The 41260-nt window shown below is 74.0% G+C and carries 39 protein-coding genes, 1 other RNA gene and 1 pseudogene (1 of these 41 only partly in view); 24 read left to right on the top strand and 17 right to left on the bottom strand.

What is annotated here, in order from left to right; genetic code table 11:
* Nucleotides 1–90 precede the first annotated feature (90 nt).
* The 3 genes from ACFYU0_RS11815 to ACFYU0_RS11805 all read right to left on the bottom strand — a co-directional run bounded on the left by ACFYU0_RS11815 (nucleotide 91) and on the right by ACFYU0_RS11805 (nucleotide 4020).
* Nucleotides 91–1086 carry a small ribosomal subunit Rsm22 family protein gene (locus ACFYU0_RS11815; RefSeq protein ID WP_389299897.1) on the bottom strand — a complete coding sequence of 332 codons (996 nt, stop codon included), beginning with the start codon at nucleotides 1084–1086 and terminating at the stop codon, nucleotides 91–93.
* A 511-nt stretch (nucleotides 1087–1597) separates the two neighbouring features.
* Nucleotides 1598–2764: a serine hydrolase domain-containing protein gene (locus ACFYU0_RS11810; protein ID WP_389299894.1), complete on the bottom strand. Its 1167-nt coding sequence runs from the start codon at nucleotides 2762–2764 to the stop codon at nucleotides 1598–1600.
* Entirely contained in the window at nucleotides 2725–4020 is a 1296-nt protein-coding gene (locus ACFYU0_RS11805; RefSeq protein ID WP_351660005.1) for a multidrug effflux MFS transporter, read from the bottom strand. Before ACFYU0_RS11805 ends, ACFYU0_RS11810 begins: the two co-directional genes overlap by 40 nt.
* A gap of 86 nt (nucleotides 4021–4106) precedes the next feature.
* Here ACFYU0_RS11805 and ACFYU0_RS11800 point away from each other — a divergent pair, with 86 nt between their 5' ends.
* Nucleotides 4107–5129: a Gfo/Idh/MocA family oxidoreductase gene (locus tag ACFYU0_RS11800; RefSeq protein ID WP_351660002.1), complete on the top strand. Its 1023-nt coding sequence runs from the start codon at nucleotides 4107–4109 to the stop codon at nucleotides 5127–5129.
* Nucleotides 5130–5266: 137 nt separating this feature from the next.
* Entirely contained in the window at nucleotides 5267–6025 is a 759-nt protein-coding gene (locus ACFYU0_RS11795) for an SDR family oxidoreductase (protein ID WP_351659999.1), read from the top strand.
* 234 nt (nucleotides 6026–6259) lie between these two features.
* On the opposite strand, the gene ACFYU0_RS11790 is transcribed toward ACFYU0_RS11795, so the two are convergent.
* Complete coding sequence (locus ACFYU0_RS11790; protein WP_389299964.1) at nucleotides 6260–7528, bottom strand: D-alanyl-D-alanine carboxypeptidase family protein; 1269 nt, start codon at nucleotides 7526–7528, stop codon at nucleotides 6260–6262.
* A gap of 131 nt (nucleotides 7529–7659) precedes the next feature.
* Here ACFYU0_RS11790 and ACFYU0_RS11785 point away from each other — a divergent pair.
* A pseudogene (locus tag ACFYU0_RS11785) lies at nucleotides 7660–7887 on the top strand (ABC transporter permease); the annotation flags it as partial.
* A gap of 131 nt (nucleotides 7888–8018) precedes the next feature.
* Here the strand turns inward: ACFYU0_RS11785 and ACFYU0_RS11780 are convergent.
* Nucleotides 8019–8345 (bottom strand): nuclear transport factor 2 family protein, encoded by a 327-nt coding sequence (locus ACFYU0_RS11780; protein ID WP_351659993.1) that lies wholly within the window; start codon nucleotides 8343–8345, stop codon nucleotides 8019–8021.
* Between the two features lie 127 nt (nucleotides 8346–8472).
* Here ACFYU0_RS11780 and ACFYU0_RS11775 point away from each other — a divergent pair, with 127 nt between their 5' ends.
* Both ACFYU0_RS11775 and ACFYU0_RS11770 read left to right on the top strand, forming a co-directional pair.
* Complete coding sequence (locus tag ACFYU0_RS11775) at nucleotides 8473–9018, top strand: DoxX family membrane protein (protein WP_351659990.1); 546 nt, start codon at nucleotides 8473–8475, stop codon at nucleotides 9016–9018.
* A gap of 94 nt (nucleotides 9019–9112) precedes the next feature.
* Nucleotides 9113–9478, top strand: coding sequence for a MazG-like family protein (locus ACFYU0_RS11770; protein WP_351659987.1), 366 nt, complete (start codon nucleotides 9113–9115; stop codon nucleotides 9476–9478).
* A gap of 513 nt (nucleotides 9479–9991) precedes the next feature.
* Here the strand turns inward: ACFYU0_RS11770 and ACFYU0_RS11765 are convergent.
* The 3 genes from ACFYU0_RS11765 to ACFYU0_RS11755 all read right to left on the bottom strand — a co-directional run bounded on the left by ACFYU0_RS11765 (nucleotide 9992) and on the right by ACFYU0_RS11755 (nucleotide 11450).
* The gene (locus ACFYU0_RS11765; protein ID WP_351659984.1) at nucleotides 9992–10723 is read right to left on the bottom strand and encodes a hypothetical protein; all 732 of its coding nucleotides are present in this window, start codon (nucleotides 10721–10723) and stop codon (nucleotides 9992–9994) included.
* Between the two features lie 88 nt (nucleotides 10724–10811).
* An RNA gene (gene rnpB, locus ACFYU0_RS11760) (RNase P RNA component class A) lies at nucleotides 10812–11216 on the bottom strand.
* 54 nt (nucleotides 11217–11270) lie between these two features.
* Nucleotides 11271–11450, bottom strand: coding sequence for a hypothetical protein (locus ACFYU0_RS11755; protein ID WP_389299889.1), 180 nt, complete (start codon nucleotides 11448–11450; stop codon nucleotides 11271–11273).
* A gap of 73 nt (nucleotides 11451–11523) precedes the next feature.
* Between ACFYU0_RS11755 and yaaA the strand changes: the two genes are divergently transcribed.
* Nucleotides 11524–12306, top strand: coding sequence for a peroxide stress protein YaaA (gene yaaA / locus ACFYU0_RS11750; protein WP_389299887.1), 783 nt, complete (start codon nucleotides 11524–11526; stop codon nucleotides 12304–12306).
* Nucleotides 12307–12398: 92 nt separating this feature from the next.
* On the top strand, nucleotides 12399–13055 hold the full coding sequence (gene eda / locus ACFYU0_RS11745) for a bifunctional 4-hydroxy-2-oxoglutarate aldolase/2-dehydro-3-deoxy-phosphogluconate aldolase (RefSeq protein ID WP_389299885.1): 657 nt from the start codon (nucleotides 12399–12401) through the stop codon (nucleotides 13053–13055).
* A gap of 20 nt (nucleotides 13056–13075) precedes the next feature.
* Here eda and ACFYU0_RS11740 read toward each other — a convergent pair whose 3' ends face one another.
* From ACFYU0_RS11740 to ACFYU0_RS11730, 3 genes are read right to left on the bottom strand one after another with little or no spacing between them, the layout of a single operon-like run.
* Nucleotides 13076–14677: a bifunctional RNase H/acid phosphatase gene (locus tag ACFYU0_RS11740; protein ID WP_389299962.1), complete on the bottom strand. Its 1602-nt coding sequence runs from the start codon at nucleotides 14675–14677 to the stop codon at nucleotides 13076–13078.
* Between the two features lie 12 nt (nucleotides 14678–14689).
* Entirely contained in the window at nucleotides 14690–15433 is a 744-nt protein-coding gene (locus ACFYU0_RS11735) for a C4-type zinc ribbon domain-containing protein (protein WP_351660191.1), read from the bottom strand.
* Entirely contained in the window at nucleotides 15430–16287 is an 858-nt protein-coding gene (locus ACFYU0_RS11730; protein WP_389299883.1) for a Nif3-like dinuclear metal center hexameric protein, read from the bottom strand. Before ACFYU0_RS11730 ends, ACFYU0_RS11735 begins: the two co-directional genes overlap by 4 nt.
* 186 nt (nucleotides 16288–16473) lie before the next feature.
* Here ACFYU0_RS11730 and ACFYU0_RS11725 point away from each other — a divergent pair, with 186 nt between their 5' ends.
* Both ACFYU0_RS11725 and ACFYU0_RS11720 read left to right on the top strand, forming a co-directional pair.
* Nucleotides 16474–17682 (top strand): hypothetical protein, encoded by a 1209-nt coding sequence (locus ACFYU0_RS11725; protein ID WP_389299881.1) that lies wholly within the window; start codon nucleotides 16474–16476, stop codon nucleotides 17680–17682.
* A gap of 95 nt (nucleotides 17683–17777) precedes the next feature.
* The gene (locus ACFYU0_RS11720) at nucleotides 17778–17936 is read left to right on the top strand and encodes a hypothetical protein (RefSeq protein WP_389299878.1); all 159 of its coding nucleotides are present in this window, start codon (nucleotides 17778–17780) and stop codon (nucleotides 17934–17936) included.
* A gap of 91 nt (nucleotides 17937–18027) precedes the next feature.
* On the opposite strand, the gene ACFYU0_RS11715 is transcribed toward ACFYU0_RS11720, so the two are convergent.
* Nucleotides 18028–18885 (bottom strand): MaoC/PaaZ C-terminal domain-containing protein, encoded by an 858-nt coding sequence (locus ACFYU0_RS11715; RefSeq protein WP_351659973.1) that lies wholly within the window; start codon nucleotides 18883–18885, stop codon nucleotides 18028–18030.
* A gap of 236 nt (nucleotides 18886–19121) precedes the next feature.
* On the opposite strand from ACFYU0_RS11715, the gene ACFYU0_RS11710 reads away from it, so the two are divergent.
* Complete coding sequence (locus tag ACFYU0_RS11710; RefSeq protein ID WP_389299874.1) at nucleotides 19122–20402, top strand: sensor histidine kinase; 1281 nt, start codon at nucleotides 19122–19124, stop codon at nucleotides 20400–20402.
* Here the strand turns inward: ACFYU0_RS11710 and ACFYU0_RS11705 are convergent.
* Nucleotides 20380–21948 carry an alpha-L-arabinofuranosidase B gene (locus ACFYU0_RS11705; RefSeq protein WP_389299871.1) on the bottom strand — a complete coding sequence of 523 codons (1569 nt, stop codon included), beginning with the start codon at nucleotides 21946–21948 and terminating at the stop codon, nucleotides 20380–20382. The two genes, ACFYU0_RS11710 and ACFYU0_RS11705, sit on opposite strands and share 23 nt — an antisense overlap.
* A gap of 219 nt (nucleotides 21949–22167) precedes the next feature.
* Here ACFYU0_RS11705 and ACFYU0_RS11700 point away from each other — a divergent pair, with 219 nt between their 5' ends.
* The 5 genes from ACFYU0_RS11700 to ACFYU0_RS11680 all read left to right on the top strand — a co-directional run bounded on the left by ACFYU0_RS11700 (nucleotide 22168) and on the right by ACFYU0_RS11680 (nucleotide 27625).
* Complete coding sequence (locus ACFYU0_RS11700; RefSeq protein WP_389299868.1) at nucleotides 22168–22806, top strand: response regulator; 639 nt, start codon at nucleotides 22168–22170, stop codon at nucleotides 22804–22806.
* A 179-nt stretch (nucleotides 22807–22985) separates the two neighbouring features.
* On the top strand, nucleotides 22986–24725 hold the full coding sequence (locus ACFYU0_RS11695; RefSeq protein ID WP_389299865.1) for an MFS transporter: 1740 nt from the start codon (nucleotides 22986–22988) through the stop codon (nucleotides 24723–24725).
* 216 nt (nucleotides 24726–24941) lie between these two features.
* The gene (locus ACFYU0_RS11690) at nucleotides 24942–25592 is read left to right on the top strand and encodes a class I SAM-dependent methyltransferase (RefSeq protein ID WP_389299862.1); all 651 of its coding nucleotides are present in this window, start codon (nucleotides 24942–24944) and stop codon (nucleotides 25590–25592) included.
* A gap of 91 nt (nucleotides 25593–25683) precedes the next feature.
* Nucleotides 25684–26652, top strand: coding sequence for an N-acetylmuramoyl-L-alanine amidase (locus ACFYU0_RS11685; RefSeq protein ID WP_389299859.1), 969 nt, complete (start codon nucleotides 25684–25686; stop codon nucleotides 26650–26652).
* Nucleotides 26653–26812: 160 nt separating this feature from the next.
* Complete coding sequence (locus ACFYU0_RS11680) at nucleotides 26813–27625, top strand: hypothetical protein (RefSeq protein WP_389299856.1); 813 nt, start codon at nucleotides 26813–26815, stop codon at nucleotides 27623–27625.
* 61 nt (nucleotides 27626–27686) lie between these two features.
* On the opposite strand, the gene ACFYU0_RS11675 is transcribed toward ACFYU0_RS11680, so the two are convergent.
* From ACFYU0_RS11675 to ACFYU0_RS11660, 4 genes are all read right to left on the bottom strand, one after another.
* On the bottom strand, nucleotides 27687–28250 hold the full coding sequence (locus tag ACFYU0_RS11675) for a hypothetical protein (RefSeq protein WP_351659950.1): 564 nt from the start codon (nucleotides 28248–28250) through the stop codon (nucleotides 27687–27689).
* A gap of 159 nt (nucleotides 28251–28409) precedes the next feature.
* Nucleotides 28410–29480 (bottom strand): prenyltransferase, encoded by a 1071-nt coding sequence (locus ACFYU0_RS11670; RefSeq protein WP_389299853.1) that lies wholly within the window; start codon nucleotides 29478–29480, stop codon nucleotides 28410–28412.
* Complete coding sequence (locus ACFYU0_RS11665; protein WP_389299850.1) at nucleotides 29477–30229, bottom strand: class I SAM-dependent methyltransferase; 753 nt, start codon at nucleotides 30227–30229, stop codon at nucleotides 29477–29479. The genes ACFYU0_RS11670 and ACFYU0_RS11665 overlap by 4 nt, the downstream gene beginning before the upstream one ends.
* Nucleotides 30223–31635: a glycosyltransferase family 4 protein gene (locus ACFYU0_RS11660; RefSeq protein WP_351659941.1), complete on the bottom strand. Its 1413-nt coding sequence runs from the start codon at nucleotides 31633–31635 to the stop codon at nucleotides 30223–30225. The genes ACFYU0_RS11665 and ACFYU0_RS11660 overlap by 7 nt, the downstream gene beginning before the upstream one ends.
* A 220-nt stretch (nucleotides 31636–31855) precedes the next feature.
* Here ACFYU0_RS11660 and ACFYU0_RS11655 point away from each other — a divergent pair, with 220 nt between their 5' ends.
* The 9 genes from ACFYU0_RS11655 to proP all read left to right on the top strand — a co-directional run.
* Nucleotides 31856–32497: a TetR family transcriptional regulator gene (locus ACFYU0_RS11655; protein ID WP_389299845.1), complete on the top strand. Its 642-nt coding sequence runs from the start codon at nucleotides 31856–31858 to the stop codon at nucleotides 32495–32497.
* Between the two features lie 384 nt (nucleotides 32498–32881).
* Nucleotides 32882–34111 (top strand): prenyltransferase/squalene oxidase repeat-containing protein, encoded by a 1230-nt coding sequence (locus tag ACFYU0_RS11650; protein WP_389299842.1) that lies wholly within the window; start codon nucleotides 32882–32884, stop codon nucleotides 34109–34111.
* On the top strand, nucleotides 34108–34758 hold the full coding sequence (locus ACFYU0_RS11645; protein WP_389299840.1) for an SCO2322 family protein: 651 nt from the start codon (nucleotides 34108–34110) through the stop codon (nucleotides 34756–34758). Before ACFYU0_RS11650 ends, ACFYU0_RS11645 begins: the two co-directional genes overlap by 4 nt.
* Nucleotides 34751–36076: an energy-coupling factor transporter transmembrane component T gene (locus ACFYU0_RS11640; RefSeq protein ID WP_389299838.1), complete on the top strand. Its 1326-nt coding sequence runs from the start codon at nucleotides 34751–34753 to the stop codon at nucleotides 36074–36076. The genes ACFYU0_RS11645 and ACFYU0_RS11640 overlap by 8 nt, the downstream gene beginning before the upstream one ends.
* Nucleotides 36073–38331 (top strand): ATP-binding cassette domain-containing protein, encoded by a 2259-nt coding sequence (locus tag ACFYU0_RS11635; RefSeq protein ID WP_389299836.1) that lies wholly within the window; start codon nucleotides 36073–36075, stop codon nucleotides 38329–38331. Before ACFYU0_RS11640 ends, ACFYU0_RS11635 begins: the two co-directional genes overlap by 4 nt.
* Nucleotides 38328–39179 carry an ECF transporter S component gene (locus ACFYU0_RS11630; RefSeq protein ID WP_389299833.1) on the top strand — a complete coding sequence of 284 codons (852 nt, stop codon included), beginning with the start codon at nucleotides 38328–38330 and terminating at the stop codon, nucleotides 39177–39179. The genes ACFYU0_RS11635 and ACFYU0_RS11630 overlap by 4 nt, the downstream gene beginning before the upstream one ends.
* 336 nt (nucleotides 39180–39515) lie before the next feature.
* On the top strand, nucleotides 39516–39929 hold the full coding sequence (locus ACFYU0_RS11625) for a transglycosylase SLT domain-containing protein (protein WP_351659920.1): 414 nt from the start codon (nucleotides 39516–39518) through the stop codon (nucleotides 39927–39929).
* Nucleotides 39930–40094: 165 nt separating this feature from the next.
* Entirely contained in the window at nucleotides 40095–40781 is a 687-nt protein-coding gene (locus ACFYU0_RS11620) for a YoaK family protein (protein ID WP_351659918.1), read from the top strand.
* A 319-nt stretch (nucleotides 40782–41100) separates the two neighbouring features.
* On the top strand, nucleotides 41101–41260 hold the 5' portion of the coding sequence (proP, locus tag ACFYU0_RS11615) for a glycine betaine/L-proline transporter ProP (protein ID WP_389299829.1). 1214 nt of this gene lie beyond the right edge of the window; 160 of the gene's 1374 nt are visible here — the first part of the coding sequence; its start codon is at nucleotides 41101–41103; its stop codon lies off the right edge, out of view.

The following is a 41260-nucleotide window of genomic DNA, read 5'->3' as shown; positions in this document are numbered from 1 at the left end:
CCCTCGTACTGGGTGTACTCGGGCTTTCGGCCGGTGCGGCGAGAGTGCGTGCCGGGCGCCGCGACGCAGACGCGACTTCGCGGACACGGCCTAGGCGGGCGGGTCCTGGGGCGGCCAGGGGTCGCCCCAGTCGGTGTCCCGGGCCGCCCGGTACAGGCCGCCGTGGCGCTTGGTGACGGTGGTGCGGCCCAGCCGCTCCTCCGCCTCGCACAGGTCCAGCAGCACCTGCCCCTTGCGGATCTGGGGGCGGCGCACCACCCGGTTCGGGGCGGGCTCGGCGGGCAGCCGGGTGGCGGCCACGTAGGCGAACTTCTCGTCCTCGTAGGCCAGGGAGCCGCCCTTGACCTGCCGGTGCAGCGAGGAGCGGCTGACCCGGGCGGAGAAGTGGCACCAGTCCGTGCCGGGGGCGATGGGGCAGGCGGCGCTGTGCGGGCAGGGCGCGGCCACCCGGAATCCGGCGCCGATCAGGCGGTCGCGGGCCTCGATGACGCGCTCGTAGCCGGCGGGCGTACCGGCCTCGACGATCACGACGGCCTGCGCGGCGGCCGCGGCGGCGTCCACGAGGGCGGCACGGTCGGCCTCGGCGAGTTCGTTGAGCACGTACGACACGGTGACGAGGTCGGTGGGTTCGAGGGTGAGCGCCGCGCCGATCCGGGCGCGTTCCCAGCGGGCGTCGCGCAGGGCCGGGTTGGCGGCGGCGATCTCCCGGCCGAGGGCGAGCGCGGGTTCGGCCCAGTCCAGCACGGTCACCGGCCGTGTCCCGTCCCAGGTGGCGGTGACCGCCCAGGTCGCCGCTCCGGTGCCGCCGCCGACGTCCGTGTGACCGCCGGGCGCCCAGCCGGGCAGGGTGTCCGCGAACGCCTCCAGCGCCGAGCGGACCGCCTCGAAGGTGGCGGGCATCCGGTAGGCGGCGTACGCGGCCACGTCGGCGCGGTCGCGCAGGATCGGGGCGTGGGTGGGGGTGTCGCCCCGGTAGCTGGCGATCAGCCGCTCCACGGCCCCGGCGGCCTGCCGGGGCGGCAGCCCGTCGAGCAGCGCACTGACGGAGGCACGGAGGGCGTCGGCTGGGGAGACTGGGACGTTCACCCGGCGATTCTCTCAGCTACCGGGAGGGGCCCGGTCCGGGCGGGGGCGGAGGCGACGGGGGCCTGGGGCGGAGGCTGCGGGGCGCCTGGGGCGGGGATTGTGGGGCGTCCGGGGCGGAGGCGGCGGGACGACCGAGGCGGAGGCGGCGGGACGACCGGGGCGGAGGCCGCGGGACGACCGGGGCGGAGGCCGCGGGACGACCGAGGCGGAGGCCGCGGGACGACCGGCGCCGAGGTGACGGCGGGGTCGCAGTCCCGTGCTGACGAAGTGCCCGTCGGTCAGGCTCCGCGGACGGCTCGGGACAAGGGCCGGGGGACGCCCGGCGCGGAGGCCGCGGGACACCCGGTGCGGAGGCCGCGGGACACCACAAGGCACTCGGGACGGAGGCCACAGGGCACCCGGGACGCAGGTCGCACCCAGGACGGAAGCCACGGGACACCGGGACGGGGGCCGCAGGACGAGCGGCGGGGGCCGTGGGGTCGCGGGCCCGTGCTGACGAAGTGCCCGGCGGTCAGGCTCCGCGGACGGCTCGGGACAGGTGGGTCGCCATGGTCGCTCTCGGTCTGCTGTCCGGCAGGCGTCTGCGGGGGTGGACCGTGTTCGCCAGCAGGACCAGGAAGGTGTCCGTGGCGGGGTCCAGGACCAGGGAGGTGCCGGTGAAGCCGGTGTGGCCCGCCGCGCCCCGGCCAGCGAGCTCGCCCATGAACCACGGCTGGTCCACCGCGAAGCCCAGGCCGGGCGGGGTCAGCAGGAGTTCCGTGAAGTCGGGGCCGAGGATGCGGGCCGGGCCGTACGCGCCGCCCGCCAGCAGGGCCCGGCAGAAGACCGCGAGGTCCGGCGCGGTGGAGAACAGGCCCGCGTGGCCCGCCACACCGCCGAGCGCCCAGGCGTTCTCGTCGTGCACCACGCCCCGCAGCATCCCCCGGTCCGCCTTGGCCCACGGCAGCCGCTGGTCCTCGGTGGCCGCCGCGCCGGGGCGGGGTCCGAAACCGGTGGCCGTCATCCCGAGCGGCCGGGTGATGCCGTCCTCGATCAGCACGTCCAGGGTCCGGCCGGTGATCCGCTCCAGGACGAACTGGAGCAGGATCATGTTCAGGTCCGAGTAGAGGTAGGTGCCGGGCGCGGCGGCCGGCGCCTCGGCGCGCAGCATCGCCAGCCGGGCGGCGGCGTCCGGGCGGTCGTACAACGGGAGTTCGGGCCGCAGACCGGAGGTGTGGGTGAGCAACTGCCGCACGGTGATGCCGTGTTCGGCGGCGGCGGTGAACTCGGGCAGGTAGGCGCCGACCCGGGCGTCCATGCCGAGGGTGCCGCGCTCGATCTGCTGCACGGCGGCGACGGACGTGAACAGCTTGGTGAGGGAGGCCAGGTCGAAGGGGGTGTGCACGTCGGCCGGGACCCGTTCGGCGGGCGGCAGTTCGACACCGGCGCCGGTCTCCGCGTCGTAGGAGGCGTAGCGCACCGCCCAGCCGGCTGCCTCGGCGACGGCGACCACCGGCCCGCGTCCGGCCAGCACGACGGCGCCGGCCGCCCAGGGGCGGACCCCGGCGGTCAGGGCGTGCACCTCGTCGGCCAGGTGACCGAGTTCCGTGGGATCGAGCCCGGCGCGGTCGGGGTTGCCTGGGCGCAGTCTCGGCGTGCTCAGTTCTGGTCCCCCTCCGGACTCGTGCCTGCCCTCCACGGACGGCACAGTCCCACGAAGCAGGCCACCGCGACCAACGCACCCGCCAGTTGGACGACCGCCATGGGCACGGCGGTGTGCTCCCCGGCGACGCCGACCAGCGGGGAGACGACCGCGCCGATCAGGAAGGAGGAGGTGCCGAGCAGCGCGGAGGCGGAGCCGGCGGAGTGCCGGGTGCGCAACAGGGCGAGGGACTGGGCGTTGGGCAGGGTGACGCCCATCGCCGACATGAGCACGAAGAGCGCGGCGGCGACCGGGACCAGGCCCACCTCGCCGAAGGCCCCGGCGGACATCAGCAGCAGGGCGGTGGCCGCGAGCACGGTCACCGCCAGGCCGGCCGCGAGCACCTTCTCCAGCGCGACCCGGCCCACCAGCAGCTTGCCGTTGACCTGACCGGTGATCATCAGCCCGACCGAGTTGAGGCCGAAGAGCAGGCTGAAGGTCTGCGGGGAGGCGCCGTAGATCTCCTGGACGACGAACGGCGAGGCGCTGACGTACGCGAACAGCGAGGCGAAGGCGAAGCCGCCGGCCAGCAGATAGCCGCTGAACGGCGCGTCGGCGAGCAGGCCGCGCATCGCGCGCAGCGCCTCCCCCACTCCGCCCTGGTGCCGGCGGGCGGGCGGCAGGGTCTCGGGCAGCCGCGCCCAGACCAGGGCGGTGAGCGCGGCGCCGGCGACGGTGAGGACGACGAACACGCCGCGCCAGTCCGTCACCCGCAGGATCTGGCCCCCGATCAGCGGCGCCACGATCGGGGCGACCCCGGAGACCAGCATCAGGCTGGAGAAGAAGCGGGCCATGGCCAGGCCGTCGTAGAGGTCGCGCACCACGGCCCGGGCGATGACGATCCCGGCCGAGCCGGCGAGGCCCTGCGCCAGCCGGAGTGCCACCAGCGTCTCGACGTTGGGCGCGAACGCGCACAGGGCGGTGGCGACGAGGTAGACGGCGAGGCCGGCCAGCAGCGGCCGGCGGCGTCCCCAGCGGTCGCTCATCGGCCCCACGACCAGCTGTCCGAGGGCCATGCCGGCCAGGCAGGCGGTGAGGGTGAGCTGCACGGTGGCGGCGGGGGCGTGCAGGGTGCGGGTGACCTCCGGCAGCGAGGGGAGGTACATGTCCATCGCCAGCGGGGTGGTCGCGGTGAGGCCGCCGAGGAGGAGGACGAGGAGCGGGCCGGCGGGCCGCGCGGCGCCGGCCGTGAGGCGCTCGGCGCCGGCCGGGTGCGCCGTCTCCGGTGCCGATGCCGTGGTGTCCTCGGGCATGTGTCCCTCCCTCTCGTGCTCTCCCGGCACCTATGCTCTCAGCTCGTACACACTGCCGAGGTACACATGAGCGAGGGCGGGGCGGGATGGGGCAGCAGAGCGTGCGGTGGGGGATCCTGGCGACGGGCGGGATCGCGGCGGCCTTCGCGGCGGACCTGGTGGATCTGCCGGACGCGGAGATCGTGGCCGTGGCGTCGCGCAGGCGGGAGTCCGCGGAGGCGTTCGCCGAGCGGTTCGGGGTGACCCGCGCCTACGGCGACTGGGAGTCGCTGGCGGCGGACCCGGACATCGATGTCGTGTACGTCGCCACCCCGCACGCGGCGCACCGGGCCGCGGCCGGGCTGTGCCTGACGGCGGGGCGCAACGTGCTCTGCGAGAAGGCGTTCACGCTCAACGCCCGCGAGGCCGGGGAACTGGTGGCGCTGGCCAAGGAGCACGACCGCTTCCTGATGGAGGCGATGTGGATGTACTGCAACCCGCTGGTACGCCGGCTCAAGGCGCTGGTGGACGACGGGGCGATCGGTGAGGTCCGCACCGTGCAGGCCGACTTCGGCCTCGCCGGCCCGTTCCCGGCGGCGCACCGGCTGCGCGATCCGGAGCTCGGCGGCGGGTCGCTGCTGGACCTCGGGGTGTACCCGGTGTCGTTCGCGCAGCTGCTGCTCGGCGAGCCGGACGCCGTCGCCGCGAGCGCGGTGCTCTCGCCGGAGGGCGTCGACCTCCAGACCGGGGCCCTGCTCTCCTGGGAGAGCGGCGCGCTGGCCTCGCTGCACTGCTCCATCGCCGGGGGCACCGGCACCACCGCCTCGGTCACCGGCTCCCTCGGCCGGATCGACATCCCGGCCGGCTTCTTCCACCCCGAGCGCTTCGTGCTGCACCGGGACGGCCGCGACTCCGAGGAGTTCACCGCGGACCCGGCCGACGGGCCGCGCACCAGCCTGCGGCACGAGGCGGCCGAGGTGATGCGGGCACTGCGGGCGGGCGAACGGGAGTCGCCGCTGGTGCCGTTGGACGGCAGCCTCGCGGTGATGCGGACGCTGGACGCGATCCGGGAGCGGATCGGCGTGCGCTACCCCGGGGAGGCCGTGACCGCGGCCGCGGTCGCCGGCTAGGACCTCCCGGCTCGCGCCGGGTTCCGCCCGGCCGCTTCCCTGCTCCTGTCCGGCCGCCGCCGGGTTCCCGCGCCGCCCCAGCCGTATGGCGGACAGCCGATTCCGCATGGCGGACTCGCCGCCTACGCTGCGGAGCCATGACTGACAGGGAATCGAAGATCGCGGTGGTGACCGGCGCCGGTTCCGGCATCGGGCGGGCCGTCGCCGTGGAACTGCTGCGCGCCGGCTGGTCGGTGGTCCTGGCCGGCCGGCGCACGGAGACGCTGGAGGAGACAGCCGTGCGGGCGGCGGCGGGCCCGTGGCTCGCGGTGCGCACCGACGTGTCCCGGCCCGAGGACGTGGCGGCGCTGTTCTCGGCCACCGTCGAGCGGTTCGGCCGGGTGGACCTGCTGTTCAACAACGCGGGCACGTTCGGGCCCGGCGGGGTGCCCGTCGAGGACCTGCCCTACGACGCCTGGCGGCACGTGGTGGACACCAACCTCAACGGGGCGTTCCTGTGCGCGCAGGCGGCGTACCGGGTCATGAAGGAACAGGACCCGCAGGGCGGCCGGATCATCAACAACGGCTCGATCTCCGCCCATACGCCCCGGCCGATGTCGGTCGCCTACACCGCGACCAAGCACGCGCTGACCGGCCTGACCAAGTCGCTGTCACTGGACGGGCGGCCGTACCGCATCGCCGTGGGCCAGATCGACATTGGCAACGCTGCCACCGAGATGACGGCCCGGATGGAGACCGGCGCGCTCCAGGCCAACGGGCAGACCGCCGCCGAACCCGTGATGGACGTGGCGGACGTGGCGCGCACCGTGCGGCACATGGCCGAACTGCCGCTGGAGGCGAACGTGCAGTTCGCGACGGTGCTGGCGACCGCGATGCCCTACATCGGGCGCGGCTGAGGCCGGTTGGGCGGCCGGTATTCGAACATTCGCGGTATTGCGGCCGATCGGCCGCATATGGTCAACTTCTCTTCACAAGAGCTTCACACTTGGGGCACGGCAGTTCCAGAGCCATTCCGAGGGGGGAGACGGCAGCCGTTCCACCGGCCGCAGGTTGGGGGTGAACCCCGCGGACTACCGCGGGGTGTGCACCGGCCGGCGGAACGGCTGCCGCGAATCTCCACCGCGCCTTCTTCAGGTTCCGCTCTCCGGCCGGGTCCCGGCCTCGGTCGCGGCCGCCTTCCCCCTCCCCCGGGTCAGCCGCCGGCGCAGCGCCCACGCACCCGCGCCGAGCAGGGCCGCGGAGCCGGCCGCGCCCTCCAGCAGCCGCCACGACGAGGGGCGCCCGGGCCCGCTCCCGGGGGCGCCCGCCGCGGCCTGGGCCGCCTTCCGGGACGCGCCCGGCGCCGGGCTCGCGCTCGCCCCGCCCTCGCTGAGCGGCTCGACCAGCGCGCCCACCGCCTGCGCCGAACCGCCGTGCCTGAAGCCCCAGTCGAGCAGCGCGGCGGTCTGCTCGTACACCGCGTTCCCGCCGACCCGGGGGTGCATCACGGTGACCAGCAGGGTGCGGCCGCCCCGGGTGGCCGCACCGGTGAAGGTGTTCCCGGCGTGGCTGGTGTAGCCGTTCTTCACGCCGATCAGGCCCTCGTACGACTCCAGGCCCCACGCGCCGGTGAGCAGGCGGTCGGTGTTCTGGATCTGGAAGGTCTTCCTGCCGCCCGCCGGGAAGTCGGCGGTCCGGGTGCCGCAGTAGCCCCGGAACTCGGCGTCCTTCAGGCCGTGCCGGGCGAACAGCGTGAGGTCGTACGCCGAGGAGAGCTGCCCCTTGTGGTCGAAGCCGTCGGGGCTGACCACCCGGGTGTCCAGCGCCTGCAGGTCCTCCGCCCTGGCCTGCATCTCGGCGACGGTCTTGGCGATGCCGCCGTTCATGTGCGACAGCACGTGCACCGCGTCGTTGCCGGAGCGCAGGAACACCCCCTGCCACAATTGCTCGACGGTGTAGGTGATGCCGGGCTTGATGCCGACCAGGCTGGAACCGGCCGGGACGTCGGCCAGGTCCTCGTCGGTCACCCTGTACCGCTCGGCGCGGTCGAACTTCTTCAGCACGGTGTCCGCGAAGAGCATCTTCAGCGTGGACGCGGGGGCGAGGCGCCGGTGCGCGTTGAACGAGGCGAGCACCTCGCCGCTCTCGCCGTCGGCGACGAGCCACGCGCGGGCGTCGAGCTTCCTGGGCAGTCCTGAGGCGCCGCGCACCTGGACTCCGCCACGCGCCAGGCGCTCACCGCCCACGACGGTGGCGGCGGCGGCCGGCGCGGCCGCGGAAAGGGGAAGGGCGGCGGCCGTCAGCCCGAGGACGGCACGCCGGCTGAGCCGGGAACTATCACGCACCCCGGGACCGTACACCGCGTCGAACAGGGGTTTGTCCGCGGGAGCCGGGTATACGACCGGAATTTGCCGTCCCATGAGAATCCGGTGAGTCAGCCGCCTTCCCAGCCCTTGCACATCCTTTACCCAGGGCTCCTCCAAGGTTCCTCCCTGGCTTGGGGCCGCGCCCACACCGGGCGCCAAGTACCGTCGAGGAACGGGATGTTCGCATCCATCTCAAGCGCGAGCTGAGCCGCCGCAAGAAGGCCGCTCTGGTGATCGCGACGGGTCTGGCGCTCGGTATCGCGCTGGTCATCACCGTCGAATCGGTGTCGGCCGGCATGACGCAGACTCAGGACAAGGTCCGGAAATCGCTGTACGGCCTCGGCGCCGACATGACGGTCGCCAAGGCGCGTTCGGCTCCCGAGGCGGGCGGTTCGCAGGGGCCGGGCTTCGATGCCGGCCGGCTGGCCTGCGATGCGCTGCCCCGCGGCCATCGCGTCGGCGCTCTCCCGGCCTGGGGACGGACCGGAAGTCCGGGATCGGCACGGTGCTCGGGCTGCTCGCCCTTCGCAAGGGGCCCGTGCGTTCAGGCCTGGCCGGTCTCGAACCGCGAGATCCGCCCGTCGTCGCCGACGGTGAAGGTCCACCGCGTGCGCATCTCGCCCCAGGTGTCGTTGCGGTAGCGGGCGAGGAGGGTGTGACCGCCGTTGGACTCGTTGTCGACCTCCATGTGGCCGTGCGAGGAGAAGATCTCCCGGTCGATCCAGTCGGCGAGGTCGCGGTCCGAGCCGTCGTCGGCCATCGTCGCGTCGGGCGCGAGGAGGGACAGGAAGCTCTCGCGGTCGTGGGCGTTGACGGCGTGGACGAACGCCCGGACGGCCGGATCGCGCAGCTTGGCTGGCTGAATGGTCATGGCGTCAGGCTCACACCGGTCCCCCGCGGTCGCCACCCGAACGCCACCCAGGACGCGCCCGGTGGGGTGAGGGGTGCGACGGTGGGAACGCGGAGGGGGACCTGTCGCCTGCTGATGGAGAGTCACCGTGACCTGTTACGACCGACGCGATGTGGGCCTGCTGCTGCTCCGGCTGGGGACCGGCGGGGTGCTGGCCGCACACGGCGCGCAGAAGCTGTTCGGCTGGTTCGGCGGGCACGGCCTTGAGGGCACCGGCCAGTTCATGGAGTCCGTCGGCTACGCCCCGGGCAAGGCGAGCGCGACGGCGGCGGGCCTCGCCGAGGCGGGCGGCGGCGCGCTGCTGGCGCTGGGCCTCGCCACCCCGGCGGCGGGCGCGGCGGCGGCGGGCGCGATGGCCGGGGCGTCGGCGGTCCACATGCCCAACGGCTTCTTCGCCCAGGAGGGCGGCTACGAGCACGCGGCGTCCCTGGGGCTGGCCGCGGCCGGCCTCGCCATCACCGGCCCCGGCCGCATCTCCCTCGACCACGCCTTCGGCCATGTCTTCGACCGCGGCTGGATGGTCCCGGTGGCCCTGGGCGTGACGGCGGCGGCGACGGCCGTGGTGGTGGGCGCCCGCAACCGGCGGCTGCGGCAGCAGAAGGAGGGCGAGCAGGAGGCCCTGTTCGAGGAGTAGGCCCGGTTCGAGGAGTAGGCCCGGTTCGAGCGGTCGGGGCCTGTTTCCGGAGCGGCGGGGCGGCGCCGCGCGGCGGCATGGCAGTCTGCGCGGCATGACCCATCAGGACACCACCGGCACGGCCGGCACCGCGGATCCCGCCCCCGGCCTCTGGCCGGCCGTGGACGAACTCTGGTCCCGCCTGGAGGCCACCCGCGTGCACCCCGGCCCGGAGAACCTGCTGCTGCGCATCCTCAAGCTCTCCGAGGAGGTCGGCGAGGTCGCCGAGGCGGTCATCGGCGCGACCGGCCAGAACCCCCGCAAGGGCATCACCCACACGTGGGACGACGTCCAGTCGGAACTCTGCGACGTGGCCATCACCGCCCTGGTCGCCCTGCGCACCCTGACCCCGGAGGCGCGCGAGGTCTTCGAAGGACACCTGACCCGGGTGCGCGAGCGGCCGCTGGAGCCGCCGGCGTGACGGAGAGGCGTGGGCCGGCTCGACGTGCCGGGTGACCTGCCCGGCGGAGTGGGGACGTGGCGGAGCCCGGGAGTCGTATCCAGCTCCCGGGCCCCTGGGGATGCCACCCAATTGCGCACGCCGGCGGCGTTTAAGAGGACGGATCAGTCATCATGCGGTCGTGTTCTTCCTTTGAACTACCGCACCGCGCAAGAGGTGCAGGCGAGATTCGAACTCGCATCCGACGGCGTTCGTCCGGCCCCGTTCGATCCGGCGATCGGCGGCGATGCTGAGACTGGAGCGAGAGTCTGAGATTGACCGCGGCTGCCTCTGCCATGTTGGGCTACCCCGGCCCGTTGGTGCGGCTGTGCCGGGGGAAGGACTCGAACCTTCACTGTCACCGCGTTTTTCAGGCTGAACTTCAGTGTCAGCTTGCGCTCCTCACGCGGACCGGTCCTCAGTCCGGCCCGCGCCTGTCGCGCACCCCCGCGCTCGCACGCGGGGGCGATCATGGATGCTACTCGCCGGCCGTTGTCAGCCGAACAGGTAGCCGAACACGGCGTCGCCGACCCGCTGGTCGGTGACCTCGGTGCCGTTGGCCTCCTCACGGGCGAACTTCACCGCCTGCTGGAGCTTCTCCACCCGCTCCAGCAGTTCGTTCACCCGGCGCGCCGGGAGCGCTCCGGAGAACTTCACGGTGGTCCAGTACCCGATGGGCACGTCCTCGTAGTACACCTCGACCTGCGCCGGGTGCTTCTCGGTCGCCTCCGCCTTGACGTGGTTGCGCGGGACCTTCTTCGTACGGATCGTGCGGACCGGGTCCGTCTTCCACCAGTCCGTCGACGGGTCGTGGGACCAGGACTCGGCGGCGTCGAGGGTGGGGAGCTTCCTGACGAACGTGTGCAGGTCGGTGAGCTGCTTCTCCAGGAAGAGCAGATAGCTGACCGGGACGTCGGCGACGACGGTGCGGCCGTCGACCGTGACGTCCGCGCGGGCCGCGCAGTTCGCCCAGTCCTTGGTGGCGGTCACGTCGAAGAGCCGGGTGAGCGAGGCGGACATCTCCCGCAGCACGTCCTCACCCTGCACCTGCACGCGCGTGGACTCGGGCGGAAGCTGCTCGCCCTCCTCGTCCTTCGGCTGGTACGTGCGCGAGATGCCGGCCAGCAGCGCCGGCTTCTGCACCTTGTGGTGCGCGGCGGTGATGTCCTGGAGCGACTTGCTCTTGACGCCCTTCTCGACCGCGATGATCTGGTTCAGTTTCGCCACTTCGGCTCCCCCTTCGAACAGGCAGGAACGTATCGCAGCGGCTCGAACACACGCACTCGATTTACCGGGCGGTGAGGGCGGTGAGGGGCAGACGAGTCGGGCTGTACGCCGGGTTCTGTTCCCCGGGGTCCTCGCGGGCCCCGGGGCGACGGCCATCCATCTAGGACCGGTGTTGCCACCGGCCTCGTGCGGTCTACCCGCGGACTCGGGCGGGCAGCCCTCGAACGTCCGCGCAGAGCGCTTTTCACGGCGCTCCTTTTGACCTTGCTCCAGGTGGGGTTTACCTAGCTGCCCAGGTCACCCTGGGCACTGGTGGTCTCTTACACCACCGTTTCACCCTTACCGAGGGCCGAGGCCCCCGGCGGTCTGCTTTCTGTGGCACTGTCCCGCGGGTCACCCCGGGTGGCCGTTAGCCACCACCCTGCCCTGTGGAGCCCGGACGTTCCTCGGGAAGCCCCTTGCGGGAACTCCACGCGGCCGCCCGCCCGGCTCGTCTGCCGTGCCGACCATGGTACCGGCCGCGCGGGGCGCCCGGTCCCGCCGCCGGTCAGACGAAGTCCGCGGTGTCCAGGTCCAGGGCGAAGGGGTTCTTCGCCGCACGCGCGGCCTCCTCCCGCACCTCGGGCGGGAAGTCCTCCGGTACGCGGAGTCCGGGGCGCAGCGCGGTGAGTGCGGCCCGCAGCGGGGCCTCGGGGGCGCCGGTCAGCCGGATCCTGCGGCGGGGCATGTGTCGAGCGTAGGGCGAGGGGGCGTGCGCGGCACCCCGTACGCTGGCGCTGAACCGATGAGAAGGAGTACGTGTGCTTGTCCTGCTGCCGCCCTCGGAAGGAAAAGCGTCCTCGGGTCGTGGCGCCCCGCTGAAGCCGGAGTCGCTGTCCCTGCCGGGGCTGGCCGAGGCGCGGGAGGCGGTGCTGGCGGAACTGGTCGAGCTGTGCGCCGCCGACGAGAAGAAGGCTCGCGAGGTGCTGGGGCTGAGCGAGGGACTGCGCGGCGAGGTGGCGAAGAACGCCGCCCTGCGCACCGCCGGGGCCCGGCCGGCCGGGGAGATCTACACCGGTGTGCTGTACGACGCCCTGGACCTGGCCTCGCTGGACGCCGCGGCGAAGAAGCGGGCGGCGCGCTCGCTGCTGGTCTTCTCGGGGCTGTGGGGCGCGGTGCGCGTGACCGACCGCATCCCCTCCTACCGCTGCTCGATGGGCGTGAAGCTGCCGGGGCTCGGCGCGCTGGCCGGGCACTGGCGGGCCCCGATGGCGGAGGTGCTGCCGGAGGCCGCGGGCCGCGGCCTGGTGCTCGACCTGCGCTCCGCCGCCTACGCGGCGGCGTGGAAGCCCAAGGGCGAGGTCGCCGGGCGGACCGCGACCGTACGGGTGCTGCACGCGCCGACCCGGAAGGTCGTCAGCCACTTCAACAAGGCCACGAAGGGCCGGATCGTACGGAGCCTGCTGTCGGAGGGGGCCGCGCCGAAGGGCCCGGCGGAGCTGGTGACGGCGCTGCGGGACCTCGGGTACGCGGTGGAGGCACAGGCGCCGGGCACGGCGGGGAGGCCGTGGGCGCTGGACGTCCTGGTGGACGAGGTCCACTGAGCACGGCCGGCCGGGCGCCGGCGCCTTTCGAAGCCGTTGCATCATGCGCAACGTTCGTTGCGCAGGGTGTCGCCGCTGGGCACGATGAGGGCATGACTTCACCGCTGCCCTCCGCTTCGGCTGCCTCCGTGCTGGATCTCGCGCCGGTCGTGCCGGTCGTGGTGGTGTCGGACGTGTCCGACGCCGTACCGCTGGCGCGCGCGCTGGTGGCCGGGGGGCTGCCCGCCATCGAGGTGACCCTGCGGACGCCCGCCGCGCTGGACGCGATCCGGGCCATCGCCGGCGCGGTGCCGGACGCGGTGGTCGGGGCGGGTACGGTCCTCACGCCGGAGCAGGTGACCGACTGCGTGGCGGCCGGGGCGCGGTTCCTGGTGAGCCCGGGGTGGACGGACTCGCTGCTGGCGGCGATGCGCGGGGCAGGGGTGCCGTTCCTGCCCGGGGTGTCCACCACCTCGGAGGTCGTGGCGCTGCTGGAGCGCGGGGTGCGGGAGATGAAGTTCTTCCCGGCGCAGGCCGCGGGCGGCACGGCGTATCTCAGGTCGCTGGCCGGCCCGCTGCCGCAGGCCCGCTTCTGCCCGACGGGCGGGATCGGGCCCGCGACCGCGCCCGAGTATCTGTCCCTGCCCAACGTCGGGTGCGTGGGCGGGAGTTGGATGATCCCGGCGGAGGCGGTGGCCGCCGGGGACTGGGGGCGGATCGAGGAGCTGGCGCGTGGCGCGGCGGGCCTCGGTCGGCCGGTGCCCGATTAGCCGGGGCCCGTCGGCCGGGCTCAGGGACGCAGGTGGGACGTGTCGTTGAACAGCCGTACGCTCGCGTTGCCGTCCGCGTAGTACGCGACCGCGGACAGGGATGCGGCGGACAGTTCCATCCGGAACAGGGACTTCGGCGGCGCGCCCAGGGCGAGCCGGATCAGGGTCTTGATCGGCGTGACATGGGTGACCAGCAGGACCGTGCGGCCTGCGTGGGCCGCGACCAGCTTGTCCCGGGTGGCCTCGATCCGGGTGGCGGTCTCGGCGAAGCTCTCGCCGCCACCGGTCGGGCGGACGTCCGGGTCGTCCAGCCAGGCGCTCAGGTCGTCCGGGTACCGCTCGTGGACCTCGCCGAAGGTGAGGCCCTCCCAGGCGCCGAAGTGCGTCTCCCTGAGCCCCTCTTCGACCGTCACGTCCAGGCCGAGGCGGGCGGCGACGATGCGGGCGGTCTCCTGGGTACGGGCTAGGGGCGAGGCCACGACGGCCTGGACGGTGCCGCGCCGCGCCAGCGCGGCGGCGGCCCGCCGGGCCTGCTCCCTGCCCGCTTCGGAGAGGGAGGGGTCGGTGCCGCCGCTGCCGGAGAAGCGCTTCTGCGGGGTGAGGGGGGTCTCGCCGTGGCGGAGGAGCACCAGGGTGGCGGGGGCGCCCAGGTCGGGTGCGGCGCTCCAGCCCCGCGTCCGCGACTGCTCGGCGGAGCCGGTAGGCCGGGGTGCACTGGAGCCGGAAGGCCGCTGCTCGGCAGCGCCGGAAGGCCGGGGTGCGCTGAGGCCGGAAGGCCGCTGCTCGGCAGCGCCGGCCGGGCGCCGCTCGCCCGCACCCAGGGCGCTCTCGGCGGCACGGTCGCCCGCACCCAGGGCGCTCTCGGCGGCACGGTCGCCCGCGGCCACGTCGGTACCGGCGTCCGCCGCGCCGGCGGCCACGGCGGCGGCGTCACCAGGCACGACCGGCGCCGCCGAGCCCGGAGGCTGCTGTTCGGCGGGGCTGGCCGGGCGCCGCTCGCCCACACCCGGGGCGCTCTCGGCGGCACGCTCGCCCGCGGTCACGTCGGTGCCGGCGTCCGCCGCACCGGCGGCCGCGGCGGCGGCGTCACCGGGCACGCCCGGCGCCGCGTCCGAGGACACGGCGGTCACGGCCGCCCGGGTCCGCGCCGCACCCGACGCCTCGCGCAGCGCCTCGGCTTCGACGTCGTCCCCGGACGCGGACCACTGCTCGCCTCGCGCGCCCGCGTCCATGGCCTCGTTGGCGAGGCGGTCGGCGTGGGTGTTCTGGGCGCGGGGGATCCACTCGTAGGTGACCCGGCCGGGCGGGAAGACGCGGTTCGCCTCCGCCGCCAGGGGCTTCATGTCGGGGTGCTTGATCTTCCAGCGGCCCGACATCTGCTCGACGACCAGCTTGGAGTCCATCCGGACGTGCACCCGGGCGCCCGGGTCCAGGGCGTGCGCGGTGCGGAGGCCGGCGAGCAGGCCCCGGTACTCGGCGACGTTGTTCGTGGCGACGCCGAGGTACTCGGCCGCCTCGGCCAGGGTCTCCCCCGTCACCGCGTCGCTCACCACGGCGCCGTAGCCCGCGGGCCCCGGGTTGCCCCGTGACCCGCCGTCCGCCTCGACGATGAACTCCCGCACCACGCCGGTTCCCTACAGACCCGACTCGGCGGTGCGCACCAGGATCCGGCGGCAGTTCTCGCAGCGGACCACCGTGTCCGGCGCGGCCGCGCGGATCTCGTTCAGTTCGGTGATCGCCAGCTCCTGACGGCAGCCCTGGCAGGTGCGGGCGTACAGCTTGGCCGCGCCGATGCCGCCCTGCTGCCCGCGCAGCTTGTCGTACAGCTTCAGCAGGTCGGCGGGAACGGACCCGGCGACGACCTCGCGCTCCTTGGTGACCGAGGCGGCCTCGCCGTCGATCTCCTCGAACGCGGCGTCCCGGCGGCCGGTCGCGTCGTCGATCTTCGCCTGGACGGAGCCGACCCGCTCGGTCAGCTCGGCGACCCGCTCCTGCGCGGACTCGCGGCGCTCCATGACCTCCAGGACGACGTCCTCCAGGTCGCCCTGCCGCTTGGCGAGGGAGGCGATCTCGTGCTGGAGGTTGGACAGGTCCTTGGGCGAGGTGACCGCGCCGGAGTCCAGGCGCTGCTGGTCGCGGGTGGCGCGCTGGCGCACCTGGTCCACGTCCTGCTCGGCCTTGGTCTGCTCGCGGGCGGTGTCGCTCTCCTCGGTCTGCGCGGCCACCAGCAGGTCGCGGAGCTGCGTGAGGTCCTTGTTCAGCGACTCGATCTCGGCGTGCTCGGGCAGCGACTTCCGCTTGTGGGCGAGCTGCTGCAGGCGGACGTCGAGGGCCTGGACGTCGAGGAGTCGGATCTGGTCGGCGGGCGCGGCGTTCAGTTGGGGGCTCCCGATTGTCGAGTCGTGGTGGTGGACGCCGCGTGGGCGGTCCAGGGGTCGGTGACCGTCTTGGAGACATGGACCCTGAGGTCCCAGCCGTGACGGTCGGAGATCTCGTCGAGCTGGGCTGCGGCCAGCTCGCACCAGGGCCACTCGGTGGCCCAGTGCGCCGCGTCGAGCAGCGCGAGAGGACTGTGGGCAACGGCCTCGGAGGCCGGGTGGTGACGCAGGTCCGCGGTGAGGAAGGCGTCCACGCCGGCCGCGCGGACCTGGTCGAAGAGGCTGTCGCCGGAACCGCCGCTGACGGCGACGGTGCGGACGACGGCCTCGGGGTCGCCGGCCACCCGGACGCCCTGCGCGGTGGCCGGCAGCCGCTCGGCGACCCGGGCGGCCAGCTCGCGCACGGTGAGCGGGTGGTCGAGTTCGCAGACCCGGCCCAGGCCCCGGCAGCCGGCCGGGTCGGTCGGGTCCGGCACGAGCGGGCGTACGACCCGCAGGTCGAGCGCGCCGGCCAGCGCGTCCGAGACGCCGGGATCGGCGGTGTCGGCGTTGGTGTGCGCCACGTGCAGCGCGATGTCGTTCTTGATCAGCGTGTGCACGACGCGGCCCTTGAAGGTGGACGCCGCGACCGTGGTCGTCCCGCGCAGGTACAGCGGGTGGTGGGTGACCAGCAGGTCGGCCCCGAGCCGCACCGCCTCGTCGACGATCTCCCGCACGGGGTCGACGGCGAACAGGACCCGGGTGACCTCCTGGTCGGGGTCGCCCACCACCGTGCCGACCGCGTCCCAGGACTCGGCCCGCTCGGCGGGCCACAGGGTCTCCAGCGCGGCGATGACTTCAGACAGACGGGGCACGGGGAAAGGCTACCTGGCCGTTCTGTGCGGATGTACCGCCTCCGGCCCGGGCGGAGGCGTTCAGCACAGGGGCCGCCGTGCCCTCAGCTGAATCGCTTCTGCGCCACCCGTATGTGTGAAGCCGCCGTCCCCTGCTCCCCCGCCCGTGCGTACGAAACTAGCTTCGTCGCCGGAGGTGACCGAACGATGACGGCCTGTGCGATCGAACCCCCTTCGACCGACCGGTCCGGCGAGGACGACGGCGTGCCGGGGACGGGGTGCGCCATCACGGCGGACGGCGCGTACGCCGCCCGCCTCGCGCCGGACGGTGACTCCTGGTTCCCGGAGCGCTGGACGCTGGACGGCCCGGAGCCGTACGCGGTGCCGCTGCCCGGCCACCAGCCGGAGGAGCCCGGCACCGAGGTGCAGCCGATGGGCGACGGACGGGTGCTGATCCACCGGCTGGTGGAGGGCCGCCGGCACACCTTCTGCCTGCTGTACCCGACCGGGCCGGGCACCGGGGAGCTGCCGCTGGGCGCGGTGGCGTGCCCGGACCCCGACACCCGGCTGACGCTGCTGCCCCCGGCGCCGGGCGGCGCGCGGGCGTACGCCCTGGCCGTCGGCCCCCGCGCCACGGCGGTGTGGCTGGTGGCGGGCGGCGCGGCGGGGCCCGAGCGGCTGGCCGAGGTGCCGGGGCGCTGCTCGGGCGGGGTCTGGCTGGACGGCGACGGGCGGCTGCTCGCGCTGGACCGGGAGCTGGACGGGCGCACCAAGACGGTGGTCGTGGACCTGGGGCGCGGCGGCGAGGTCTCGCCGCTGCTGCAGATCGCGGACGGCAGCGACGACCGGCTGCTGCTGGCCGATCCGGACAGCGGTCTGCTGCTGATCTCCTCCGACGCGCCCTCCCCCGGGCAGGAACGATTGGGCTGGGGGGTCCTGGGCAGCACGCTGCCGGTGCGCTTCCCAAAGTGCCTGCGCGTCCCGGACTGCTCGGTGACGCCGTTCGCGATCCAGCCGGGGCAGGTGCTGCTGCCGGAGAACTGCGCCGTGGCGCTGCGCTTCGCGGGGCCGTCCGGCGACTGGGTGGGCACCTGGCGGCCGGCCGAGCGGCGGGTGTGTCATCTCGCGGCTCCGCAGGGGTGGCTGACCGGGTGCGGGCTGTGGACGCGCGACGGGGTGCTGCGGCTGCCGTACGCCACGGGAGAGGTCCCGTGCGGCGTGGCGGAGCTGGCCGCGGCCTGGACGGGGATGGAGGCGGCGGGGCCGGGGGATCCGGTCCGGGACCGCACGGCCGGCGAGGCGCCCGGAGCGTCCGAGGCGCCCCGGCGGACGCCGGCACCGGACTCGCCGGAACCGGTGACGGTGCGTCCGGTGCCGTTGCGGGAAGCGCCGCTTGGACGTCTTGTAACGAAGTAGTGCCGGTCGGCGCGCCCGCCTGGATCCGGCCGGAGGTGGGTTGGTTACACTCGCCCGGCTGTAAAAAGATCATGTTGACGGGGTGAATTCTTCCGATGAGCGACACCAGCACGACTCAGCAGCTGTCTGCCGACTCTCAGGACGCGGGCGGCCACGGCCGGCACCGGGGGCCGGTGGCGGTCCAGGACGGTGACACGGCTCCGCGTGGGCGTCACCGCAAGCCGGCCGAGGAGACCGCCGAGGCGGCTGCCTGACGGCAACGCGCGAGGAGGGGCTCCCCGTCGTACGACGGGGAGCCCCTCCTTCGTTTCCAGGAGCGTCCGTACTCAGGAGTGTCCGACGTTCTCAGGAGTGTTCGACGGCGGTGTCGGCGAGGACGGGCGCCTCGTCCCGCTCGACGGCGCTCACGGCCACCCGCACGGCGCCCTCCCCCCGCCACATCCGGATCCGCAGGGTCTCCCCGGGGAAGACCACCCCCGCGAACCGGGTCGTGTAGGACCGCACCCGGCTCGCCTCGCCGCCCAGCAGCGTGTCGACGACCGCCTTGAGGGTCATGCCGTAGGTGCACAGGCCGTGCAGGACGGGCCGTTCGAACCCGGCGGCCGCGGCGAAGTCGGGGTCGGCGTGCAACGGGTTCCAGTCGCCGGAGAGGCGGTAGAGGAGGGCCTGGTCCTCGGCGACCGGCCGGTCGACGATCAGATCGGGCTCGCCCTCGGGCGGGGCGGGACGGGCGGAGGGGCCGCGGTCGCCGCCCCAGCCGCCCTCGCCGCGCAGGAAGATCTGTGCCTCGCCGGTCCACAGCGGGCCGTCGGCGTCGGCGACGTCGGTGCGCAGCACGAGGACGGCCGCGCTGCCCTTGTCGTACAGGCCGGCGACCCGGGAGGTGGCGGTGGCGGCGCCCCGCACCGGGACGGGGCGGTGGAGCGTGAGCGACTGGCCGCCGTGCAGGACGCGGGCCAGGTCGGTGTCGACGCCCGGCGTGGACAGGCCGCTGATCACACCGGGCGGTCCGCCGCCCGCGACCGTGGCGAAGCTCGGCAGGACCCGCAGCCGGGACTCCAGGGTGTAGCGCAGCTCCCCGGGGTCGGTGGCGGGGATGCCGGCGCCGATGCCCAGGTGGTAGAGCTGAACGTCCTTCGCGGTCCAGGCGATCTCACCGGAGCGGGGCTCGGCGGCGAGAACCTTCGCTGCGTCGATGGGCATGGAACTCCTGAACTGAGGCCGGCCGGCCGGAGTGGAACGCGTTCCGGTGCGGCGCCCTCTGTATAGCCGAGCCCCCACGGGTTGGGAAGGCTCGCGGTGCCGCGCCGGACCGGCGCCCGTGACATTTGTCCCGCCGGAGTCGGTACGCGCGGACCTGCCGTGGGCGGGCGCCCTGTTCGTACGCTGGCCGACGTACCGCCGCCGGGCGGTGACCATTCGATCGGGGGACGACGGACATGGCGTGGTGGGCACGGACAAGAGGCGGGCCGCGGGAGCAGGGCGAGGCGCGGTCCTGCCGGCGGACGGACACCGTGCGCTTCGGCGCCGCGCGGCGGGCCGGGCGGAAGGACGGCGGGGAGGCGGGCGCCGGTCATCCGGGGCCGCCTCCCACCGGCTTCTCCCTGCTGCCCTGGCTGCTGATGGGCCTGGGGTCCTTCTCCAACCTGCTCCAGGGCGAGACCCCCAACCCGTGGGTCGGCGGCCTCGGCCTGCTCGCCTTCAACTCCCTGTACGTCTACGTCACCTTCCGCGCCTTCGACCGGGACAGGCGCCGGGCGCCCTCCACCCGGGTGGCGCTGCTGCTGATGGGGCTGCTGACCACGGCCCTGGGCCTCGGGTACGGCGGGAGCTGGCTGATGTTCTTCCCGCTGCTCGGGCTCGCGACCGGCGCCACCCTGCGCGGCCCGTGGCTGGGCCGCGTCGGTCTGCTCCTCACGGTGTACGCGGGAGCCGTCTCCGCCGTCCGCGGCGGCTGGTCGGACGCCACGAACATCGCCTACGCGACCTTCCTGTCCAGCATGGTGACCGCGGCGATCCTCGGCCTGTCCGAGGCCGTGCGGGAACTGCGCGCCGCCCGGGAGGAACTGGCCCGGCGGGCGGTGGAGGAGGAGCGGCTGCGCTTCTCCCGCGATCTGCACGACCTGCTCGGCCACACCCTGTCGGTGATCGTGGTGAAGTCCGAGGCGGCCCGGCGGCTGGCCCCGCGCGACATGGACGCGGCGCTCGGCCAGATCGGCGACATCGAGTCGGTCGGCCGGCAGGCCCTCACCGAGATCCGGGAGGCGGTGACCGGCTACCGCGAGGGCAGCCTGGCCACCGAGCTGGCCCGGGCGCGCTCGGCACTGTCCGCGGCGAGCGTGGAGCCGGTGGTGCACCGGTCCGGCAGCCCGCTCGCCCCGGCGGCCGAGGCGCTGCTCGGCTGGGTGGTGCGCGAGGCGGTCACCAACGTCGTCCGGCACAGCGACGCCACCCGCTGCGAGATCACCGTCGACAGCGCCGTCGAGCGGGTGCGGCTCACGGTCACCGACGACGGCACCGGCGGGGCCGCCCCGCGCGCCGCGGAGGGCATCGGCGGCACCGGGCTGACGGGCCTGACCGAGCGCCTCGCGGCGGCGGGCGGCACCCTGCGGGCGGGCCCGACGCCGCGCGGCGGGTTCACGGTCACCGCCGAACTCCCGGTGGAGCCGCCGGCCCGGACGACGGCCGTGGCGGCGGCTACGGCGCCCAGGGACTGCTGACCGCCCAGCTCACGTCGTCGCTCCAGGAGGCGCCGGCGTCCCAGGCGTTGGAACCGCCGTTGCCCGCTATGTAGACGTCGTGGTCGTAGTGGCGCAGGTACCGCGTCGGGTAGTTGTACGACGCGAACGAGGTACCGGCGCCGCTCCTGCCGGTCTGCGGGCAGAAGGTCGCGTCGGCCCGGAACTGTGCGGTGCCGTCCATGGGCTGCCGCCGGAGCCGGAAGTCGAAGTGGCGCAGGAAGTCACCGGGGTAGTTCCGCGACTCGAAGGAGACGCAGGAGGCGTCGGCGAGTCCCCGGCGCACGATCCAGGTCGCGTCGTTCCTGTCGAGGGCGGAACTGCCCGACGCCACCGGCGAGATGACCGCCGCGTCGTTCTGGTGGCGGACGTACTCGGTGGTGCAGCAGGAGGTCGTCGCGCGCAGCGAGATCTCCGAGCCGGGTGTCAGGGAGCCGGTGCTGCCGGTCGGGCCGCCGTAGCCGACGGAGACGATGCCGGCCTGGACGGCGTTGTCGGCGGCGTCCGTCGGGATGCCGGCGGTCATCACGCCCTCGAAGAAGGACCCGATGGAGCCGTTGCTGTTGTCGCCGCCGGTGCCGAGGACGATCGCGCCCTCCTGGTGCATCGGGGAGTAGCCGCCGGCGGTGGGCTCACCGCCGGAATAGGTGGTCGTGAGTCCGCCGGATTGCGCGTTGCCGTATTTCAGCGCGAAATGGTTCTGGCCGTTGTTCCTCAGCAGCGCGGTCACGAACGGCATGGGTCCGGTCCCGGTGTTGTAGGTGTTCCTGCTGTACCCGGCGTCCGACTGGAACAGTCCGTTCTCCAGGTCGGCCTGCACCCAGGGGCCCTGTCCGTAGCAGGGCGCGAACCAGCACTCGGTGCCGAAGTTGATGGCGTCCATGTGGCCGTTGCCGGTGTCCAGGTTGTTGGTCTCGGCGTTGCCGTAGTCGAAGCAGCAGCGGTTGTTGACGTGGGTGCCGGAGGTCACCATGTACATCCCCTCGGCCTGCCCGTTCACGGCCACGCCGGAGGTGGAGTTGTCCCGGTAGCCCATGCCGGCGGAGATCTCCAGGCCGTAGACCTGGTGGCCGCCGGCCGTCACCGGCAGGGCGTCGGCGGGCGCTCCCACGTCGGCCGCGCCGGCCCCGCCCGCGCCCTCGACCGTCAGGTCGTTGTGGCGCGGGGACTGGTCGTAGATCTCGGTGACGATGCAGGTGGTGCCGGAGCAGAAGGTGTCCTGGGCGGCCGCGTCGGCGTATCCGCCGGCGGACAGCAGGCGGATGTCCTTCTTCGCCCCGTCCTTGGCGCGCTGCACCTGGTACAGCGGGCCGTTGTACGAGGAGTACAGGGCGCGGACCAGGCTGTGCGCGGCGACGCAGGGCGTGCCGGCGGCGCCGTAGACGTCGCAGGGCAGCGAACTCGCGGCGGCGGCGGGCGGGGCGCCGGCGCCGAGCAGCAGCGCGGCGAGGGCGGCGCACACCGCGAGGACGGAGAGGGCGGCAGTTCTCAGCCGCGGGGGGCGCGGGCGCGGAGGAGTGGGAGACACGGGTGCACCTCGGTCGGTTGTGGGGGGGGGTCGCGGATTCCGTACCTGGTGAGCGGTGGTGCGAGAACGGCCGGTCGGTATACCGGACATCGTTCGACCGAAATACCGAACCAATTCAGCCGTCGAAGTACCGAACAATTACCGGAAATGCAGAGGCGATTGTTTTCGCATTACCGAGGGGCCGTCAACCCCTGCGGCGGCGAACGAGGGGGAGTCTTTATGGGCGGCCCTGGCTACCCTTGGCCCGTGAACGACATCCGAGTCCTGCTCGCCGAGGACCAGGGCATGATGCGCGGGGCCCTCGCCCTGCTGCTCGGCATGGAGGACGACATCGAGGTGGTCGCCCAGGTGTCGACCGGCGACGCGATCGTGGAGGCGGCGCTGCTCCACCGGCCGGACGTGGCCCTGCTGGACATCGAACTCCCCGGCATCAGCGGCCTGGACGCGGCGGCCGCGCTGCGGGAGGAGGCGCCCGGCTGCCGGGTGCTGATCCTGACCACCTTCGGCCGGCCCGGCTATCTGCGCCGGGCCATGGAGGCCGGTGCGGCCGGCTTCCTCGTCAAGGACGGGCCGGTGGAGGAACTGGCCGCGGCGGTCCGGCGGGTGCTGGGCGGGGAGACCGTGGTCGATCCGGCGCTGGCCGCGGCGGCGCTCAGCGCCGGGCCGAATCCGCTGACGGCCCGTGAGCGCGAGGTGCTGAAGGCGTCGGTGGACGGGGCGACGGTGGCCGACATCGCCGGCCGGCTCCATCTGTCCGAGTCCACCGTCCGCAACTACCTCTCCTCGGCGATCGGCAAGACCGGCACCCGCAACCGCGCGGAGGCGGTCCGGGAGGCCCGGCAGCAGGGCTGGCTGTGAGCCAGGTGATCATCTTCGAGGTCCGGTAGCCCGTCCCGGCCGGGGATCGCGCGCCGGCTGACGTGAGGTCAGAAACCCATGAGCGGGTCAAGGATTCGTTAGGGACTCGAAGCAACGGAATAGTTGCCCGTGCATACGAGGTTTACCCGGCACTCATGTCACGCGGGAGGCCTCACTCAATGACCCACACGACCGATCCCTCACCCCGGCGGGCCGGCGGGGCCGTGGTCCCGGTGCTCGCCTTCGCGGGCATCGTGGTCGCGGTGATGCAGACCCTGCTCGTGCCGGTCATCAAGGACCTGCCGCAACTGCTGGCGACCGCTCCCAGCAACGCCACCTGGGTCCTCACCTCGACCCTGCTGTCCGGCGCCGTGGCCACCCCGATCATGGGCCGGCTCGGCGACCTCTACGGCAAGCGCCGGATGCTGGTCCTCAGCCTCGCCGTGATGGTGGCGGGCGCCCTGGTCAGCGCCGTCACCAGCACCCTGCTCACCATGATCGTGGGCCGTACCCTGCAGGGCTTCGCCATGGGCGCGATCCCGCTGGGCATCGGTCTGATGCGGGACATGCTGCCGCGTGAGCGGCTCGGCTCGGCCATGGCCCTGATGAGCTCCTCCATCGGCGTCGGCGGCGGCCTCGCCCTGCCCGCCGCCGCCCTGGTCGCCCAGCACACCGACTGGCACGCCCTGTTCTACGGCGCGGCCGGGCTCGGCGCGCTCGCCATCGCCCTCACCCTGCTGGTCGTGCCCGAGTCCCCGATGCGCGCCAAGGGCTCCTTCGACCTGCTCGGCGCGCTCGGCCTGTCCGCCGGCCTGGTGCTGCTCCTGCTGCCCGTCACCAAGGGCAGCGACTGGGGCTGGTCCTCCGGTACGACGCTCGGTCTGTTCGGCGCGTCCGTCGCGGTGTTCCTCCTGTGGGGCCTGTACGAACTGCGCGTCCAGGCGCCCCTGGTCGACCTGCGCACCACCGCCCGCCGCGAGGTGCTGCTCACCAACCTGGCCTCGATCATGGTCGGCGTCAGCTTCTACGTCGTCTCGCTCGTCCTGCCCCAGCTCCTCCAGCTCCCCAGCGCCACCGGCTACGGCCTCGGCCGGTCCATGGTGGTCGCGGGTCTGTGCGTGGCCCCGCTGGGCCTGACGATGATGTTCACGGCGCCGGTGTACGCCCGCCTGTCGGCCCGCTACGGCCCGCGCACGACTCTCATCACCGGCCTGCTGATCATCGGCATCGGCTACGGCGGCGGCCTCGGCCTGATGGACGCCGCGTGGCAGACGATCGTCACCTCGGTCGTCCTGGGCGCCGGCATCGGCCTCGCCTACTCGTCCCTGCCCGCCCTGATCATCGGCGCGGTCCCGGCCTCGGAGACCGGCGCCGCCAACGGGCTCAACACCCTGATGCGGTCCATCGGCACCTCCGTCTCCAGCGCCGTCATCGGCATGGTGCTGGCCAACACGGCGAACGACGTGGGCGGGGTCGCGATCCCCACCATGCACGGTTTCCGCGTCTCCTTCCTCATCGCGACGGCCGCCGTCGCGGTGGGTCTGCTGCTCGCGGTGTTCCTGCCCCGGGCGCCGCGCCCGTCCCAGCACACCCAGCTGCGCGCCAGCAGCGAGGAGGAGGCCGGAATCCGGCACGCCGAGGAGGTCCTGCGCGGCTTCCGCGGCCGGGTGCTGGACGCCGCCGGCACCCCGGTCGCCCGTGCCAAGGTGACCCTGATCGACCGCCGGGGCCGCCAGGCGGGCGCCACCCTCAGCAAGGAGGACGGCTCCTACGCCCTCGAGGTCCCCGCCGAGGGGCCGTACGTGCTGGCCGCCAAGGCCGCCGGGCACGGGCCGCTGGCCTCGGCCGCGACGCACGCCGGCGACGACCGCCCCGTCGACCTGGACCTGCCCCTGCCGGGCGGGACGCCCGGCGCCTGACCCGGCCGCCCGAGCGGCCCCGCCCGCCCAGCGCTCCGCGCGCCTGAGAGGCACGGCATACGCACCCCCTGTCGCCACGCGGCAGGGGGTGCGGCAGCATGGGCGCCCGGAAGATCCAGCGACCGGGCGCGACCGGGTCCGGCACCGAGTCCGGCCGCACCCGGCACGACCGCGCCGATGTACGACCGCACCCATGTACGACCGAGAGGAATCCCCATGCCCGCGGCACCCAAGCCCGAGATCCTGGCCGCGTTCGAGGCGGCGAAGGGGTTCATGCCCGCGGACGAGGGGCTGGCGCTGTACGCGGCCGCGGCCGAGGCCGCGCGGCTCGGGCTGCCGCTGCTGGAGATCGGCACCTACTGCGGGCGGTCCACCGTGCTGCTCGCGGACGCGGCCCGCGAGGCCGGCGTCACCGCGCTGACCGTGGACCACCACCGGGGCAGCGAGGAGCAGCAGCCGGGCTGGGACTACCACGACCCGGAGACCGTGGACCCCGAGATCGGCCTGATGGACACGCTCCCCGCCTTCCGCCGCACCCTGCACCGGGCGGGCCTGGAGGAGCACGTGGTCGCCCTCGTCGGCCGTTCGCCGCGGATCGCCGCGATCTGGAACTCCCCGCTCGGCCTCGTCTTCGTCGACGGCGGCCACACCGACGAGCACGCCACCGCCGACTACGAGGGCTGGGCGCCGCATGTCGCCGAGGGCGGCTTCCTCGTCATCCACGACGTCTTCCCGCACCCCGAGGACGAGTTCACCGGACAGGCGCCGTACCGGGTCTACCTGCGGGCCCTGGAATCGGGCGCGTTCACCGAGACCGCGGTGACCGGCTCGCTGCGCGTGCTGCGCCGGACCGGCCCGGGGATCTGACCCCGGCGCGGTCGGCTGCGGCACCGGGGCCCGTCGCCCGTTGGGCCCCACCGCCATGTGGGCGTCCCGCACGGCGGTTAGGGTGGCAGACGTGTCGTACGTAGGACCGGACTTCGATCCCCCGCAGCCGCGCCGGCCCCGGCGCGGACCGCTGACCGTCGCGCTCGCCGCGCTGGTGCCCGGCGCGCTGCTCGGCTGGCTCGTCTACGAGACGGCGGGCGGTTCGGGCGGGTCCTCCGGCGGCGCGGGCTCCGCCTCGCCCGCCGTCTCCTCCTCCTCGGCCGGCGTGTCCGCCCCGCCGGCCACGCCCCCGCGGGCCGGCGACTCCGCTCACGACGCCAAGGACCCGGGCCCGGCGGACAGTTCGGCGCCCGCGGCCTCCGGAGCGCTCAAGGGCAAGGTCGTCGTCGTCGACCCGGGCCACAACCCCGGCAACTTCCAGCACCCCTCCGAGATCAACCGCCAGGTGGACATCGGCACGAACCGCAAGGAGTGCGACACCACCGGCACCTCCACCAACTCGGGTTACACGGAGGCCCGGTTCACGCTGGACGTCGCACACCGGCTGCGCACGCTGCTGGAACGGCAGGGCGCCACCGTGAAACTGACGCACGACGGCGACTCGCCGCCCTGGGGCCCGTGCGTCGACGAACGTGCCCGCATCGGCAACACCGCGCGCGCCGACGCGGCCGTCTCCATCCACGCGGACGGCTCGGCCGAGGGCAACCGCGGCTTCCACGTCATCCTGCCCGCGTCCGTGCACGCGGGCGGCGCCGACACCCGCCCCATCACCGGCCCCTCCAAGGATCTGGGCACCCGCATCGCGGGCCGGTACGTGCGGCTCACCGGCGAGCCGCCGTCCAACTACGTCGGCGGCGGCACCGGTCTCGTCACGCGGAGCGATCTCGGCGGTCTCAATCTGTCAACGGTTCCCAAGGTGTTCATCGAGTGCGGCAACATGCGCGATAGCAAGGACGCGGCGCTGCTCACCAGCGGCGCCTGGCGGCAGAAGGCGGCGCAGGGAATCTCCGAGGGAATCGTGAGTTTCCTGCGCGGGTAGCGATCGGCTGGTCCATCCGGGCGGACAGTGTGATCGTGCGGGCGATAGTGTCGTCCCTACGATGAGGGGCCACCCCTGCGCTTCACACCGGGACCTGGAACGACTTGGTGACAGCGACGCCTCCTCCGACGACGAGACGACCTACGAAGGACCTGCTGAAGTGAATATCCGCTCCCTCACTCGAGGCGACGGCGTGGTGATCGGAGCAGCGGTGTTGCTGTTCATCGCGTCGTTCCTCGACACGTTCGACAAGTCCGGCAGTGGCGCCCCGAACGCCTGGGACAACCTCGGCCTGGTGATGAGCATGTACGTCGGCGGCATCGCCGGCGCGGTCCTTATCGTCCTCACCCGGGCGCTCCCGCTGTCGCGCAAGGTCATCGGGCTCGACCTCGGTCAGATCGGCGTGGCTCTGACGATCTTCGCCGCGTGGACCTCGTTCTGGACCATCATCGACCCGCTGGGTTCGTTCACCGACAGCTTCGGCAGCTTCGACGTCGGCGCGGGCTCCGGCCTCATCCTCGGTCTCATCGCCGCCCTGCTGCTGGCGGCCGCCGCCGTCGCCACCCCGCTCGTCCCGGCCCTGCAGGCCGCGCTGGTCCCGGCTCCCAAGCCGGCCGCCCCGCAGCCCTACGGCGCCCAGCCGCCCGGTGGTTACGGCTACCCGGGCGCCCAGCAGCAGCCGGGGCAGCCCTACGGCGCCCAGCCGCAGCCGGGCCAGCCGTACGGCCAGGCCCCCGCCGCGGCGGCCGCCCCGGCGCCGCAGCCGGCCGGCGGGGACTTCTCGCCGTTCTGGTTCGCCGTGCCGGCGACCCGCGCGCTGTTCGCCGAGGACGGCGGCGCGACGCCGATCGCCGAACTGGCCCCCGGCACCTGGTACCTGGCGGTCGAGCAGCGCGGTACCGCGCTGGTCGCGCAGACGCAGGACGGCCGCCGCGGCGTCCTGCAGGACACCTCGGGTATCCAGCGCGGCTGAGCCGCCGTCCGTACCCGCGTGCACGGCCCCTCGCCCGTCCGGGCGGGGGGCCGTCGCCGCCTCAGGAACCGCTCTTGACCTCGGACAGGGACGGCACCTTGTTCTTGACCTCGGCGCCCGCGCCCTTCCCGGCGTCCTTCACCTGGTTGATGACGTCGTTGAAGTCGGTGGCCGCCGAACCGTCGCCCTTGCGGAGCTTGGCGGGCAGTTTCTTCAGCGACTCGATGCCCGCCGTGATGGGGGCGATCGCCTTGGAGAGGGTCGGGTCGCCCTTGGCGTTCTGCGCGGCCGCCTTCAGGCGGTTGTAGGCGAACGCGCCGGCGAGGCCCGCCTTGACGAGAGTCAGCTTGCGGCCGTGCGCGCCCTTCTTGAACTTGCCCGCCTTGTACGGCTTGTAGATCCACTGGTAGACCGCTCCGGCCGCGAGTCCCGCGTTCGCCACGAACCGGGTCTTGGCGAACTTCTGCTTCTCGGCGGAGGTGCTGGGGCTGGGCTCGGCCGCCGCGACGGCGACCGTCGGGTTGCGCTGCGAGGTGTCGTGGCTCGAGGCGTAGGCCGTGGAACCGGCGAGCAGGGCGCAGCACAGGGTGAGGGCCACGGCGATGTGGCGTATCGGTACGGGCACGGTGTCCTCCCGTGGAGGTGTCGCGTTTGGTCCGTGTGCTCCGTGGAGCCGTGTGACCTCACACACCTCATCCGAAACATGGACATGTCCCGCAACATGCGCAGATCCCACCCCGGTTCGGCACGCCGAGTAGCGGTCGGCGACTCGGCGTGCCGTCCGTCAGGCGCAGCAGTCGGGGTCGAGCCCCGACGGCAGGTACTCCCCGCCGAAGACCGCGCAGGTGGCGTCGTGACCGCCGAGCGCGGCGACGGCCAGCAGCAGCGAGCCCGCCGTCCAGGTGGTGAGTTCGCGGGGCCATATGGTGTCGTCGTCGAAGACGTAGCCCGTCCAGTACAGGCCGCTCTCCACGTCCCGCAGGTGCTGCACCGACTGAAGGATCTCCAGCGCCCGGTCGGACTCGCCCATCGCCCACAGGGCCAGCGCGAGTTCGCAGGACTCGCCGCCGGTCACCCAGGGGTTGGGGACGACGCAGCGCACGCCGAGGCCCGGGACGACGAAGCGGTCCCAGTCGGCCTCGATGCGCTCCTTGGCCTCGGCTCCGGTGAGCGCGCCGCCGAGGACCGGGTAGTACCAGTCCATCGAGTAGCGGTCCTTGTCGAGGAAGCGCTCGGGGTGCCGACGGATGGCGTGGCGCAGCGCCCCGGCCGCCAGCTCCCAGTCCGGCTGCGGCTCCTCGCGCTGCTCGGCGATGGCGAGGGCGCAGCGCAGCGCGTGGTGCACGGAGGAGCTGCCGGTGAGCAGGGCGTCGGCGGTGGGGGCGCCGTCCTCGTCGCGGCGCCAGCCGATCTGCCCGCCGGGCTGCTGCAGCCGCAGCACCCACTCGACCGCCGCGTACACGGTGGGCCACATGCGGTCCAGGAACGTGTCGTCGCCGGTGGACAGGTAGTGGTGCCAGACGCCGACCGCTATGTAGGCGACGAAGTTGGACTCGCGGCCGCGGTCGGTGACGTCGTCGTGGGCGCCGTCGGCGTAGGCCGCGTACCAGGAGCCGTCCTCGTTCTGGTGGGCGGCGAGCCAGTCGTACGCCCGCTCGGCGGCCTCGTGCTCGCCGGCCGCGTCCAGGGCCATCGCGGCCTCGGTGTGGTCCCACGGGTCGAGGTGGTGCCCGCGGAACCAGGGGATCGCGCCGTCCTCCCGCTGCACGGCGAGGATGCCGCTCACGGTGGCGGCCGCCTGCCCGGCGGTGAGGACCCCGGGCAGGACGAGGTGTTCTGTCCGGGGTGTGGTCACTTGGCGGCCGCCTCGGCGGTCGCGTCCACCCGCGGGAGGTGGGGCTTGGTGGCGTAGACGACGAAGCTCTTGCCGATGACCGGGTTCAGCGCCTGCTCGGCGATCCGGGTGGCGAGCGGCTTCTTCATGATGTCCCAGACCAGCAGCTTGTGGTACGCCCGCACCGGCAGCGCCTTGTCGTTGTCCACGCCGAACGCGCACTTCAGCCACCAGTAGGGCGAGTGCAGGGCGTGCGCGTGGTGGCTGCCGTACGGCCGCAGGCCGGCCTCGCGGACCTTGCCCAGCAGCTCGTCGGCCTTGTAGATGCGGATGTGGCCGCCCTCGACCTCGTGGTAGGCGTCGGACAGCGCCCAGCAGACCTTCTCGGGGCCGTAGCGGGGCACGGTGATGGCGATGCGGCCGCCGGGCCGGAGCACCCGCACCATCTCGGCGAGGACGCCCTTGTCGTCGGGGATGTGCTCCATCACCTCGGAGATGATGACGACGTCGAAGGACTCGTCGGGGAAGGGCAGCGCGAGGGCGTCGCCCTCCATGGCGGTGGCGGTGGCGCCGGCGGGCGCCTCACCGGCCTCCTGCATGGCCGCGAACCACTTGGCGACCTCGCGGATCTCCTCGGCGTTCTGGTCCAGGGCCACGACCTGCGCGCCGCGCCGGTAGCACTCGAAGGCGTGCCGGCCGGCCCCGCAGCCGAGGTCCAGGACACGGTCGCCGGGGGCGAGCGGGAACCGGGAGAAGTCGACGGTCAGCACGTGGCCCTGCTTTCGCGGTCGGAGGTGGCGCGGTCGGAGGCGAGTGGTTCTCGGAGGACGGCGGCGGCCGGCGCGTCCGGCCGGTCCTGGGCGCCCGTGCGGCCGCCGTGGCCGGCGATGGCCTCCCGGTAGCGGGCCACCGTGCCCTCGGCGGCCCTGGCCCAGGTGAAGCGGCTCAGCACCCGCTCGCGGCCCGCGCGGCCGAGGCGCTCGCGCAGTCCGGGGTCGCCCAGCAGCCGGACGAGCCCGACGGCGAGGGCGCCCGCGTCGCCGGGCGGCACGGCCAGGCAGGTCTCGCCGTCGCGTCCGGCGACCTCGGGGATGGCGCCGCCGGTGGTGGCGACCAGGGGGGTGCCGGTGGCCATGGCCTCGGCGGCGGGCAGCGAGAAGCCCTCGTAGAGCGAGGGCACGCAGGCGACCTCGGCCGAGCGGATCAGGTCGACGAGTTCGGCGTCGGAGATGCCCTTGACGAACCGGACGGCGTCCTCGAGGCCGTAGCGCTCGACCGCCTGGGCGACGGGGCCCTCCGTCGGCCGCTTGCCGACGACGACGAGGTGGGCGGCCGGGTGCTCGGTGCGCACCTTGGCGAGGGCCTCCACCAGGAAGACCAGGCCCTTGAGCGGGACGTCGGCGCTGGAGGTGGTGACGATCCGGCCGGGCACCTCGGCGACGGCGGGATTCGGCGCGAAGAGGTCGGTGTCGGCGCCGATGTGGACCACGTGGACGCGGTCGTCGCGGACGCCGAGGTGGTCCACGATCTCCTGGCGGGAGCTGCCGGAGACGGTGAGCACCGACGGCAGGCGGCGGGCCACGCGCTTCTGCATCCGGGTGAAGGCGTACCAGCGGCGCACGGACAGCCGTCGCTGCCGGCTCCCGGCCGCGTCCAGCTCCAACTGCCGGTCCACGGTGATGGGGTGGTGGATCGTGGTGACCAGGGGGGCGCCGATGTCGCCGAGCAGGCCGTAGCCGAGCGTCTGGTTGTCGTGGACGACGTCGAACTCGCCGCGCCGGGCCCGCAGGTGGCGCCGGGCACGCAGGGAGAACGTGAGCGGCTCGGGGAAGCCGCCGGTCCACATGGTGGCGACCTCGAGGGCGTCGATCCAGTCCCGGTACTCGTCCCGGCCGGGGGTGCGGAAGGGGTCGGGCTGGCGGTACAGGTCGAGGCTGGGCAGCTCGGTGAGGCTCAGGCCGTCGTGCCCCTCGTCGAGCACGGGATACGGCTGGGCGCCGATGACCTCGACGCGGTGGCCGAGGCGGGCCAGCTCACGGGAGAGGTGCCGGACGTAGACGCCCTGGCCGCCGCAGAACGGGTTCCCCTTATAGGTGAGAAGCGCGATGCGCAGCGGTCTCCCACCGTCGGCTGCTAGCTCCGGTCGGGGCCCCGCCTGACTGGCCTCAGCGGTCACTCCGGGCCCCCTTCTGGCTGCACTCTCCCGCGACACTATGACGGGACGTTAATCTAGAACAAGTTTCAGACTTGATCGTTCAAGAGGCTCTGAATCTACCGGCAGGTAGGGGCCCTGACAGCAGTGGATCAGGTGATTCACGCCACGGCGCGAACCCCCGCCATGCTGGATGATCACGTGCCCTACAGATGTCCTCACCGACTGTCACGGAGCGGGACCCATGCCTGCGGAACCCAAGCTGGAAGCCGGGAGTGTCCGGCCCCCCACGGCGCCGCTGACCGAGCGGCAGGAGGCCCGCCGCCGCCGGATCCTGCACGCGAGCGCTCAACTGGCGAGCCGGGGCGGCTTCGACGCCGTGCAGATGCGGGAGGTCGCCGAGTCCTCGCAGGTCGCCCTCGGCACCCTCTACCGGTACTTCCCGTCGAAGGTGCATCTCCTGGTCGCCACGATGCAGGACCAGTTGGAGCACATGCACGGCACCCTGCGCAAGAAGCCCCCGGCGGGCGACACCCCGGCCGAGCGGGTCGCGGAGACCCTGATGCGGGCGTTCCGGGCCCTGCAGCGCGAGCCGCAACTGGCGGACGCGATGGTCCGCGCCCTCACCTTCGCAGACCGCAGCGTCTCCCCCGAGGTCGACCAGGTCTCCCGGCAGACCACCGCGATCATCCTCCACGCGACGGGCCTGGACCGTCCGACCCCGCAGCAGCTCTCGGCGGTCCGCGTCATAGAGCACACCTGGCACTCGGCCCTGATCACCTGGCTCTCCGGCCGCGCCTCCATCGCCCAGGTGAAGGTCGACATCGAGACGGTGTGCCGGCTGATGGACCTGACGGACCCCGAGGCGGGCGCGAAGGCGCGTTGAGGGCGGCTCCCACGACGGGTGTCAACTCCCCCCGCCACGGCCGTGACCCCGGTCACCGGGACCGTGTGCGCACAGCCACTCATCAGCGCTGTCAGGGCTGCCGGTAAAGTGGCGGCGTCGTCATCACACCCGTACGGGGGGAAGCCGGTGCAATTCCGGCGCTGCCCCTTCCCCACTTCTCGACTTCGCTCGAACCGGGGAGGCCCCTACCCGTGAGCCGTTCGTCCACCGGACGGTGAGCCGGAACGCCTCGTACGGAACGTTGACCGGCCCACGTGCGCGGCGGCCCGCCGTGCACCGCACCGTCGAGGTATACGGAGCCGAGCCGCCCGGGGGTCTCCCGTGCGCTGCCGGTTCCCCCCGCAGGAGAGGCAGTCGCCGACCATGAACGTCCGCCGCAGTGCCGCGGCTCTCGCCGCCATAGGCGTGCTGGCCGCCGCCGCGCCCGCCACGGCCGCCGACCCGTCCCCCTCCGCCTCGCCCAAGGTGGCGGTCCCGTCGGGGCTGTTCGGCAAGTCCGACCCGACGTACGACGGCGTGTGGCGGCAGTCCCTCGCCCTGATCGCCCAGCGCACCCTCGGCTACCGGCCCGCCGCCTCGGCCGTCGACTGGCTGGTGGGGCAGCAGTGCGCCAAGGGCGGCTTCGCCGCGTTCCGCGCGGACACCGCCAAGTCCTGTGAGGGCAAGGGCGGCGCCCAGCCCGACACCAACAGCACGGCCGCCGCCGTCCAGGCCCTGCAGGCGCTCGGGGGCCACGGCGGCGAGATACGCAAGGCCCTGGTCTGGCTGAAGAACGCGCAGAACCGGGACGGCGGCTGGGGCTACACGCCGGGCAGCCCGAGCGACGCCAACTCCACCTCGGTCGTCATCGGCGCCTTCGCCGGAGCCGGTGAGGACCCGGGCAAGCTGCGCGCCGACAAGGGCACCCCGTACGAGCTGCTGGGCGCGCTGGCGCTCGCCTGCGACGAGGACGGCGGTGGCGCCCTCGCCTACCAGCCGGACAAGAAGGGGCGCCTGGTCGCCAACGCGGACGCCACGGCGGCCGGCGTGCTGGGCGCCCTCGGCAAGGGGTTCGTCAACGCGCCCGCCGAGGCCCGCGCCAAGGCCCCCGCCTGCTCCTCCTCCGGCAGGGCCACCGAGACCCGGGTCGCGGACAACGCCGCCGCGTACCTCACCCACGCCGTCGCCGGCTCCGGACACCTCAAGTCGGCTATGCCCGGCGCCGAGGACCAGCCCGACTTCGGCAACACCGCGGACGCGGTGGTCGCGCTCGCCGCTGACGGCTGGAGCGCGCAGGCGAAGAAGCCGTACGCCTGGCTGGAGAAGAACGCGGCCGCCTGGGCCGGGCAGAGCGGCCCGGCCGCCTACGCCCAGCTCATCCTCGCCGCACACGCGGTCGGCGCCGACGCACGGCACTTCGGCGGCACCGACCTGGTGCGCTCGCTCAACGCCACCGGCCCGGCGCCGCGCGCGGCCGCCCGCACCGAGGAGTCAGGCGAGCGGGCCGAGGACGACTCGAACGCCGGTGTCTGGTGGATCGTCGGCGTCGGCCTCGTGGCGGGCATCGGCATCGGCTTCCTGCTCAGCGGCCGCCGGAAGAAGCAGCAGCCGTGACCGCCGTCCGCCGCGCCGCCGTCCTGCTCCTCGCCGCGTTCGCCGTCCTGGCCGGCGCGGCGCAGGCGCAGGCGCAGGCCGCCGGATACCGCTACTGGTCGTTCTGGGAGCGGACCGGCGGACACTGGTCGTACGCCACCGAGGGTCCCTCGACCGCCCGCCCCGACGACGGCGCCGTCCAGGGCCTGCGCTTCGCGGTGAGCGAGGACTCGCAGGACGCGACCCGGCCGCGCGGCACGGCGGACTTCGCCACGATCTGCGCCGGCACGCCCGCGAAGGCGGGCGCCAAGCGGGTGGCCCTCGTCATCGACTTCGGCACGCCCGCGGACGCCCCCTCCGGCGAGACCCCGCCCGAGCGCCGCACGGCCTGCGCCCGGGTCTCCCCCGACGCGACGACGGCCGAGGCGCTGGCCGCGGCCGCGAAGCCGCTGCGCTACGACGCCAACGCCCTGCTCTGCGCGATCGCCGGATACCCGCACAAGGGGTGCGGGGAGCAGGTGTCCTCGGACGGGAAACCGGCGAAGGCCGCCAAGGAACCGGAGCCGGACGGCGGACCCTCGCTGGGGCTGCCGATCGGTGTGGGCGTGGTCGCGCTGCTGGCCGGGGCGGCGGTGTGGCAGTCCCGGCGGCGGCGTGGGAATGCGTAGTCACGACAGCACCGTCACCGCGGCCACCGCCCGGACCGCCGGCCGCGCCGGCGCGGCCCCGGAGGGTCGTCTCGGCGCGGCCGCGGAGGGCTCTGACGGCGCGGCCGCGGACGGTCGTGCCGCCGCCGACGCGGGAACCGGCACCACCACTGCCGTGGGCGGCCGTGCCCCTGGCGCGGGGAGGCCGGAGGCGGTCGCGCTCCGGCGGCGCGGGCGGGCGGAAGCCGCTCCCGTCCGGCCCCGGCACGGCCGCACGACTCTGCACCCCGGCGCCTGGTGGCTGTGGTCCGTCGGTCTCGGCACCGCCGCCACCCGCACCACCAACCCCCTGCTGCTCGCCCTGCTGCTCGCCGCGGCGGGCTATGTGGTGGCGACCCACCGCTCCCCCTCCCCCTGGTCCCGGTCCTACGCCGCCTTCGCCAAGCTCGCCGTCGCCGTGCTCCTCGTCCGCCTCGCCTTCACCGTCGTCCTCGGCTCCCCCATCCCCGGCACCCATGTGCTGCTCACCCTTCCCGAGGTCCCGCTCCCGCGCTGGGCCCAGGGCATCCGGCTCGGCGGCCGGGTCACCGCGGAGGCGCTGCTCTTCGCCGGTTACAACGGGCTGAAGCTGGCCACCCTGCTCATCTGCGTCGGCGCCGCCAACGCCCTCGCCAGCCCGGCCCGGCTGCTGAAGTCCCTGCCCGGAGCGCTGTACGAGGTCGGCGTGGCCGTGGTCGTCGCGCTCACCTTCGCGCCCCACCTCATCGCCGACGTTCAGCGGCTGCGCGCCGCACGCCGGCTGCGCGGCCGTCCGGACCGGGGCGTGCGGGGCCTGCTGCAGGTCGGACTGCCGGTGCTGGAGGGCGCGTTGGAGCGGTCGGTATCGCTGGCCGCCGCGATGGACGCCCGCGGCTACGGCCGCACCGCCGAGGTCCCGGCGCGCGTGCGCCGTACGACGACCGCTCTCACCCTCGGCGGCCTGCTCGGCGTGTGCGCGGGAACCTACGGGCTGCTGACCGCGGAGGGCGGCACGTACGGGGTGCCGGTGCTGTGCGCCGGGGTCGTCGCCGCGCTGGCCGGCCTGCGCCTGGGCGGCCGCCGTTCCCCGCGCACCCGGTACCGGCCGGATCCGTGGGGGGTGCGGGCGTGGCTGGTCGCCGGCTCGGGGGCCGGGGTCGCCGCGCTGCTCACGCTGGCCGCCGTACGCGATCCGGAGGCGCTGCACCCCGGAGTGGTCCCGCTGGTGGCGCCCGCCCTCCCCCTGTGGCCGGCCGCGGCCGTACTGCTCGCGCTGCTGCCCGCCTTCGTCGTACCCAAGCCCGTCGAGGAGCCGTCGTGATCCGCTTCGAGGATGTCAGCGTCACGTACGAGGGCGCGGGCGAACCGACCGTCGAGGGCGTGGACTTCGAGGTGCCCGAGGGTGAACTCGTGCTGCTCGTCGGCCCGTCCGGGGTCGGCAAGTCGACCGTGCTGGGCGCGGTCAGCGGGCTGGTGCCGCACTTCACCGGCGGCACCCTGCGCGGACGGGTCACCGTGGCCGGCCGGGACACCCGCACCCACCGGCCGCGTGAACTCGCCGACGTGGTCGGCACGGTGGGCCAGGACCCGCTGGCGCACTTCGTGACGGACACGGTGGAGGAGGAACTCGCCTACGGCATGGAGTCGTTGGGGCTCGCTCCGGAGGTGATGCGGCGCCGGGTGGAGGAGACCCTGGATCTGCTGGGCCTCGCCGACCTGCGCGACCGCCCGATCGCCACGCTCTCCGGCGGGCAGCGGCAGCGGGTCGCGATCGGCTCCGTCCTCACCCCGCACCCCCGGGTCCTGGTCCTCGACGAGCCGACCTCGGCGCTCGACCCGGCAGCGGCGGAGGAGGTGCTGGCCGTGCTGCAGCGTCTGGTCCACGACCTCGGTACGACGGTGCTGCTGGCCGAGCACCGCCTGGAACGGGTGATCCAGTACGCGGACCGGGTCGTCCTGCTGCCCGCCCCCGGCGCCGCCCCGCGCTACGGCGACCCGGCCGCGGTGATGGCGGTGTCCCCGGTGTACCCGCCGGTGGTGGGCCTGGGCAGGCTGGCGGGCTGGTCCCCGCTGCCCCTGACGGTCCGCGACGCCCGCCGCCGCGCCTCCACCCTCCGCGACCGCCTCACCGGCCACCGCCCCCCGCACGACGCCGAACCACCGGCCGGCCCCGCCTCCCGCTCGCCCGAGCCGCAGACCGCAGGGCCCCTGCCGACCGACCCGGCCGGCTCGCACTCCGGGACGACCACCCAGCCCGGCCCGCACATCCGGCCGACCAAGTCGACCGACTCCGGCAGCCCCCTGCCCAAGGCGACCGGCCCGACCGGTCCGTTCACCGAGCCATCTGAACCGGCCCGTCCGACCGCCCCCGAAAGCCCCTCCTCCGAGCCGACAACCGGCACCCCCATACCGGGCACACCGACCGGCACCGGCAGCCCCCTGCCCAAGGCGACCGATCCCACCGGCCCGACCGGTTCGTTCACCGAGCCCTCCGACCCGACCCGTCCGACCGCCCCCGAAAGCCCCTCCTCCGAGCCGACAACCGGCACCCCCATACCCGGCATACCGACCGGCACCGGCAGCCCCCTGCCCAAGGCGACCGATCCCACCGGCCCTACCGGTTCGTCGACCGAGCCATCCGGCCCGACCCGTCCGACCGGCGCCGGCAGCCCGCTGCCGACCGGGCCGGCCGGCTCCCGCACCCCGCCGCTCGAACCAGACGCCCCGGGCCGAGCCGCCGCGGCCAAGGCGCCCTCCGCTCTCGCCTCGCTCCGTCGTCTCTTCCGGCGAGACTCCGCCGCACTCGGCTCGTCCTCCGGGGCGCCCCGGGTCGCGGAGGTTCGGGGGCTGGCGGTCCGGCGGGGGCCGGTCACGGCGCTGCGGCACGTCGATCTGGGCGTGGCGCGTGGTGAGACGGTCGCGCTGATGGGGCGCAACGGCGCCGGGAAGTCCACCCTGCTCGGTTCGCTGGTCGGCCTGGTGGAGCCCACCGCCGGCGCGGTGCGCGTCGGCGGGGCCGTCCCGCACCGCACTCCGGCCCGGGAACTGGTCCGCCGGGTCGGTCTGGTCCCGCAGGAGCCGCGGGACCTGCTGTACGCGGACACGGTGGCCGCCGAGTGCGCGGCCGCCGACCGGGACGCGGGCGCCGAGCCGGGCACCTGCCGGACGCTGGTGTCCGAGCTGCTGCCCGGCATCACCGACGGCATCCATCCCCGGGACCTGTCCGAGGGCCAGCGGCTGGCGCTCGCCCTGGCGGTCGTGCTGACCGCCCGTCCTCCGCTCCTCCTGCTCGACGAGCCGACGCGCGGCCTGGACTACGCGGCCAAGGCCCGGCTGGTCGCCGTGCTGCGCGCGCTGGCCGCCGAGGGGCACGCGATCGTGCTCGCCACGCACGACGTGGAACTGGCGGCGGAGATCGCACACCGGGTGGTGCTGCTCGCCGACGGCGAGGTGATCGCCGACGGCCCCACGGCGGAGATCGTGGTCTCGTCGCCGTCCTTCGCCCCGCAGGTGACCAAGATCCTCGCCCCGCAGCGATGGCTGACGGTGTCCGAGGTCCGGGAGGCCCTCGCATGACCCCCTCCCCCGCTCCCCGCCCGGCCGCCGCTCCCCGTGCCGTGCGGGCCGTGCGCCTCGGCCCGCGCTCCGTCGCCGCGCTCGGCCTGGTCAGCGCGGTCGGCGTGGCGGCCTTCTTCTGGCCCTTCCTCGCACCGCCCGCCTCGCAGCTCAGCGCGCACGCCGAGGACGCGCCCTGGCTGTTCGCCGGTCTGCTGCTGATGATGATCGCGGTCGTGGCCGCGACGATCTCCGAGTCCGGCCTCGGCCCCAAGGCGGTCGCGATGCTGGGGGTGCTGGCCGCGACCGGCGCGGCCCTGCGCCCGGTGGGCGCGGGGACGGCGGGGATCGAGCCGATGTTCTTCCTGCTGGTGCTCAGCGGCCGGGTGCTCGGTCCGGGCTTCGGTTTCGTCCTCGGCTCGGTGACGATGTTCGCCTCCGCGCTGCTCACCGGCGGTGTCGGGCCGTGGCTGCCGTTCCAGATGCTGGCGATGGGCTGGTTCACCATGGGCGCCGGGCTCCTGCCGGGGCAGACCCGGCTGCGCGGCCGGGCCGAGCTGCTGCTGCTGGCCGCCTACGGCTTCTGCGCGGCCTTCGCCTACGGCACGGTCATGAACCTGGCCGGCTGGCCCTTCATGGGCTCCGGCACCTCGAACATCGCCTTCGACGCGCACGCCTCGGTCCCCGCGAACCTGGCCCGGTTCGCCGCCTACTGCGTGGCCACCTCTCTCGGCTGGGACCTGGGCCGGGCGCTGTGCACGGTCGTGCTGACCCTCGCGTTGGGCCCGGTGCTGCTGCGAGCGCTGCGCCGGGCCACGCGGCGCGCCGCTTTCGAGACCGCGGTCACGTTCGACGCACCCGCTGGGTGAGGGCTCGTATCCGCACGGTCAGGCGGCCGGTGAAGCACCCCACATGACGCAGGTCACCTACGATCCGGGGCCGTACTCCGATTCGTCCGGAACGTCCCCTCATGCACCCCTCCTGACCTGCACTTTGAGACGCGGGCCACACGAGCCCGACGGACCGCCGTTCCGGCCACAACTAGTAAAAGGGGTCATTGCGGACATCCCACTGGCCTGTTTCTCTGGAGCACGTCGCCAGGCGCCGCAGCCCGAAAGGGCCGGGGCGCCGACGTACGCGGCCCCCGCCTCGCGGGTGGCTCCGGCATACGGGCGATCCCCCGTCCCCGACGCAAGAGGTTCTCCGTGTCCGTCTCCTTCATCCGCCGCATCGCCTCCCCGAAGAAGGCCCTTACGACCGTCGCCCTGGCCGCCGCCACCGCCGGCATGGCCCTGTCCGCGGCGCCCGCCCAGGCCGCCACCGACTCGGCCGCCACCGCCCAGACGATCGCGCACAGGATGATCCCGGACGCGGCGCAGTACAACGCCTTCAGCAAGATCGTCGAGCACGAGAGCGGCTGGAACCCCAGCGCCACCAACGGCTCCTCCGGCGCCTACGGCCTGGTGCAGGCCCTGCCCGGTTCGAAGATGGCCTCCGCCGGCTCCGACTGGAAGACCAACCCGGCCACCCAGATCAAGTGGGGGCTGGACTACATGAACTCCCGCTACGGCAGCCCGGTCGAGGCCTGGAGCTTCTGGCAGGCCAACGGCTGGTACTGAGCCGCCCGCGCTTCCCGCACCGCACCCGCGTCCGCACCCTCGCCCCGCCCGGCGAGGGTGCGCGCGTATGTCCGCGTGCTGCGCGGCGCCTCACGCGGGGCGCCGGGCCGGGGGAACATGGTGGGCCTGGCACCAGCCCCGCCCGTCCGGCCCACCGGAGGAAGCATGACCACGCCGTCACCGCCCGCGCCGGAGCCGGAGACGCGAGGGGTGCGGCTGGTGACCGTGCTGCTGGCGCTGACCGTGGTGAGCGGCCTGATCGACGCGGTCAGCTATCTGGGCCTGGGCCGGGTGTTCACGGCCAACATGACGGGCAACGTGGTCGTCCTGGGCTTCGCCGCCGCGGGCGCCCCCGGCTTCTCGGTCCCGCTGACGGCGACGTCGCTGGCCTGCTTCCTGCTGGGCGCGGTGGCCGGCGGCCGGGCGGCGGCCCGTTTCGGCGGGCGCTCGCGGCGCGGGTGGGCCCGCCGGATCCTGGCGACGGAGGCGGTGCTGCTCGGCGGCTCGGCCGCGGTCGCCTTCGCCTGGCCGGACACGACCGCCACCCGGTACGCCCTGATCGCGCTGACCGCCTTCGCGCTGGGCCTGCGCAACGCGACCGTCCGCAAGCTGGGCATCGCCGACCTGACCACCACGGTCCTGACGATGACCCTGACCGGCCTGGCCTCCGAGTCCCGCCTCGGCGACGCCACCGGCCACCGCTCCCCGCGCCGCACGGCGGCGGTGGTCGCCATGGTCGCGGGCGCCTGCCTCGGCGCCTGGCTGGTCCTCCACCAGGGACTCGGCCTCCCCCTGCTGGTCGCGGCGGCGGCTTCGGGGGTGCTGGCGGTCGTGGCGTCGGGGCGGGAGTGAGCACTCCCGGGAGCCCGGAACGACCTTCGGAACCCCGGAAACGACCTTCGGAACCCCCGGAAACGACCTTCGGGACCCCCGAAACGACCTTCGGTTGCCCCGATCCGGCGCGACAAGGATCACAACGACAGGTATGCATGACCCGGCCCGAGCGGGCAGGAGTACCTGCATACGCGCCCTTTAGCTGCACTATGCATCGACCCGCGTACGTGACGTAAGCAGGCGAAGTCCGCCTATCGTCGCTTTTCGGCCTGCTGTCCGACACCGCCGTCGCCCGGGCCCTGTCCCCGTCCCCGTCGAGAGGTAGGCGAGTTCCGTTTTGGCGACCGCCACTGCAGTCACCCCGCACCTGAAGACCCCGCGGGCCTCGAAGGCCCACGCCGACGTCACCGTCACCGACTCCGCCATGGTGAAGCGCGCCGTGAAGGCGGCCGCGCTCGGCAACGCCATGGAATGGTTCGACTTCGGTGTCTACAGCT

The organism is Streptomyces sp. NPDC003720, from assembly GCF_042875075.1.
GTDB lineage: Bacteria > Actinomycetota > Actinomycetes > Streptomycetales > Streptomycetaceae > Streptomyces.
Note: the sequence above shows the minus strand (reverse complement) of the source record. Positions and strands in the feature narration are given on the sequence as shown.

Excerpts from the sequence above, each read along its gene's own strand:
- ACFYU0_RS11710 (WP_389299874.1), top strand. The coding sequence starts at position 19,122 with ATGGCGTGGTGGGCACGGACAAGAGGCGGGCCGCGGGAGCAGGGCGAG.
- ACFYU0_RS11630 (WP_389299833.1), top strand. The coding sequence starts at position 38,328 with ATGACCCCCTCCCCCGCTCCCCGCCCGGCCGCCGCTCCCCGTGCCGTG.
- ACFYU0_RS11640 (WP_389299838.1), top strand. The coding sequence starts at position 34,751 with ATGCGTAGTCACGACAGCACCGTCACCGCGGCCACCGCCCGGACCGCC.
- ACFYU0_RS11790 (WP_389299964.1), bottom strand. The coding sequence starts at position 7,528 with ATGGGACGGCAAATTCCGGTCGTATACCCGGCTCCCGCGGACAAACCC.
- eda (WP_389299885.1), top strand. The coding sequence starts at position 12,399 with ATGACTTCACCGCTGCCCTCCGCTTCGGCTGCCTCCGTGCTGGATCTC.
- ACFYU0_RS11755 (WP_389299889.1), bottom strand. The coding sequence starts at position 11,450 with ATGCCCCGCCGCAGGATCCGGCTGACCGGCGCCCCCGAGGCCCCGCTG.
- ACFYU0_RS11800 (WP_351660002.1), top strand. The coding sequence starts at position 4,107 with ATGGGGCAGCAGAGCGTGCGGTGGGGGATCCTGGCGACGGGCGGGATC.
- ACFYU0_RS11695 (WP_389299865.1), top strand. The coding sequence starts at position 22,986 with ATGACCCACACGACCGATCCCTCACCCCGGCGGGCCGGCGGGGCCGTG.
- ACFYU0_RS11725 (WP_389299881.1), top strand. The coding sequence starts at position 16,474 with ATGACGGCCTGTGCGATCGAACCCCCTTCGACCGACCGGTCCGGCGAG.
- ACFYU0_RS11770 (WP_351659987.1), top strand. The coding sequence starts at position 9,113 with ATGACCCATCAGGACACCACCGGCACGGCCGGCACCGCGGATCCCGCC.
- ACFYU0_RS11715 (WP_351659973.1), bottom strand. The coding sequence starts at position 18,885 with ATGCCCATCGACGCAGCGAAGGTTCTCGCCGCCGAGCCCCGCTCCGGT.
- ACFYU0_RS11805 (WP_351660005.1), bottom strand. The coding sequence starts at position 4,020 with ATGCCCGAGGACACCACGGCATCGGCACCGGAGACGGCGCACCCGGCC.
- ACFYU0_RS11780 (WP_351659993.1), bottom strand. The coding sequence starts at position 8,345 with ATGACCATTCAGCCAGCCAAGCTGCGCGATCCGGCCGTCCGGGCGTTC.
- ACFYU0_RS11795 (WP_351659999.1), top strand. The coding sequence starts at position 5,267 with ATGACTGACAGGGAATCGAAGATCGCGGTGGTGACCGGCGCCGGTTCC.
- ACFYU0_RS11655 (WP_389299845.1), top strand. The coding sequence starts at position 31,856 with ATGCCTGCGGAACCCAAGCTGGAAGCCGGGAGTGTCCGGCCCCCCACG.
- ACFYU0_RS11650 (WP_389299842.1), top strand. The coding sequence starts at position 32,882 with ATGAACGTCCGCCGCAGTGCCGCGGCTCTCGCCGCCATAGGCGTGCTG.
- ACFYU0_RS11720 (WP_389299878.1), top strand. The coding sequence starts at position 17,778 with ATGAGCGACACCAGCACGACTCAGCAGCTGTCTGCCGACTCTCAGGAC.
- ACFYU0_RS11620 (WP_351659918.1), top strand. The coding sequence starts at position 40,095 with ATGACCACGCCGTCACCGCCCGCGCCGGAGCCGGAGACGCGAGGGGTG.
- ACFYU0_RS11700 (WP_389299868.1), top strand. The coding sequence starts at position 22,168 with ATGGGCGGCCCTGGCTACCCTTGGCCCGTGAACGACATCCGAGTCCTG.
- ACFYU0_RS11690 (WP_389299862.1), top strand. The coding sequence starts at position 24,942 with ATGCCCGCGGCACCCAAGCCCGAGATCCTGGCCGCGTTCGAGGCGGCG.